Origin of the sequence: Leuconostoc gelidum subsp. gelidum KCTC 3527 (assembly GCF_000166715.1) — a bacterium.
GTDB classification, from domain to species: Bacteria; Bacillota; Bacilli; order Lactobacillales; family Lactobacillaceae; genus Leuconostoc; species Leuconostoc gelidum.
Genome location: NZ_AEMI01000003.1, coordinates 115,343 through 156,181, shown reverse-complemented (window position 1 = coordinate 156,181; position 40,839 = coordinate 115,343). Strand labels below are relative to the sequence as shown.

The 40,839-nt window shown below is 35.2% G+C and carries 41 protein-coding genes and 1 pseudogene (1 of these 42 running past the window's edge); 8 read left to right on the top strand and 34 right to left on the bottom strand.

Annotated features, from left to right (window positions below):
* Nucleotides 1-47: 47 nt before the first annotated feature.
* From EUI_RS0101790 to EUI_RS0101770, 5 genes are all read right to left on the bottom strand, one after another.
* A complete protein-coding gene (locus EUI_RS0101790; RefSeq protein ID WP_010015660.1) occupies nucleotides 48-815 on the bottom strand; it encodes an ABC transporter permease in 768 nt (255 codons plus the stop codon).
* A gap of 3 nt (nucleotides 816-818) precedes the next feature.
* Nucleotides 819-1,724 (bottom strand): ABC transporter ATP-binding protein, encoded by a 906-nt coding sequence (locus tag EUI_RS0101785; RefSeq protein WP_010015659.1) that lies wholly within the window; start codon nucleotides 1,722-1,724, stop codon nucleotides 819-821.
* A 63-nt stretch (nucleotides 1,725-1,787) separates the two neighbouring features.
* A complete protein-coding gene (locus EUI_RS0101780) occupies nucleotides 1,788-2,639 on the bottom strand; it encodes a hypothetical protein (RefSeq protein WP_010015658.1) in 852 nt (283 codons plus the stop codon).
* Entirely contained in the window at nucleotides 2,636-3,541 is a 906-nt protein-coding gene (locus EUI_RS0101775) for an ATP-binding cassette domain-containing protein (protein ID WP_010015656.1), read from the bottom strand. The genes EUI_RS0101780 and EUI_RS0101775 overlap by 4 nt, the downstream gene beginning before the upstream one ends.
* Nucleotides 3,525-3,926 carry a GntR family transcriptional regulator gene (locus tag EUI_RS0101770; RefSeq protein WP_010015655.1) on the bottom strand — a complete coding sequence of 134 codons (402 nt, stop codon included), beginning with the start codon at nucleotides 3,924-3,926 and terminating at the stop codon, nucleotides 3,525-3,527. The genes EUI_RS0101775 and EUI_RS0101770 overlap by 17 nt, the downstream gene beginning before the upstream one ends.
* A gap of 295 nt (nucleotides 3,927-4,221) precedes the next feature.
* On the opposite strand from EUI_RS0101770, the gene EUI_RS0101765 reads away from it, so the two are divergent.
* Entirely contained in the window at nucleotides 4,222-4,782 is a 561-nt protein-coding gene (locus tag EUI_RS0101765) for an ECF transporter S component (RefSeq protein ID WP_010015654.1), read from the top strand.
* Between the two features lie 297 nt (nucleotides 4,783-5,079).
* Here EUI_RS0101765 and epsC read toward each other — a convergent pair whose 3' ends face one another.
* The 3 genes from epsC to EUI_RS0101750 are packed head-to-tail and all read right to left on the bottom strand — an operon-like array spanning nucleotide 5,080 to nucleotide 7,678.
* Entirely contained in the window at nucleotides 5,080-5,598 is a 519-nt protein-coding gene (gene epsC / locus EUI_RS0101760; RefSeq protein ID WP_010015653.1) for a serine O-acetyltransferase EpsC, read from the bottom strand.
* Between the two features lie 12 nt (nucleotides 5,599-5,610).
* Nucleotides 5,611-6,753, bottom strand: coding sequence for a trans-sulfuration enzyme family protein (locus EUI_RS0101755; protein WP_010015651.1), 1,143 nt, complete (start codon nucleotides 6,751-6,753; stop codon nucleotides 5,611-5,613).
* Between the two features lie 10 nt (nucleotides 6,754-6,763).
* On the bottom strand, nucleotides 6,764-7,678 hold the full coding sequence (locus EUI_RS0101750; RefSeq protein ID WP_010015650.1) for a PLP-dependent cysteine synthase family protein: 915 nt from the start codon (nucleotides 7,676-7,678) through the stop codon (nucleotides 6,764-6,766).
* 491 nt (nucleotides 7,679-8,169) lie between these two features.
* On the opposite strand from EUI_RS0101750, the gene EUI_RS0101745 reads away from it, so the two are divergent.
* Nucleotides 8,170-8,709 (top strand): YagU family protein, encoded by a 540-nt coding sequence (locus EUI_RS0101745; RefSeq protein ID WP_010015649.1) that lies wholly within the window; start codon nucleotides 8,170-8,172, stop codon nucleotides 8,707-8,709.
* Nucleotides 8,710-9,060: 351 nt separating this feature from the next.
* On the opposite strand, the gene EUI_RS0101740 is transcribed toward EUI_RS0101745, so the two are convergent.
* The 3 genes from EUI_RS0101740 to licT all read right to left on the bottom strand — a co-directional run bounded on the left by EUI_RS0101740 (nucleotide 9,061) and on the right by licT (nucleotide 13,359).
* On the bottom strand, nucleotides 9,061-10,515 hold the full coding sequence (locus tag EUI_RS0101740) for a glycoside hydrolase family 1 protein (RefSeq protein WP_010015647.1): 1,455 nt from the start codon (nucleotides 10,513-10,515) through the stop codon (nucleotides 9,061-9,063).
* The gene (locus tag EUI_RS0101735) at nucleotides 10,508-12,394 is read right to left on the bottom strand and encodes a beta-glucoside-specific PTS transporter subunit IIABC (protein WP_010015646.1); all 1,887 of its coding nucleotides are present in this window, start codon (nucleotides 12,392-12,394) and stop codon (nucleotides 10,508-10,510) included. Before EUI_RS0101735 ends, EUI_RS0101740 begins: the two co-directional genes overlap by 8 nt.
* 107 nt (nucleotides 12,395-12,501) lie before the next feature.
* The gene (gene licT, locus EUI_RS0101730; RefSeq protein ID WP_010015645.1) at nucleotides 12,502-13,359 is read right to left on the bottom strand and encodes a BglG family transcription antiterminator LicT; all 858 of its coding nucleotides are present in this window, start codon (nucleotides 13,357-13,359) and stop codon (nucleotides 12,502-12,504) included.
* Between the two features lie 255 nt (nucleotides 13,360-13,614).
* Between licT and EUI_RS0101725 the strand changes: the two genes are divergently transcribed.
* Nucleotides 13,615-14,505, top strand: a complete 891-nt coding sequence (locus tag EUI_RS0101725) for an alpha/beta hydrolase (RefSeq protein ID WP_010015644.1) — start codon at nucleotides 13,615-13,617, stop codon at nucleotides 14,503-14,505.
* Nucleotides 14,506-14,566: 61 nt separating this feature from the next.
* On the opposite strand, the gene EUI_RS0101720 is transcribed toward EUI_RS0101725, so the two are convergent.
* The 4 genes from EUI_RS0101720 to EUI_RS0101705 all read right to left on the bottom strand — a co-directional run bounded on the left by EUI_RS0101720 (nucleotide 14,567) and on the right by EUI_RS0101705 (nucleotide 19,444).
* A complete protein-coding gene (locus EUI_RS0101720; RefSeq protein WP_010015642.1) occupies nucleotides 14,567-15,370 on the bottom strand; it encodes an HAD-IIB family hydrolase in 804 nt (267 codons plus the stop codon).
* A gap of 89 nt (nucleotides 15,371-15,459) precedes the next feature.
* Entirely contained in the window at nucleotides 15,460-17,316 is a 1,857-nt protein-coding gene (locus EUI_RS0101715) for an FAD/NAD(P)-binding protein (RefSeq protein ID WP_010015641.1), read from the bottom strand.
* 119 nt (nucleotides 17,317-17,435) lie between these two features.
* Nucleotides 17,436-18,137, bottom strand: a complete 702-nt coding sequence (locus EUI_RS0101710; RefSeq protein WP_010015640.1) for a LytR/AlgR family response regulator transcription factor — start codon at nucleotides 18,135-18,137, stop codon at nucleotides 17,436-17,438.
* Nucleotides 18,137-19,444 (bottom strand): sensor histidine kinase, encoded by a 1,308-nt coding sequence (locus EUI_RS0101705; protein WP_010015639.1) that lies wholly within the window; start codon nucleotides 19,442-19,444, stop codon nucleotides 18,137-18,139. Before EUI_RS0101705 ends, EUI_RS0101710 begins: the two co-directional genes overlap by 1 nt.
* Before the next feature lie 234 nt (nucleotides 19,445-19,678).
* On the opposite strand from EUI_RS0101705, the gene EUI_RS0101700 reads away from it, so the two are divergent.
* The gene (locus EUI_RS0101700) at nucleotides 19,679-21,130 is read left to right on the top strand and encodes a glutamate--cysteine ligase (protein ID WP_010015638.1); all 1,452 of its coding nucleotides are present in this window, start codon (nucleotides 19,679-19,681) and stop codon (nucleotides 21,128-21,130) included.
* A 68-nt stretch (nucleotides 21,131-21,198) separates the two neighbouring features.
* On the opposite strand, the gene EUI_RS0101695 is transcribed toward EUI_RS0101700, so the two are convergent.
* Entirely contained in the window at nucleotides 21,199-22,023 is an 825-nt protein-coding gene (locus tag EUI_RS0101695) for a CHAP domain-containing protein (RefSeq protein WP_010015635.1), read from the bottom strand.
* Nucleotides 22,024-22,450: 427 nt separating this feature from the next.
* Nucleotides 22,451-23,398, bottom strand: a complete 948-nt coding sequence (locus EUI_RS0101690) for a quinone oxidoreductase family protein (protein WP_010015634.1) — start codon at nucleotides 23,396-23,398, stop codon at nucleotides 22,451-22,453.
* 98 nt (nucleotides 23,399-23,496) lie between these two features.
* Between EUI_RS0101690 and EUI_RS0101685 the strand changes: the two genes are divergently transcribed.
* A complete protein-coding gene (locus EUI_RS0101685; protein ID WP_010015632.1) occupies nucleotides 23,497-23,982 on the top strand; it encodes a helix-turn-helix domain-containing protein in 486 nt (161 codons plus the stop codon).
* Nucleotides 23,983-24,160: 178 nt separating this feature from the next.
* Here EUI_RS0101685 and EUI_RS0101680 read toward each other — a convergent pair whose 3' ends face one another.
* From EUI_RS0101680 to EUI_RS0101625, 12 genes are all read right to left on the bottom strand, one after another.
* On the bottom strand, nucleotides 24,161-24,814 hold the full coding sequence (locus tag EUI_RS0101680) for a histidine phosphatase family protein (protein WP_010015631.1): 654 nt from the start codon (nucleotides 24,812-24,814) through the stop codon (nucleotides 24,161-24,163).
* Between the two features lie 5 nt (nucleotides 24,815-24,819).
* Entirely contained in the window at nucleotides 24,820-25,266 is a 447-nt protein-coding gene (locus tag EUI_RS0101675; RefSeq protein ID WP_010015629.1) for a glycerophosphodiester phosphodiesterase, read from the bottom strand.
* 6 nt (nucleotides 25,267-25,272) lie between these two features.
* A complete protein-coding gene (locus EUI_RS0101670) occupies nucleotides 25,273-26,601 on the bottom strand; it encodes an ABC transporter substrate-binding protein (protein WP_010015628.1) in 1,329 nt (442 codons plus the stop codon).
* 34 nt (nucleotides 26,602-26,635) lie between these two features.
* On the bottom strand, nucleotides 26,636-27,454 hold the full coding sequence (locus EUI_RS0101665; protein WP_010015627.1) for a carbohydrate ABC transporter permease: 819 nt from the start codon (nucleotides 27,452-27,454) through the stop codon (nucleotides 26,636-26,638).
* Entirely contained in the window at nucleotides 27,444-28,343 is a 900-nt protein-coding gene (locus EUI_RS0101660) for a carbohydrate ABC transporter permease (RefSeq protein ID WP_010015626.1), read from the bottom strand. Before EUI_RS0101660 ends, EUI_RS0101665 begins: the two co-directional genes overlap by 11 nt.
* A gap of 14 nt (nucleotides 28,344-28,357) precedes the next feature.
* Nucleotides 28,358-29,440 (bottom strand): ABC transporter ATP-binding protein, encoded by a 1,083-nt coding sequence (locus EUI_RS0101655; protein ID WP_010015624.1) that lies wholly within the window; start codon nucleotides 29,438-29,440, stop codon nucleotides 28,358-28,360.
* A 617-nt stretch (nucleotides 29,441-30,057) separates the two neighbouring features.
* Nucleotides 30,058-30,657 (bottom strand): 4'-phosphopantetheinyl transferase family protein, encoded by a 600-nt coding sequence (locus EUI_RS0101650; protein WP_263432424.1) that lies wholly within the window; start codon nucleotides 30,655-30,657, stop codon nucleotides 30,058-30,060.
* Nucleotides 30,658-30,721: 64 nt separating this feature from the next.
* A complete protein-coding gene (locus EUI_RS0101645) occupies nucleotides 30,722-32,080 on the bottom strand; it encodes an MFS transporter (RefSeq protein WP_010015621.1) in 1,359 nt (452 codons plus the stop codon).
* Nucleotides 32,080-32,688 (bottom strand): acyl-CoA synthetase family protein, encoded by a 609-nt coding sequence (locus EUI_RS0101640; RefSeq protein WP_010015620.1) that lies wholly within the window; start codon nucleotides 32,686-32,688, stop codon nucleotides 32,080-32,082. Before EUI_RS0101640 ends, EUI_RS0101645 begins: the two co-directional genes overlap by 1 nt.
* Nucleotides 32,689-32,862: 174 nt before the next feature.
* Nucleotides 32,863-33,159 (bottom strand): ArsR/SmtB family transcription factor, encoded by a 297-nt coding sequence (locus EUI_RS0101635; protein WP_010015619.1) that lies wholly within the window; start codon nucleotides 33,157-33,159, stop codon nucleotides 32,863-32,865.
* Between the two features lie 127 nt (nucleotides 33,160-33,286).
* Complete coding sequence (locus tag EUI_RS0101630) at nucleotides 33,287-33,823, bottom strand: YbhB/YbcL family Raf kinase inhibitor-like protein (RefSeq protein WP_010015618.1); 537 nt, start codon at nucleotides 33,821-33,823, stop codon at nucleotides 33,287-33,289.
* Nucleotides 33,824-33,866: 43 nt separating this feature from the next.
* Nucleotides 33,867-34,895, bottom strand: a complete 1,029-nt coding sequence (locus EUI_RS0101625; protein ID WP_010015617.1) for a zinc-binding alcohol dehydrogenase family protein — start codon at nucleotides 34,893-34,895, stop codon at nucleotides 33,867-33,869.
* A gap of 189 nt (nucleotides 34,896-35,084) precedes the next feature.
* On the opposite strand from EUI_RS0101625, the gene EUI_RS0101620 reads away from it, so the two are divergent.
* Nucleotides 35,085-35,423, top strand: a complete 339-nt coding sequence (locus tag EUI_RS0101620) for a winged helix-turn-helix transcriptional regulator (protein WP_010015615.1) — start codon at nucleotides 35,085-35,087, stop codon at nucleotides 35,421-35,423.
* Nucleotides 35,424-36,137: 714 nt separating this feature from the next.
* The gene (locus EUI_RS0101615) at nucleotides 36,138-36,416 is read left to right on the top strand and encodes a helix-turn-helix domain-containing protein (RefSeq protein ID WP_010015614.1); all 279 of its coding nucleotides are present in this window, start codon (nucleotides 36,138-36,140) and stop codon (nucleotides 36,414-36,416) included.
* 494 nt (nucleotides 36,417-36,910) lie between these two features.
* Here EUI_RS0101615 and EUI_RS10960 read toward each other — a convergent pair whose 3' ends face one another.
* The 3 genes from EUI_RS10960 to EUI_RS10310 all read right to left on the bottom strand — a co-directional run bounded on the left by EUI_RS10960 (nucleotide 36,911) and on the right by EUI_RS10310 (nucleotide 37,852).
* Nucleotides 36,911-37,291, bottom strand: coding sequence for a CPBP family intramembrane glutamic endopeptidase (locus EUI_RS10960; protein ID WP_014947363.1), 381 nt, complete (start codon nucleotides 37,289-37,291; stop codon nucleotides 36,911-36,913).
* Between the two features lie 262 nt (nucleotides 37,292-37,553).
* Complete coding sequence (locus EUI_RS10315; RefSeq protein WP_010015613.1) at nucleotides 37,554-37,703, bottom strand: lactococcin G-beta/enterocin 1071B family bacteriocin; 150 nt, start codon at nucleotides 37,701-37,703, stop codon at nucleotides 37,554-37,556.
* A 5-nt stretch (nucleotides 37,704-37,708) separates the two neighbouring features.
* Nucleotides 37,709-37,852 (bottom strand): lactococcin G-alpha/enterocin 1071A family bacteriocin, encoded by a 144-nt coding sequence (locus tag EUI_RS10310; protein ID WP_010015611.1) that lies wholly within the window; start codon nucleotides 37,850-37,852, stop codon nucleotides 37,709-37,711.
* Between the two features lie 468 nt (nucleotides 37,853-38,320).
* On the opposite strand from EUI_RS10310, the pseudogene EUI_RS0101590 reads away from it, so the two are divergent.
* A pseudogene (locus EUI_RS0101590) lies at nucleotides 38,321-39,250 on the top strand (cysteine peptidase family C39 domain-containing protein); the annotation flags it as partial.
* A gap of 760 nt (nucleotides 39,251-40,010) precedes the next feature.
* On the opposite strand, the gene EUI_RS10955 reads toward EUI_RS0101590, so the two are convergent.
* Nucleotides 40,011-40,169 (bottom strand): hypothetical protein, encoded by a 159-nt coding sequence (locus tag EUI_RS10955; RefSeq protein WP_010015608.1) that lies wholly within the window; start codon nucleotides 40,167-40,169, stop codon nucleotides 40,011-40,013.
* Between the two features lie 176 nt (nucleotides 40,170-40,345).
* Nucleotides 40,346-40,839 carry the 3' portion of an alpha/beta hydrolase gene (locus EUI_RS0101570; protein WP_010015607.1) on the bottom strand. It continues 364 nt past the right edge of the window, so 494 of the gene's 858 nt are visible here — the last part of the coding sequence; the start codon falls outside the window, past its right edge; it ends in the stop codon at nucleotides 40,346-40,348.

Genomic DNA, 40,839 nt, shown 5'->3' with positions numbered 1-40,839 from the left:
ATAAAAAAACGATTGTTTCACGTAGAAACAATCGTTTTTTTATGCAGTTAAACTGAGCGCTTCTTGAAAATTAAATAAGCAATCGCATACATAACAAAAATGTAAACAAGATAAGCAATTACCACTGTACCTTGTGACATATGCACCATACTTTTGATGACACTAGGACTTGCTTGTCCATACGAGGCCATTCCAATAAATATGTTAAACGGATTCCACTTTAATATCGGAGCCATATTAATTAAAAGCATTGAAATACTACTTAAAATTGGCGTACCAACAATCATAACAACGCCTAGACCAATGGCAGCGCCAGAGCTTTTAACTAGGCTTGTAATTAATAATACGAGTGCAGCTACGAAAATCATTTGGAACAATGTGCCCATAACTGTGATACCCATAGTCTGCCAACCATTCCCTGCGTAACTGACACGCTCTGAGAAATCAAACTTAGGTGCAAAAATCAATTGTCCAATCATCGTGCCAATAAATGCACCAACAAACAGTGTAATGTAAATACTAAAATTCAATATCAACTTGCTCGTGAATATCATACCACGACTAAATCGACGTGATAACAAAGGCCGAATTGTTCCAAAACTAAATTCTTGTGATACGCTTAACGCCGTAATAATAATGCCGACCAGATAAACATAAAATGTTGCATGTCCTAGATCAGTTATCGAACCAGCGCCACGCTGAGATTTAAATATACCCATAATCGCCAGTGGGAAAATCACACTCAAACCCAACCAAATGTACAAACGATTCTGCTTGAAAGTTTTATAATACTCTTGCTTCATTAAAGTTAACATATATTATTCCCCCTTATCATCATTGGCTAGCATATCAAGTAATGACTTTTCCAGATTACCAGTTACTGTATTCAACGTTTGAATTTGTATGTCAGCATGATTCATTGCTGTAATAACATTTTGCAAATTATCCGCCCCAGAAATTTGCACATGACCATCGTCAACTGTTACTGTCCATTTATTGTCTTGTGCTAATTGAACTGTTGCATCATTATCCGACGTATCCATTACCCAACGCACCTTATCATGACTGAAAAATTCTGTCATAGTCGCTGTTTCAATGATTTTACCATGATTAATAATAACTACATCATCAACTAATTTTTGTAATTCATCTAATAAATGACTTGAAATCAAGAATGCGACACCCTGATCTGCTAAATCACGAATTAATGCACGTAAATCATGAACCGATTGTGGATCTAAACCGTTCATTGGTTCATCCAAGATAACTAACTTAGGATTACGAATTAAAGCAATAGCAATTCCCAGACGCTGTTTCATGCCTAGTGAAAAATTTTTAGCTTTTCTTTTGCCAAAATTATCACCATCAATTTGTGTTTTGTGCATCAAATCTTTAAAATCAGCTGCATTTTGTGTATCCATTGCATATAAATTCAAATGTTCTAATGCAGTCATATTTGGGTAAATAGCAGGATATTCAATCAAATTGCCAACTTTATCCAGTGCTTGATGATCACTGAAAGTAATCGGCTTATCGTCAAACAAAATTGTACCATTTGAATAACTCATCAAACCAGTAATAGCACGCATGGTTGTTGATTTTCCGGCACCATTTGGACCGATAAGTCCAACAATATGCCCTGCTTCAACATTGAAACTGACATTTGTCATTGCTTTCTTTTTACCAAAACTTTTATCAATATTTTTTACTTCTAATAAAGCCATTTTTATTCCCCCATATAGTTTCTATTGTCACAACACAACATGCGCTGTGACTTGTTAAACAAATTATTTATCCCACGTCACTTTAAAGGTTGGTTTAAATACAAATATAAATGTCACAACTGCCAAAATAATAGGTAAAACAAGTCCTAGTAGAAAACCATCGATACTATTTCGACCAGAACTAGACATTGTTTTCATTAGCGTCACGACAAACACAAAAATAACAATTGGCCATTTAAGATAATGAACTCGTACTGCTTCATCAACTGTATCATCACTAATATTTTGAGCTAAGTAATGTCCTACAGCAAATATAAACAATGCAGCCAACATCGTAACGACTGGTTGAATAAATCCTTCAAAAGGAGAAGTTACACTACTTATGTTTTTAAAAAATAACGCAACCGTGGGTCCAGCAAGAACAACAAGCCCCAGTGTGAAAATTGTCCCCGCCGCTTTCAGCCAGTTCGGACCAATAATTGTAGCAATAATTACAAATAAACTAGACATAAAAAAAACGTTAGCAGATACTGTGCTGTCAATATTTAGAGCTTCTATCAAGGTATGTGGTTGCAAGGCAGCAGTTAGACCTAAATCAACGACATTAGCCGCCATAATTGGTAACACAACTAATAGAATAACACGTGTTAAAAATAATTGACCACGTGAGATATTTTGTGTGTATAGCCAGGTATCCAATCGACGTGATTGATCATTTAAAAATACGATTACAGCAATGATTAACCATACAACTATTAATTCTGGTCCCAACGCATCTGCAATATCTTGATTAGGCATGCCTGGGATCAACATAACTGACCCAACTGATAAGACAATTAAAATCATGCCAATGACTGCTGCCATCATAAATTGATTTTTTCTAATCGTCGTATATAACTTAAGTGCTTGTCTCACGCGTCTACCTCTAATTCTTGTTGCCACGAAAAGGCTTCTTCGGCAAAACTCGCCCGGAACACATCTTCACTACTAATCTGTAATTCTTCCACAAACTTAAATTCTGGCCCAGCCAATTTAATACCAAGATTTTCTGAAAAATCATTAAACACAATTGTTACAATATGACCTGTTTGCGCAATAATTGTGCCACTATCACGTAAAAATCGCGGCAGTTCTTCCCCAGTGAAAGCCAGTTGATATTTTTTGATGTTTTTATTATCTTCAATAGCAAAGGTACGATCAATCGTTTGATTTTTCAACAATAAAATGCGGTCAACTAATGTATCTAACTCGATTAAATTATGCGAAGCAATTAAAATAGTCGTATTATGTTGTATTACTTGGTTGACAATTAACTGTTTCACTTGATCACGAATCAAAACATCTAACCCATCAAGCGGTTCGTCAAGCAATACATATTGTGCGCGACTAGCAAAACTGACAATAATAGCAAACAAGGCACGCATGCCCTTTGAGTATGTTCGAATACGCTTGATGTTGTTCAAACCAAATCGTTTAATTTCAGCATCATACCAAGATTCATCAAAGTTTTTGTATGCTACTTTCAAGATAGTTTTGATTTTTTTAGGCGAGTAATAGCGCAACCAATTTTCCGGCATATCAATATAACACAATTGATCATGCAGGCGGGTCGTTTTATTATAATCTAGATCATCCAACCCAATATGCCCAAAGTCAGGTAATAGTTCACCGGCAATTGTACCAAATAGTGTCGTTTTACCAGCACCATTTCGCCCTACTAATCCAACTATTTCGCCCTGATTTAATTCAAAACTAACATTTTCTAGTACTTGCTTATCTTGAATTTTTTTAGAAATATTCTCAATGACTAATGCCATGCATCCTCCTTGGTGAATGTGGTTTGCCGCTATAACAACTATCAAGCCATTGGTGTAATTCTTGAACCGAAATTGATGCGCGTTTTGCTTCAATTACAACTTCCCCAAGTTGTTCTTGCAGGATTGCGATCAGTTGTTCGTCTGCGGTAAATTCATCATTTGCACGAATAAATGTCCCTTTCCCAGTTACCGTCTCAATAACATTTTGATTTTCTAAAGCACGATAGGCTTTAGCGACAGTATTTGGATTTAATCCCTCAATTAAAGCCATCTCTCTTACCGAAGGTAATTTTTCCCCAATTATCAGCACGCCTGAAGCAACTTGCGCTTTGATACGCCACATGAGTTGTTCATATAATGGCTGATTCCGCTGAATTTGTGCCATTTATGTACTTCCTTTTTATTTTTTAATATGAGTCCGATTCGTCAACCAACCTATATTATTAACTGTGTTTCATTATTCCCCTAGACACATTTTTCAATTATACTGCGTGTATCACGTGTACTATGTTACGCGGTACACTTAGTCTTGTCAAGGCACCTATTTTTAACTGGTTAATTGAATTATTTTTTCAGTTGCATGCAAAATATCACAAAAATAATCATGTTCGCTATAATATATGGTAAGATATGATAATTAAATCCACAAATTAACTACTATTTCTAAGATTGGAAAAAATATGCGAAACCGACACGCTATCAACATAATTGTCTTTGTTGCTTTTTTTACTGCTATCACTTTCATAGCAACAAGTATACAAGTTCCTATGCCTGCTCTGCTCGGAAAACCATTTGTGCATCTTGGTAACGCAGCTGCACTAATTTCTGTTCTTTTATTAGGTTATAAACGCGGTGCAATTGCCGGTGGTATGGGGTTGGCACTTTTTGATGTTACTCATAATTATGTCTTAGACGCACCATATTACTTTTTTGAAGTATTTGTCGTTGGTGGCTTGGCAACGCTTGTTATTCAGCTACTAAACTATCGCGCCAAACCACAATCATTTAAATTAATACTGATTATATTAGCAGCTATTATAGCCAAATTCGTCACAACGACATTACATAATTTTATAATGAGCTTAATCCGAGGTTTGACGCTACAACCTGCAATCGTTGCAACTTTGTCGGCACTTGTACCTACAATCGTTAATTGCGTGACAACGATGATAGTTGTTTTAATTATTTATCCAATTTTAAATGAACGATTACGCAATCAACTATTCTCTGCATTAAACTAAATGTCAATAACAAAAACATGCTCACCAATATCATTGGTCAGCATGTTTTTAATTATTGACAAAACGAAACCCCATATTAACTAGATAATACGGAGGGGAGAAAATATTTTTAAGAATGAGAAGAGAGATTGGGAGAGAGTGAAATGAAAAATTTGTATTATCTATCGCGGTTTCGTTATATTGATAAGTTAAGTTATCTTATCAATATAACTATCATACTGGGACAATATTAAATACAAGTTAAATAAAGATATATCATGCTAATACATGATGTCAAATTATTTTAAACTGATATCATTATAGACTTGTTTTCAATTTAAAATTTACAATGCGCGCGGGATTCCCCACAACTGTCGCATGCTCAGGCACGTCATTTAAGACTACTGCATTGGCACCTATCTTACTGTAACTTGCAATCGTTATTGGACCCAATATTTGAGCATGTGCCCCAATAAAACTGTGATGTTTAATATGTGGGTGTCGCCGACCACTAGTGATGTTACGTGCGCCTACGGTCACACCGTGTAAAATGGTCACGTCATCTTCAATAATCGCGGTTTCACCAATAACAACGCCAATACCATGATCGATGAAAACACGTTGCCCGATGTGTGCGCCAGGGGCAATTGTCACGCCAGTTCGTCTGGCTGCCAAACGCGCTATGATAGCGCCTAATAAATAGTGCTTGTGCACATGAAGCCAATGTGACAAACGATGATAACCTAACGCATGCAATCCAGGATAAGTTAAAATAACCATCGTTAAACTGTGAGCAGCCGGATCTTTTTTGAGAATAGCTTTAGCGGTTGCAAACATATATCCGCCAATTTAACCTTTTAACTGATCAAAACTTTGTTCAAGGTCAGCGATCAAATCATTAATGTCTTCGACACCAACTGACAAGCGAATCAATTCATCTTGAATGCCATTAGCCAAACGAATATTTCTTGGTATTGCGCCGTGTGTCATTTTTGCTGGCACTTCGATCAAACTTTCGAGTGCGCCTAAACTCTCTGCTAACGTGATAACTTCTAGATTTTCAACAAATAATTCAGGATTTAAACCGGCCTGTAATTCAAACGAAATCATCGCACCGAAACCGTTCATTTGCTTTTTAGCCAATGCATAATCAGAATTATTAGGATCACCTGGAAAATAAACACGAGCCACTTGCGGATGCGCATCAAGATATTCAAAAATAGTTTGTGCATTGCTCTGATGGCGTTGCATTCGTAGTGCCAATGTCTTGATACCCCGTTGCAACAACCAACTTTCTTGTGGTGCCAAAATGGCCCCAATAGCATTTTGTAAATAGCCAATTTTTTGGCCCAATGCTGCGGTCTTAGTAATTACTAAGCCTGCAATAAGATCACTATGTCCACCCAAATATTTTGAAGCACTGTGCACCACAATATCAGCACCCAAAACAATCGGCTTTTGAATGTATGGTGAGGCAAAAGTGTTGTCAACAATACTTAATAATTGATGTTGTTGTGCGATTTGAGAAATTGCTTGTACATCAGTAATGCGTAATAGCGGGTTTGTTGGTGTTTCAAAATAAATTGCTTTGGTATTATCTTGAATGGCATTTTCTACAGCGTTTAAATCACGTGTATCAATGATTGTAAATGTTAATCCTTGTCGCTTAAGTACACTATCAATCAGTCGAAATGTACCACCATAAACGTCATTACCGACAATAATATGATCACCAGACGAAAACAGGGTAAAAATTGTGCTTATCGCTGCTGAGCCTGATGCAAAGGCAAAGCCAGCTACACCACTTTCAAGATCAGCGATTAATTTCTCAACTGCCTCTCGTGTGGGATTTCCCGAACGTGAATACTCATATTTTGATTCACCAATTTTATTTTGTTTAAACGTAGATGCCATGTGAATCGGCACGGATACGTCACCAGTTGTTTGATCAAAGCTAATCCCGCCATGGATTAATTGTGTATTAAATTTCATTTTATCTGCCTCATTTTTCATAAATTTTATCACTCATATAACGTTCACTGCTATCTGAAAAAATAGTAACAATCGTACTATGAGTTGGTAAGGTTTCAGCCAATTTTAAACTAGCAGCTAAAGCAGCCCCACTTGAACTACCAATAAATAATCCCAAATGTGCCGCGACATCACGGACTTGTTGGAAAGCATCTGCATCACTGACTGTTAGTGTCTGATCAATACGGACATTTTTGAAAAATGGTGGAATGAACTCAACACCAATGCCTTCTGTGCGATGCGCATGTGCAGGGCCACCGTTTAAAATCGATCCTTCTGGTTCAACAACAATATTTTGTATGGTACTATCATATTCATTGAGGTATTGCGCAACACCGGAAAAGGCCCCACCACTGCCAGCACCGGCAACAAATGACGTAATCTTTTCTCCATTTAAATCAGCAATTAATTCTGGTGCTAATGTTTGGTAATATGTTTTTGGGTTGGCCGGATTGGCAAATTGCATTGGTACATAACTATTATCAATATCTGCGGCTAAGGCTTTAGCCTTTTCAATTGCGCCTTTAATACCTGCACTCGAAGGTGTATTCACAATTTCAGCACCCAATGCCTGCATTAACTGTTGCTTTTCGTAGCTAAATTTTTCAGGAACGACCAAAATCGTACGTAAATGATGTTGTTGTGCAGCCAAAGCCAAACCAATTCCTGTATTTCCCGCTGTTGGTTCAATAATCACAGTATCTTGATTAATGACTTGACGTGCGATCCCATCATTAATCAAAGATTGTCCTAAACGATCTTTGATACTGCCACCCGGATTAAACATCTCTAACTTTGCAAAAATGCGGCTATGATTTGGAATATCGAGTTGTAACTCAATTAATGGCGTTTGACCAATTAATTCGGATATATTTTTAATTAACATGCTATTTTCCCTTTATCTTTCTGAAAAATGTAGACAAAAAGGCGCGAAAATTCGACTGAATTTCCACGCCTTCTATCATTGAACTGCCTTGATAGCAGCTTGCCCATTTTGGCTATAGCTTACCCAAAAAGTTCATGCTTAACAAGCAGTACAACATCGAAAACGTGTTGTACTGCAGCAATTAAGATGAAATGTCGTATATTTGGGTGCCATAACAAACTCCTGCTGATTAATTAGCTTTAATATACGTTATATTTTTCAACCTGTCAACTAATAAACAAATTATACGACATTGTTGTTATCTTATGACTTAGCAAATAACTGAAAGAATATTTTCCAATAATAACTTAATATTATTGGATTAATCAAATAATATTTAGTTATTATAAAAAACAAAAATGTGTTTGACAATTCACATACAAACGTTTAAACTTACTATTTGTAATAGAAAACATATTACGTATCATTGTTTAGTTTGAAAGGGAGAGATTATGTTTACATTACAAAAACCACAAGCTGGTTTAAAGGAAATTATTATCAAAAGTGTTTGGTTTGGTTTCATAGCTGGTATGATTTCAGGTATGGTTAAGATTGGTTGGGAGGCACTGTTACCTCCTCGTACAATTGCTCGCAATATGACCAATCCACCACAGCATATGGCAGAACAACTTGGTTTTTCAGATAAGCTGGTGCATTCGTTTGTATACTATTCACAGGATCAAAAAGTGTTCTGGTTTACATTAATTCTGCATTTTTCATTTGCCATTGCATTCTCAATATTATACGTATTTATTTCACAATATTGGTCAAAAATTAGTTTGTGGCAAGGTGCTGCTTATGGTATTGTACTTTGGATTGTTTGGCATGTTATCTTGATGCCCGCATTTGGTACAGTACCTGCACCTTGGAACCAACCTTTTGCAGAGCATTTCTCAGAATTCTTTGGACATATTGTATGGGCTTGGGCAATTGCTGCTACTGTCTACTACTTGATTGCTAAAGATAAAAATGGTCATTTAACAAATGTATAGTACAAAAAAGAATCCTTTGCAGGGATTCTTTTTTTGTACTATACAGACGCTATTAATTCATTGTTGTTCATCATCATAAAAAATAGCCTACTCTTTAACAATGGCTACCGGAATAATCCTGCAACACACTGTTTTAAGTGTTATCAAATATCGTACACGCTCTCGGCCGCACACAACACCTTCTAATACTATCACGAGTAAACTATTTTGGATTGAGCAAAACTTAATTCGCTCGCCAGTGAAGATGGCTTAAACAAGCTTAAATATTTTTAGCGTTTCGCCTAATCTACACCTATATTGTATCTTATTTTCTTTACCATTGCAAACGCTTACATCACTAAATAATGGCACTTATAATTGCTCACCATTTGTTTTAATGACTTGCTGATACCACTCAAATGAATCTTTTTTAATCCTTTTGAGTGTGCCCTCACCATTATCATCTTGATCAACATAGATAAACCCATAACGCTTAGACATTTCTGATGTTGAGAAACTAATCAAATCAATTGGTCCCCACATTGTATATCCTAAAAGATCAACACCATCTTTAATTGATTCCTTCATTTGTTCAATATGCTGACGTAAATAATCAATACGATATTGATCGTGTACTTGACCATTTTCTAGCTTGTCAAGAGCACCCAAGCCATTTTCGACAATAAATAGTGGCTTACGATAACGATCCCACATCGTATTCAAACTAATACGTAAACCAACAGGATCAATTTGCCATCCCCAATCCGATTCTTTTAAATATGGATTACGCCCGCCAACAGCCATGTTTCCGGCACCATCTCCAACTTGATTGTGCGCAGTCACATTGGTCATATAGTAACTGAAACTAATAAAATCAACTAAATTTGCAAGTAAAATAGCTTGATCATCTTCTGCCATTTGAATAACAATGTCATTTTCATGAAAGAATCGGTTCATATATTCAGGATACTCACCACGTGCTTGTACATCAGTAAAGAATAAATTCTTTTCATCTGCCAATTGTGCCGCACGAACATCTTTCGGGTTGGGTGTCGCTGGATACGTTTGCATACGTGCTAACATCGATCCTATCTTAGCTGTTGAATCAATTTCACGTAATTGTTTGGTCGCAATTGCACTGGCTACAAACTGATGATGCAGCGCTTGATAACGAATTTGTAACTGTTCTTTTTCAGAAAGTCCTTTATCAATGGCACCCGTTTCATGAAATCCCCAAGTACCAGTGTTAATTTCATTAAAGGTTAGCCAATATGGTACTTGCTTTTTGTAACGATTAAACACCGTTTCCGTGAAACGATTGAATGCGGCAATTGTTTCACGACCGGCCCAACCATTATATTTTTGCGTCAATGCAATTGGCATTTCATAATGAGAAAGAGTCACTAGTGGTTTGATATCATATTTTTCTAATTCTGCCAAAACATGATCATAAAATACTAATCCTGCTTCGTTAGGCACTTGATCTTCACCCTTTGGAAAAATTCTTGACCAGGCAATCGAAAATCGATAAACTTTAAATCCCATTTCAGCAAAAAGTGCAATGTCTTCTTTGTAATGGTGATAAAAATCAATGCCTCGGCGTTTAGGATAACGCTCAACTGTCGTGTCAGCCAAAGCAACTTGTAAAGTTTCTTGTGTGACATCACTCATAGACATTTGTCGCCGATCATCAGCTTTTTGTACAACCTCAGCTGTACTCATTCCTTTACCGTCAATGTTCCAAGCCCCTTCAACTTGGTTCGCTGCCGTAGCACCGCCCCACAAAAATCCTTTAGGAAACGTCTTTGGATATGTTTCTTTATACATGTTGTACTTCTCCTTTATATACTGGTGTACTGTCTTCCTGCCGACTCGTCAGCGTTAAGATCTGCTCGTCTGTCCCTGCTAGTGTATTTTCGGTAACAACGACATTATAGTTTGGCGTGTTCGTAATAATTAACATCACCGTTGTGTCAAATCCTGCTTCACTAATTGCTTCACGATCAAATTCTACTAGTGATTCGCCAACTGAAACTTTTTGATTTTGTTGAACTAATGTTTTGAAAAATTGACCATTTAATTCAACTGTATCAATACCAATATGGATCAACACCTCAGCACCATATTGTGAAATAATGCCTATTGCATGCCCAGTTGGGTATACTGCACTTATCGTCCCTGCAACTGGTGACTTAATCGTGTTATCATTGGGCACAATGGCAACACCTTGTCCCATTGCTTCAGAGGCAAACACCTCGTCCTTGACATTTTTCAATGGAATAATTGTACCGGTTACTGGTGTGATAAGTTGCTGAACACCATCTTTTTGAACCGGCGCAACAATAGTTGTATGGTCATTTCCCACCTTGCTAAAGCCAAAAAGATATGTCAGTACTGTGCCAAGAACAAAAGCAACCACTAACCCAATAATAACGCTTATGAAGCCACTACCCAAATATGTTGGCAAAGCTAAAAGGCTAGGCAAAGTAAACGAACTTGCATGTGCTTGACCGCCACCAGCAATGGCGCCACCAATAGCACCGGCAATTGAAGCAAGAATAAATGGTCGTTTGAGTTTCAAAGTCACACCGTAAATCGTGGGTTCTGTAATACCTAACAAAGCCGTTGCGACTGAAGAGCCGGCTAATGATTTCATTTTCGTATCTTTTGACTTCAAAAATACACCTAATGCCGCGCCAGCTTGTGAAATAACTGCGACACTTAAAATTGGCAAAAGTGGGTCGTATCCTAAGCGACTAATATTATTCATCATAACTGGTACAAACGTCCAATGAACGCCAAATATGACAAACACTTCCCAGAATGCACCTAGTAATGCACCGGCAAGAGCGGGTGCAAAATTGTAAATGGCTGATACACCAGAAGATAGAATGGCACCAATACTTGCACCAAGTGGTCCGACAACAATAAGTGTCAATGGCGCCATAATTATCAATAAGAATAATGGCGTGAAAATATTTCGAATAGACTCAGGAAATATTTTATCTAGTAATGGTTCAATAGCAGACATAACCCACACTGCCAATAGTATCGGAATAACACTTGATGTGTACGTTGTCGGAATTACTGGTATGTTAAAAAAATTAATTGTTTGTGAGCTAGCAGTAATGGCAACCAAAGTTGGATAAACCAATGTGGTCGCTAATGCTACCGCAACGAATTGATTAACTTTTAATTTTTTAGCTGCTGTAAAAGCTAATAATATCGGTAGGAAATAGAAGAAACCATCACCCGCCGCGTACCAAATCTGATAAGCCCCACTTTTTGTCGTTAACCAACCTAGTGCGACAAATAATGCCAAAAGACCTTTTAAAATACCAGCTCCAGCCATGGCACCCAAGAAAGGTGTAAAAACGCTAGATATAAAGCCAATGAAACGATTTAACACATTATCTTTCGTTTCAGTTGTTTTATCATCATTCTGACTATCCACGTTTTCTAAATCAGCCATTTCTGCCAAAGGATCGAATACTTTAGCAACAGCATTGCCAATAACGACTTGATATTGACCCGCAGACTTCACAACTGTGACGACACCATCTAAATTTTCAATTTTTTGTGTGTCAGCTAATTTTTCGTTCTTCAACTTAAACCGTAAACGTGTTGCACAGTGCCAGGCTGTGTCAATATTATCTTTGCCTCCAACATCATTTAAGATATTTTCAGCCAATACTTTATAATCCATCTTATCTCCTTCTCTGAATAAGAAAACCCAAGTTCATGATAGCAAACGCTAAAAAGCGCTTGTTATCATAAACTTGGGTTTTGCCTAATTAAATAGTTACAATCCCGTCAACTTTGTTGACTCATTTCATTTATAATTCTTTGAATATGAATAGTGACATAAACTTGTTCATTCAAAGAAACATTTTTATTTAAAGTACTTTTGACAAACTGAGTTATTTTTTGCGTACAATTAAATGCTTGTGGATATTTTTTAAAAACATGTGTATATAAGACATCATCCGTCTCTTCTGACGTATTCACTTTTTTACTACCCGTAATACGCTCAACAAAGAATCGTAGATGTACAAGAAATCGCTGATAACTCATTGAATCTTCGTCAAGATGCGTTTGCAATTGATACTGTACAATCGTGATAATGTCACTTAACAATTTTGTCATTTGCGCACCTTTATCTGTTCGATACTGTGATGATGTCCGATTTTCGACAAATTTTAGTGCAATAAATCCAGCTTCATCATCTGCTAATTGTATACCAAACAATTGATCAATCATCTGCAGTGCCTCTTGACCAACTGCATATTCTGTTGGATAAAAATGCTGAATTTCCCATAATAGTTCATTACGGATAACGATTTGATCCCTGGTTCTCTGAACAGCAAAATGAATATGATCCGTAATGGCAATTAACAAGTAAGCATTAAATTTCGTATTCAGCTTTTTTTCAGCCACTTTTATAATTTGAGATGCAATTTCAAAATATTGCGGCGAAATATCGTTAATCAATTCGTCGAACAAAGTTAGCCAACGATCCTCTGTCGGCGTGTACATTTTGTCAACTGCTGATTCATCTATAACTTGCCCAACTTTTTTCTGGAAACCTAGTCCTTTTCCAATTAGAACAACTTCATGACCGTTATTGTCTGCCAGCAGAACATTATTATTAAAGGTTTTTTTTACATACATCGCCTCCCGAACCTCCTGATTTTTAGATACCGTTATAAAACAAAAACCCGACAAAAATTGTACAGAGCCTCAAAAGCTTGTAACAAATTACTGTCAGGTTTTGCCCGTTCACACGGTAACAATCCTTCATGAATTTAGTATACAACAAAATGTAAGCGGTTTCAACTATATAATGATAATTGTTGATTGTCGTTTATATTTGCCGTTATTTTTTGTATAATAAATTTAACAATATGATATTTGGAGGTATTAACCATGTTATTCAAGGATAAGCTAGACACTTTTGTACCTGCCACAATACCAACGTTTGCAAATAAATTATTTCTTGATATTGCCTACACTTCTCAACCACAATTAAGTCTAGATATATACTTGCCAACAGGCAAGGGGCCTTTCCCAATTATCTTAGATATATACGGTGGTGGTTTATTACGCGGTCAAAAATCATCTTTTAAGTTAAATTCAAGCCTACGTTTTTTAGAAAATGGCTTTGCTGTTATAAGTGTTGATTATTGCCTTAACACACAATTTAAAAGTCAATTTCCAAATCAAATCAGTGATATTCGAGCAGCTTTAGAGTATTTATCAATAAATTCAGCAAAATACCAACTCGATATGTCTCGTGTCACACTCATCGGAGAATCCAGTGGCGCGCAATTAGCAGTCTTAGCAGCAGCAACTTTTTCCGCACAATATACATTAGGCAGGTCCTCCCAAGCAACACTCAAACACAAATTCCCAAAAATAAATCGTGTCATTGCCATGTATGGTCCATACCAAGTTGATCATTTCAAGATTCAATTTGAAGCACTAGGTATCAAACCACAATTTTCTGAAACAGGTACCGCACAATCGTTTGAAGGGATTATGTTACACGATCATGCACCTCAAAACGTCCCTGATTTAGTCACACAGTCTAACCCAGCAACTTATTTTACAAAAAATATGCCACCACTAATGCTAATTGCCGGAAAAAAAGATCCCGTAGTCCCTTATCTTCAAAGTGTACAATTGGCTGAAGCTTATCGAACCATTGTTGGCGATCATATTAAAACACAATGGCTGCCCTATGGTGTCCACGGACCAAAAGATTATAATAACGATGCCATACATATTCAAAAATTAACATTTATCAATCAAAACTAAAAAATCGTAGCATGCAACGACTCATAATCTTTGGGCATGGCATGCTACGATTTTTGCTAATTTAGATCATACTTAATATTGTTTTTAAAACACCCGCATGATTATTATCAACACTTACTGGATTAAAGGGCCCAGCAATACTAGCCCTTGGCATAATAAATGGCTGACCCACAGCCATTAGCATTTCTAAATCATTTTCACCATCACCAAATGCCGCAATATTAGCCATACTAATTCCTAAATTATCAGCTAACATTTTCAATCCAATGGCTTTATTAACACCTGCTGTGACAATATCAATTGCCCCTGTCCCAGTTTCTGTGACGTGAACAGCATCCCCAAGAGTTTGCCGCGCAGCATCATAAAATTGTGTTTCATCAAAGTTTTTCCAATTCATCGTTACTTTTAAAATTGGCGCTTTAATTTCTGATACATCATCAAATAGGATCACTTTTTTAAAATATCGACGGTGTGATTGTAACATTATATGAGCATACTCACGCGGTATATAAGCTGTGTCATCTGTCGAATAAACTAACCCTCGACTGGGTTTAACAGGAAAATCAGTTAATAGTTGTTGTACACGCAGTAATATTGGTAAAGACATTGTGCGTTCATAAATCAACTGCCCATCAGCATTAGTAACCCGTGCGCCATTATTAGTCACATAGGCTAAGCCTTCATCTAAAAAATCTGCTAATAGTACATTAATCCGTTCTTGATGAACACCCGTCGCAATAGCCAGTTGGATATTTTTATTTTTGAGTTTATCTAACACAACATGAAATAGCGCCTTATCAAAGGATTTGTCATCTGATAAAAACGTGCCATCTAAGTCCGTTGCAATAAGCTGAATATCTGCCATTAATCTTTCAGTATGCCTTCATTTATTTGTTGTTCTGAATTAATACAGTAAACTTGAATCTTATTATAGTTTACCATGAGAACTAACAACTATGTGTATGCTAAAATACGCTTTGCTATCCAAGCCCCTTCACGTAGAATAACTGTGTTAACTCCAGGTCTTGGAATGACTGTTCCAAACCACTTCAAACCCTCTAATGGTATGCCGTAGACATATAAATGAGGAATAACCACGCCAGATGCATCAATTACTTCAAAAGTTTTCGGATCAATATTAATTGCCCCTAATTTGTAAGTTGACCCATCATCTCGTGTACGCAAGGGTTGCACAAACATACCACTATTCCTTAAATTCGTAATAAGTGGGTTGCTAGATATCGCCATATCAGTTGATCCTAATCTCGCTTCAATTAGTGCATTTCCCTGAAACTTTTGTCCCCGAATATCATGTGCCTCAAATTTCCCATCTGCTGTTGTCACCTTAATATTTGCAGCAGTCACTTCAAAGATGCCAGCTTTAATGAGCGCTGTTAGTTGTTCTACCCGTTCTAAGGGCGGTCCGACTGACACAAGTATATCTAACGGCTTAAAACGTGTCATAAATTTTTCATAGTCGTCTGCTGAAAAATAATTCTGTGCAATCACATCACGTACCAAATCACGGATATCTCGCATAATGTCAAATGTACCCGCATATGGTGCGTTCTTGTTACCTAATCTGGCATCCTTAATGTCTGCTAATAAATAGTCTAAGAACCATGCTGCATAATTCACCTCCTCAGGTAAATCACGCGCCGGATTACGTATCAATTCAATATCGAATTCTGGTACATTTATCAAACCAAACTGTTTTGCCGTCTCATTTAAGTGCTTCCCTGTTAGTAAAGCCTTTTTGAAACTCTTAATTTGATTATGCGTTAACTGAGTATCTTTTGAGTCAAGCCGATTTAGCCAGTATTTATATGTTAATTCTTTAACAATCAAGTCTTCAAAACTGTCATAGGTAATGTGCCCTCCCCCTGCATCCCGCAACGCATTTAAGGCCGACAACGTAAAGAATACTGGTTGATAAAGTTCACCTGATAGTTTTTCGTTCACGCCTCGCGCATGTAATGGAAAACCACCACGCGAACCAGCTATCACATGTGGTTCATGACCTGAAGGTTCATAAACTAATTCTCCGGTACCATCACGTGTGAATTTGCCACCTTTCCCAAGAGATAATGCTGCAACATAATCAAAAAAGCTCAATCCCAAACCTCGCATAATCACAGTATCATTTTCATGAAAATCGGACAAATCAACTTCAGATGGGTGAGTAGGTGCAACATACTTCAAATGATGTTGTGCCGCAAATACTTTAAACATCTCTTCCTCTTCAGTCAGATGATCATCAGAATGACCAAGCGCCATCACAACATGATCAGCTAATATTTGTGCCCCATCAGCTAATTCCAATTGAAACATTGCGCCAATTTTAACGACATTAATCACACTTTGCTTAGTGAAATTAAGTGTTTGATTTGACCGCACACGACGTGTCAACCACTCAAAAAACCACGCTGCATAAACGCCCATCATACCACGGGATGAAAAATCATCCGGTCTGGTTAATCGTGATGCTTCAATTGCATAATGTTCAGCAAACTCTGAATGACTAGCTAAAAACGTTGATGCTTCTTGCGTTAGCCACTGGATCATTGTTGGTCCAGGATAAGGTGTGCCACCATTTTCAATCGACTCATCATTGAATAGTGTAATTTGGTCAATCACTGTATTCATTAAAAACTGTTCGTTTTGCGAGATGGCTGGATCCCACACCCGGCCACCGATAGCGTATGGATCATAGATTTGAACGTCGATCTGTGTACCATCATCCGCTAAATTAATTAGGCGTTCAGCAACAGCAAGCCCCCGCGGACCAGCACCAATAATTGCAACTTGCATATATTTTTTCTCCAAAGCGTGCACCAAGAAACGCCTCTATTCTATATTTAAACTAGTATTCATTATAAGGGTTTTTAACGATATTTTCAAAAACTTGATGTATTAACGCTGACTTGTATTTAAAACAACTGTCGCATGGTTTTTAAATATTTTCTAGCGCAAGGCAGCAAAACGCCGTTATTCAATTGGACAGTGTTCGTTTGACCATTAAACGCTACGACTTTAGATTTATTGACCACATATGCCGCATGAATTTGAATGAAATTTTGGTGTAGCTTTGGTAGTGATTTGACCGTGGTTCGAATTTGTATATTTTTTCGTTCACAACAGACCGTCAACTGATGACTTTGTGACTGACTAGATGTCATATAAATAACATCGTTTAAATTAATACTTTCATATTTTTTACCATTTGGTAGTGTTATCAATTCTGATTGCGTCCCACTTTGAAGTCGTATTTGCTGCTCTGCTTCTGTCACAGCAGATAGTAATCGCTTAGTGAATAAGATTTCAGATTGCGCTTTATCAATGAAATCTATCATACCAATATGATATTTAAGTCCCTGCTCGAGCATTTCTGAGTGTGTTGTGACAATAATTATCTGCGACATTGTATCAAATTGTCTAATCATTTTTGCCACATTTAGCCCAACATTTTCGACCGTACGAATTTCTAAGTCTAACAAAATAACTTTAGCTAGTTTATCTGCTTTTAGCGCCTCTAGCAATGAGATCGGTTGATCAAATACCTGGCAACTTTCGATGATCTGTTGGATGCGTCGTTGTTGCACCACGTTATCTTCTAATAAGTAGTAATTCATCAGCTCACCGTAAACATCATTTTTTGAATGAAATGATGCTGTTCAGCAATCGTTGTTAACTCGATATTGTCATGTTGATTAACGTACTGCTGGACAAAATATAAGCCAAAACCACTGTGATTTTTTTTAGATGAATAGCCAAATTGCGCTATTTTGGTTAGATCTGTACATTGCGTACAACTATTAACAATCACTATTTCTTTACAATTCATTAATAGCATCGTTACCGTTTTCTTAACTGTTTTTTCTGCTGCTTCGATGGCATTATCTAGTAAAATGCCAATAACACGGTGAAAATTAACATCATTTTCAATTGCAATGATATCAAAAAATTCATTAATTTCAACGTTAAATGAGACTGATTTCTCAAAAGCAATTTGATGTTTAACTAAGATAAGACTTTTTAAATTCAGATCTGCTATGTGCTTTAAATTTAATATTTGTGGATCTGGCAATGTCTCATTACTTTTTTTAATGACTGAATAATATGTATTTCTGATATCGCTCATATTTTCGGACTGAATACCATACTCTAGACTAGCTAATATGTTTTTATAATCATGTTTGAAAAACCGAAATTCCGAATATTTCGTTTCAAGCTGCTGAGTATAACTTTGACTGGCCGCCATTTCGGCATCATGTTGATTAATTTTGTCTAATAATAATTCATATTGATTACTGATTACTGGCACAAAAATTATCGCTAATATAATACTTAATAAGAAAAAATCCCACCAAATTGAACCTGTAAATTGTTCCACAGCAAAAAAATAGGCTAAAAAATCATTCATAATTCTCAAAAATAGACTGCTCATCAAAAGTACTTGTAATTGGACAACATGCTTTTTTAAAAAGTTTTCAGTCAACCATTCATATTTCAATTGCCTAAATATCAGCGCAAAAATCACCGCCAGAATATTAGCTAAAAAATCTAAACTGGTTTGAACAAAAACTGGCACGCTCACCAAAGATGTCATCGTCATTTCAAAATTTACAACCCAATAAGCTAACAATGAGCTGACAGATGCGTAGAGTAGCAAAACACATTTACTGTGAATGATATTTTGTCGCCAACCAATGTAAAATAGCACGATTATGGACAACGTTGAAGCCAAACTGGCACGCAATAAAGGTGATTCAAAACCATTGCCAATCATATTAATCACGTACAAAATAATACTAGTTATCACGACAGTCTTTTTTGAAAAACGATGATGCCCTAATAAGGTACTGAACCAAATTAACATCACAACACTTTCAAATATCGGCCATGTTATAACGTTGAAAATATTTAAAAATTGAAACATGATTAACCCCCCATTGTTATTTACGCAAAAATTCGTTCTAGTCCAATCGACTAGAGCGAATTTTTTAGCGCAACGTTTAACATATTTAATAATAATAAAGTAAAGAAGGCATTAAAGCAACTACTAAACCATATAATTATGTGATTATTTATAAACTTTTATGAAACATATTCTACCCATTGTATTAAAAAATAAGGTAAACTATAACAAATATAAACTCTGTGAGGGAAGTACATGTCACACTTGCAAAACAAAATAACAACAGAAGACTTGAACAATACGTTATATGCTGGGCGTTTTGGTATTGAGATTGAAGAACACCGTGTTCAGACGAGTAGCAAAACATTATCTCGTCATCCCCATCCCAACACCCTTGGTGATAGGCGTATTCAACCCTACTTTCAAACCGACTTTTCTGAAAGTCTAGAAGAAGTTGTTACCGCACCGAAATCGTCTTCGTCTAAAGCACTTGCCCACTTACATGAGTTACAGCTCATGCTTAATGAAGAATTAGCTGATGACGAAATAATATGGCCATTATCAATGCCTCCGCATTTAACCACCGACGATATTAATTTTTTAAACACGCATTTTGATCGTCCTTGGTATCAAGAATATCGAGATCAGCTGCTAGGTCGTTATGGTAGTTTCCAACATATTATGGCCGGGGTCCATGTTAATTTTTCACCTTCTGATGATGTGATTACTTGGTATCGTCAACGCAATAATATCGCTTCTCACTCATTTGCTAAAAATCAGCTTTTCTTCCAAATAGCACAACAAGTGGTTGGTTATCGTTGGATACTGACTTATTTATTTGGTGCGTCACCAGTTAGTGAAAACTCTGCCGATAATATACCAAATAATCGTCATGCCTTTCAACCTGTACGTTCTTGGCGGGCAAGTAACTTTGGTTTTGCCAACCGCCCAGAAGTAACCGTTGATTATACTGATTTTCAAACACATGTCTATCAAATCCAACAACATATTGCTGATGGCGATTTTTACGATAAAAGTGAATTTTATGGTGCCGTGCGATTGAAAGCACCTGGGAATATGAATGATCTGGTAAACAATGGTGCAGAATATATGGAATTTAGAATGTTTGACATCGACCCCTTTACACAGAATGGTATTTCCCAAAATGCGCTAAGCTTCTTGCATCTACTCATCATAGATGCCATTGTTAATCCAGCAATATGGGAAAAAAACACACTGGACGACGCACGCACACGCAATCACGTAGTGGCATTACAACATCCAAATGAACAATTGCCAGACACTGCAATCGCATACGCTGATAATTTATTTTTACGATTAGAGAAACTTGTAAAATCTGCACCTATCTCACAAAAAAATGAATTCCAATCAGCGCTCTCCTTTGCACGTTCTGCTGTACGACAACCAAAATTAACCATTGGTGCACAACTGAGTGAAACCATTAAAAATCAATCGCTAATGATTTTTGGATTACAGCAGGGTGCTAAAATTTCAGCACAGCGCCGTCAAAGTATTTGGTCTCAAAATTTACCAGACATCCCAAAACAACTACAACAATCTTATGTTCAGGCCCACAAACTCGGTTTTGAAACCCTAATGAACACCACTGAAAATACGCTAAAAATTACATATAATGGTCAAGTGCGAACTTTAACTAGTGATCAAGATTTGACCCAATATATTTAAGCACAAAGAAAAACACGAGACCTATTGTCTCGTGTTTTTTATATGCACTATACTTTAGTTCATAAATTTTAAACAGCTGTTGCTTGATTGATATCTAACCAAGTTTCATAGGCGCCAATTTTCACTTTCATGCCATTAGATGGCTTGTCAATCGCTAGTACACGATAAGTGCCATTAATTTTAAAGTACTCTCCCACTGTTAGTACTTGATTACCTGCTTTTATACCACTAGCATTTGTTTCATCCAATGGTACGGCATCAATCAAATTCAGCGTGGTTGATTTACCACCTGATAATTTATCACTCGCTACACTATTTTTAGCTATATTCACAACGTTTACTTGATAAACCCCAGAAAATCTGACATTGCTTCCAATAGCAATCTTTTTGTTTTGTGTTGTTTGCTTTGGTGTGGTATTAGCAGTGGCAGCTTTGGTGCCTAAATCCTTAAAATGAATAAATCCGGAAACCTCACGCCTATTAACAGTACGTCGATAATAATTATGATTATAGTTATAATTATATTCTTCAATCACGACGTTATCACCTGATACTTCAGCAACCCAAGACACATGACCTGCACCAAACCATGCCACACTCCCGACACTTGGTGTATTATCAACACGATAACCTTTCGACTTTGCCTGTGAACCCCACTGCCAAGCAGAACCAAATCCGACTGGCAATTCAAAATGATTTTGTGCATGCAAACGCCATGCCACAAACGATACGCATTCACGATTGTACATTGTCCAACTATCAACCATGGAATCTGGTGCTGCTTTTTTCAAGGTTGTCGGATAATCATCTCCCATCACTGCTGCACTAGCGGTGTTAATTGTCATTCCGCCAACAATTCCTAATGTTAGTAATCCTGTGACTATTTTTTTCATTTTTCCTACCCTTTTCTTGTGATACCACATCATACGTTAGGGTAATTAAAAAAGCTTATGTACCTATACAATACAGAAACAAATAGTTGCTTATTCAGCCTACTTATAATGAATAGTGTAATCAAGGCAAGTGATCGCCGCCACCATTGTGATTTCTGAAATCAACATCATTAATTTTATAACATATGAAAAAAATCATAACCCTTTGGAAAAGGTTATGATTTTTAACTGTAAGTACAGAACACAAAATCAGGGGAGATTTTGTAACAACTGTATTATAAGTTAAAACTATCGGGTTATTTTATCAGATTTTCTTAAAAAAAAAATATTATATGAGAATTCTCTATTGCGCTGCAATTTTTTTGGAATTGATTGAAATATACAAAAAAACCTAGAGATCACATACTATCACATTGAATCTTGTTTTTCACATATGTGGTACAAATACCAAACGATCACCACTTTTTTTGTCCCATACGTTTTCAACTTGTGATAGTGGCACAACTTGCACATTAAATACAAATGGCCTGTTTTTTTCTGCTTTTAAAATTTCTTCAAAAGACTGAAGAATTGCACGCACGCCAACTGATCCCTGCCCGGAACCTATCAATTGTAGCCTAACCGCACGAAAGGCAGCACCAATAATAGGTGCAGTTTGACCAGCTGAGCTGCCGATTTCAATCCATTTGAGATCTTGTTCATCATGCAAACGATTTGGGATAATTGCTTGCATCGCATTTGCTGTCACATCCCCCCATAAGTAATCTAATATAATATCAACATCATTTCCTGCCTGTGCAAGTTCTTTTTGATAGGTCTTAACATCAGCGCCCAAGACAATTGTCTGCGTTGCACCTAAACGTCGCAATTCAGTTAATTGCTTTAAATTACGGCCAACTGCAATAATACTTGACGCGCCTAAGCGTTTAGCAATTTGTACTGCCATCGATCCAGCGTTACCTGTAGCACCTAATATCAGTACCTTTTGACCTTCTTTAAAATCTGCACGATATTTCAATGCCATCCAAGATGATAACGCTGGATTCATCATACCAGCAATTTTTTCATCTTTTAAATCATTTGGCATAGCTACCCAGTGGCCTTTTTCAACCACTACTTGCTCCGCAAAACTCTCATTACTCACAAAAAATACTTTGTTGCCATTGGGCAATAAACCTACACCATCGACACCTGGTACCATAGGCAATTTGCCTGCTGATGCATAATGTGAACCATTAGCATCACTTCGTGCACGATTGGACAACGCCGATGCTGTCACATGGATTAATACCTCATCTAGTTTTGGCAGTGGATTGGGGTAGTTATTTTCATATTGCGGTGCTAAATCTAAATCTCTTACAACAGCTGCTTTCATTGTATTTCTCCTTTATTTGTTTTTTGTTTACTTGTAATGTAAAATAAGTATAGATCTTCAAAATTGAAAAGTCAATATTTATTACAGGTAAATAAAAAATGGAAAAATACAAACAACTTGAACAACTAAAACATAAACTGAGAAAAACACGTGAAAATGGTGATTTTGAGCGCGAATGGTTTATTAAGCATGCCCCTTCACAAACAACACGGCAATTTATTCAAAACCAAAAACATGTCACACATTCAGAGTTACAAATTTTAAGCGAATTAACATACAATGATACAGCGACACCGTTTAAAAAATTACAAAGTATGTCACCGCTATCGCAAGGTATGCTTTCACGTTATGTTAACCGTTTAACGGCACAAACATTGATTGAAAAATACCACCCAATCGATAACAAAAAAGAAATTTTCTTGCGTCTCACTACAATTGGTTATGAACTAGGTATGTTGCATCTTGCATTACATCAAACAATTAGAACACAGGAAGAACGTATTTTAAGTGACTATAGTGATGACGACATTACTAATCTCGTGCAACTAGCCACTAAACTGCTTGATGCACGCAAAACACTTTAAATTAATAATCAATCCTAAAACTGAGTCATTCTTGTCCTACTATTAGGCCAAAAATACACAATAGTCAAAGGTTTATGTCCCACCCTTGACTATTGTGTTTTCTGCTACCTTAGTTTATCAACGCCATAATCATTACTCATACTGCCAAAATATCAAACGTACCGATAATCAGCCAGTGTCATACACATTGATTATACTTTTGTAAGGTCAAATCTAACTCATCTGTCATTTCAAATAATGATATCGAACCATTATCAGGATTTTCATGATAACGGTTTTCGGTTCGCGATGCTAGTTTTCGAATCAATGCACCGTGTGTGACAACTAAAATGTTATCCCCATCATTAGAATTATCCCAAATATCTGCTAATCCTTTCCTGACGCGATGCCAAAAGGCAGTTGCATCTTCCGCATCGTGTGTCGGATCAGATTTTTTGACTTGGTTCATCATGTCATCTTCGTTAACGACTAACGCAAGCTCACTATCATTTTCAGCAGATACCGATATACGCAACAAACCTGCCAATTGATTTAATCTATCCCCTTCGAAAGAACCGAAAAACGCTTCACGAAATTGCGTTGAATAGGTTATGGGCAGCGATTTTTGATGCTTATTTTCTAATAAAATAAGTCGCGTTGTTGCTTTTGTACGACCTAGGTCACTAGAATAAACACGATTTAACTGCACATTATCAGCAATCCACTGGCCAGCATGAGTTGCTTCTAGCTGCCCTTTTTCTGTTAGTAACGAGTCTGACCAACCTTGGATCTTGCGACAAGTATTAAAATATGTTTCACCATGTCGAACAAAAAACAAATTAATTTTTTTCATTGTGGTTACTCTACACCATCTCTCAACTGCTTAGCCTTCTCAAAATCATCTGTAAATAGACCACCTAGTTGTTGTTTGAATGCCATATTCATGTCATTTTCAGAATTAACCGTCCAAATACGTTGCAGAATAGGTGCTTCTGATACAGCCTTGCGATCTAAATGCAGGGCTTTTAAATGGTTATTCGTCATAAATTGATGTGGTTTACTAATTTTATTACTACTCAAAAATGCTAAATTTTGTGTGTGATCTAATTGATATAAACGTTGTAATGTGAATATATTAAATGACGATAACACAACTTGTGAGTTTAAGTCATATTTTTCAAGTAATTTTAAATGAACATCAAACTCAACAGCTTCGCCATTTTGCGCTAAATACTCAAATCCTGTCTTTGAATTTTCGACGAATTTGACAGGAATGCCACGGTGACCAAAAATAGTTGTCGTCATTTTTTATTATTCCCCGGACTGCTCATTAGCATCTTTAATGTCAGCAGTTGTTTGCTTAACGGCTTTGCTGAGTTCGGAATCGACATTTTTACCGTTAATCACATTTTCCATTGCATTTTGTGTGTTTACTCGTTCTTTAGGCATAGATGTAATTAATGCACCAGCACTAGCAGCATTAATTGTCGTAGCCTTAAGTTGTTCAACCGGCGCTGCAAGAATAGGCGTATTTTTGAAAGCATCTTTCAAAATTTTAGTATCATAAGATTTATTATTAATAGCAAAGTAACCTGTGTCAATTGACCACTGTGCTTGTTCTTTGGCCGATGTTGCAAATTTTAGAAAGTCAAAAGAACCTTTTTGTGCTTTAGTAGATTTTCCCTTAGACAACCAAATACTTGCACCGCCAATCACAACACCATTAGCTTTTACATCTTGCGGACGAGGTAAGTACGTCACCCCAACATTAAACTTAGCATTCTTTTTAATATTACCTAATGAAGCTGATGAGTTCATAAACATATCAATTTGACTAGACGTGAAGGCAGACAATTCTGTGTCTCCCGCATTAGCTCCTGTCCCATAATCAACCAATGTTCCCGCGTCAGCATTCGTTTTAAGCCAATTTAAAATATTCTTACCAGCTTTGTTATCAAAAGTGGCTTTAGTCGCTGTTTTTTTACGACCATTGCCATGATTCACCAAAGTCTGATTCTGATTGGCTAATAATTCTTCAAAAGTCCACCCATAAGGCAAAATAGATAGTTTCGCACGACCACTTTTTTCCTTTAATTTTTTGGCAGCCGCAGTGACTTGTTCGTATGTTGGACTTGTAGGTAAGTCATCAATGCCCGCATCTTTAAAAGCATCTTTATTATAATAGAGAACCGGTGCACTAGAGTTAAATGGCATAGAATACAATTTTCCATTAATTGTATAATAATTTAAAATGTTCTTACGTAGATTCTTAGTATTAAATTTATATTTCTTTATAAGTGTTTGCATCGGTTGAATCATACCCGATGTTGATAATTGTTTTGTCGAAATCTCGTTTGATTGAAATAAATCAGGTGCTTTACTCGTACCACCTACAGAAAGAAATTTTGGTAGCGCCTCAACATATTGCCCCTGAAACTCAGGTATCACTTTATACTTCGTTTGTGAGGCATTATAATCATTGACAACACGATCAATGGCTTGTGCGTTTTGACCTGTCATAGAATGCCAAAACACAATATTTTGACGTTGATTATCGGCAGCATGCACTTGCGTTAATGGTAACACTGCACCCAAACCAATTGTTGCAAGTGCAACGTACTTTGCTGTATTTCTAAACATGTGATATTCTCCCATTTATATAATATGTCATCATTTATTTAATAACACCGTTTGTTAAGCCTTTTTTAAAGTATTTTTGGCCTAAGAAAATAATTAATAGTGTTGGTATGACTGATACTATCGTAGCAGCCATAATCAATCCCCAGTTACTCGCAGTATCTTGCGAGCGCAGTTGTCGCAAACCAATTTGTACAGTTCTGACGTTGTTATTAGTTGTTGCAATGAGTGGCCATAAATACATATTCCAGTTAGTTAAAAAACTGTATAAAGCAAATGTAATAATATTTACCTTCGTGTAAGGAATGACTACACGAGTCGCAAATTGCCAGTGATTTAACCCTTCAATATCACTTAAATGCTTGAGTTCAATGGGCACTTGTTCAAAACTTGTTTTCATCATGAAAGTACCAAATGCTGAAGCCAAAAATGGTAAGCCTATCGAGGCATAGGTATTTAGTAGATTTAGGTCACGCATGGTTGCAAAATTAGGAATGATTTGTGCTTCAAACGGCAGCATCATAGTGCTTAAAAATAAAATAAATAACGTCTTCTTAAATCTAAAGTTCAAAAATACAAACGCATAAGCAGCCATGATAGATAGTACTATTTGACCAACCATCACCATGCCTGACACAATCAGACTATGCAGCAAAAAGTTAGCCATTGGCGTATTGGTAAAAACCTTGATATAATTGCTAAATTCTAAGTGTCGTGGTAATAGATTTCCTTGCGCAATTGACTGGCTAGATGACAAACTCAATGATATACCTAAAAATAAAGGTAATAACAATAGTATTGCGAATAGCAATAATACTATAAAACGGCAATTTTTTTGAAGACGACTACTTTGCATTGCGACCTTCTCTCTTGTTTTTCACATAAAATTGAATAATCGTGAACAACATGATAATCAGCGTCAAAATAACTGATTGCGCACTGGCACGACCAACACTGTGATTAACAAACGCATCTTGATAAATAGCATACACGAGTAGATTCGTATGATAATCTGGGCCACCTGAAGTCAGTATATCAACTTGGCCAAACGTCTGAAAAGCATTAATCAAGGTCACAACAGTGACGAAAAAAATAGTTGACCGCGTAGCAGGCATCGTTATTTTTCGTAATCTCAACCACCATGACGCACCGTCTAAATCTGCAACTTGGTACAAATCTTGTGGAATTGCTTGAATGGCACCTAAAAGTACTAAAAATGCAAAACCAAGGTTCATCCAGACTGTTGTACCAATAATTGCTATAAGTGACCAAGTCGGATCAGATAACCAATTAATTTGGGGCAAGTGCAGTGTTGTCAGTATCTTACTGAATAAACCAATTTGTGGATTAAACATGAACAACCATAAAATGGAAGCCACCGTAACCGATACACCCATCGTTGATGAAAACATTGTCCTAAAAATTGCAATGCCTTTCATTTTTTGGCTTGCCACAATGGCCATAATATATGAAATAAATAATGTGAGTATCGTAGAAAACAAAACAAAAATCAAAGTAATTGTAAATGATGTGCTAAAACTATCTGATTGCATCAGATTAACAAAATTTTTTAGACCAATAAATTTAATCGGATTTCCTAAGAGATTTGTCAATTGTGTACTCAAATAAAATGTTTTTATCATTGGATAAAAAATAAAGATACCTAAAATAATAAGCGATGGCAATAGTAACAATAATGCTAATAAGTTTTGATGAGATGTCTGCGCCGATCTCGTTTTTGTCATTTTTTTCAATCCAATTACCCGCCAACAGCTACTAGCTCAGACTGTCCTACTTTGATTAACTGCCCATCTTGTGTGAATAATAATACTTTATCCAATAAGATATCAAAATTAATCGTATCACCAATGACCAAATTAATTTGTTCACTCACTTTAACTCTAAAGGCGGTTTCTAAACCAAGGTTGATTTCTAAGTTTGTCCCATCACCTAAAGGTTCAATATGAACAATAGTTCCTGTCATTTCCCCAGACTGTGTCATTACAATATTTTCTGGGCGTACCCCTAGTTTAAATGGTCCATTAATATGCTCCCAATTGAACGGTATAGTGACACCATTTTTCATTTTCAATATATCATTTTCAATGTTAACATCAATTAAGTTAATTGCTGGTGAACCAAAGAAATCAGCTACAAACGTATTGGCGGGCACATTGTAAAGTTCAAGTGGTGACCCTATCTGCTCAATCTTTCCTTTATTAAGTAGCATAACTTGATCACCCATTGTCATCGCTTCGGTTTGATCGTGTGTCACATAAATCACCGTGATACCAAGTTGTTGTTGTAACAATCGGATTTCTTTACGCATTTCTGCACGTAATTTTGCATCTAAATTAGATAATGGTTCATCCATCAGTATAATTTTGGCATCAGATACAAGCGCCCGAGCTAAGGATACCCGCTGTCTTTGACCACCGGATAGATTCCCTGGTTTTTTATTCTTGTATGGCTCTAAATGCACTAAGCTCAGCACTTCCTGTAACTTTTTTTGTCTCAATGTTTTAGCTGTATGTCGTGCTGTTAAACCAAACACTATATTTTCAGATACTGTTAGATTAGGCATTAATGCATAATTTTGAAAGACCATCGATAAATTTCTATCTTTTGGGGGAAGTCTAGTGACATCCTTCCCATTAATCGTAATTACTCCCTCATCTATCGGAATGAATCCTGCAATTGCATTTAAAATCGTGCTTTTACCGGACCCCGATGCACCCACTAATATATAAAATTGCCCATCTGCAATTGTCGTATTAATATCTGTTAGTACCTCTTCTCCATTTTCATACGTCTTTTTCAAATGTTGCAATTCGATTGACATACCCTACTAGCCTCTTTCGTTCCGCATCGATGACACTTTATTTTGTTAACACGTCAACTATACCAAGTGCTTGTAAATGATTAGCATGAAACATGTAAACTTTTTTGAAGATTATTTAAATGATCACAGCACAGTTAGAAGTCTTTCAGCAACATGTGGTGTTCGGATGATTTTTGCAATCTGCCAAATTTAAATACAAATTTTGGGTAAAGACGACATAACTTAAAAGTTGTGTCGCTTTTTTTGTTACTCAGATTTAGTAAAAGGTTAGGCTATGGCGGAAGTTATTGTCATAATGTATTATTATTACTATAACAACTGAAAAATATAAAAATTAAATCATGTTTAGAGACAATTCAAAAAAATTATAATTTAAACTTTAGTGGATCAGTATCAAATGGCAATAATTCAGCGACAGATAGCAATATATAACCAGTAAATAGTTCTGATAGTGACACGAATGGTAAAAGTGCATACTGTAATACAGATGATATTGATTCAGCAGACGAAACAGGTAAGATTAAAGAAAGTATTTGAGCGTCAAGATTTAGATACGGATACTTGAACTATTATACAAAAAAACGTTGCTAATTATTCAATAACAACGTTTTTTAAAATCATTCATAAAATCTATCCGGCGATACTAGAATGGATTTTGAAATATTATTCGTGTTAACAGCAGATAAAACATACCCATCATCTGTACGAATACTTTCTCCTTGCCATTCTTTATTTTCAAAATTTACTTTAATTAAAGAACCTTTTAGAAAAAATACCATAACTTTTCTTGGATCTGTGAGTAATCCAGTACCCATAAGCTTGAGCATAGCCTCTTTAATTGTCCAATACTGATAATATTGAAATTCTGGACATTTACTCTTTTTTAATTTATTACGTTCACTCGTACTGCAGAAAATTTCTAATGTATCCCAATTTAGGCTTGTGATTTTTTCAATATCTAAACCTATTGGCTTTTCGTCCACTGCACAGACAATCCAAGAATCACAATGCGAAACATTAAAGAATATTTTCGAATGTGACAATAACTTTGGTTTACCATATTTTTCTTTGCCAAAAGACAAGATAGAAGGAGATAGATTTGCAAGATGACAAATAGCATATTCAGTCAATTTTCGAGATAATAATGTTCGTATTTTATCATTTACCTGAAACAACTTATCAATTTGTACTTTTCGCTCGTCGTCCACACTCGCCAAAAGACTTTCATAACGTAAAATTTATTTTTCAAAATCAACTTTACACTTGTATATCAATCTACTATTACTTTTTGAATTGAGCTGAGAAAATAATTCCCAAAAATGACATAATCGCTGCACATAACATGGCTGATTTAAAACCACTAGTGAATTGACTAGCACTTATAATGCTGCCGAACTGGTAGAAAACAATTACAGAAATTGTTGTACCAACGGCCCCGCCCAATAAACGAAAGACATTATAGATACCAGAAGCTTTCCCGAGGGCTTGAGGTTCAACAGCACCTAGAACCCCTTTTTGTAAGGCGGGCCCTGCCATTGACAATCCCACTCCAGCTATTGCCAATGGAACAATCATCACTAAATATGAACTTTGTTGATGAACCAATAACATAATCAACAAATAACCTATGCCTTGAAGTAACAATCCTAATGTGGCAATTGATTTTTCACCAAACTTATCAACTGCTTTACCTGCAAATGGTGCAACAATTACTAGAGTCCCCGTCCAGGGCAAGATCTCAAGTCCAGCTTGAAGTGAATCTGCACCACCAACCACTTGTAGAAATTGTGGTAAAAAGAAAACCACGCCATACATAGACGCGTATAACAGGAACGTGGCAATATTCCCACCTGTAAATGTCATCGATTTGAAATATTTCAATGGAATCATTGGTTTGTCTTCGCTTCTTTGACGTAGTACAAACCAAATTCCAATAATTAAACTCAACAAACCAATACCAATTGTTATCATTTTTAGTTTTGAAGATGTCATTTCTGAAAGTGACCAAATAATCCCAGCTGAAGCAAAAATAATTAAAATTGCATCCAAAGAACTAATTTTATCGCTGTTACCTGTGCTTTCGGGTAACATTTTGTTTGATAAATAAATAGCAATAATACCAATTGGTACATTTATCCAAAAAATCCATTGCCATGCGAGTGTTGATACAATAAATCCACCTAATGACGGACCCACTATCAAGGCTAATCCACCAATACCGCTCCAAATGCCTAGTGCCTTTCCACGTTCGGAATCTGGCAGAGAATTTGTCAAAATTGCCATAGACATTGGCGTCATAACTGAAGCACCTATACCTTGAATAATTCGTGCTATTATCAAAAAAGAAATACTGTTTGATACGGCAGAAAGAATAGAACCAATTGTGAACACTAAGATCCCAATATTATATATTTTCCGGCGACCAATACGTTCACCTAATGAAACACCCACTAGTAACACTGCAGCAATCGTTATGTTATACGCGTTCAATGCCCATTGGAGTGTATCTACTGAAATATGCAAATCGGTTCTAATTGCAGTAGAAGCAGTTGTGACAATCATTGAATCCATCATGGACATAAAAAAACCAAGAGAGGTTAAAGATAATATCCATGCGGAGCTTATTTTTTTATTTTCCATTAATTAACATTCTCCTCAACAAAACTTTTTTTAATTGCTTTAACAAAGCTATCTGGGTTCTGGACAGGAACAATGTGATAGGCTTTCGGAATGATTTCTAATTTAGTTTTTTTGATCATGCTTGCGGCCTCTTGTGCAACTAATTTATACGCGGGTCTTGCGAATTCCCCATACGAAATAGTCACATCTGCAGAGATTCCTCTTATATCATTTTTCTTATCAATGATAAACGTAGGATTGTCCAACAATCCAGAAATATGTTTCAAAGTGTTATTCCATAAATTAGTGTCTGAAACTTTAATTGTAATAGGACAAGGGACAAATCCTCCCAAAACACAGGCCCATAATAATGGAATATTGTCAGAATGCTTTTCTAATGCCAGAACAACATTGTCACCACTCTTTAAACCGGCATCTTGTAAATTCATTAATATTTTTTCTGCCTCATCAAGCGTTGCTTGATAAGACATAGTTTGCATTAAATCTGAATCTGAACCTGCGTAAGTAATAGTTTGTTTGGGTGAGCGCTTAACAGCTGCTATAACCATTTCAGCTAAATTATCTGTATTAGTTATTGAAGTACCAGTTGATAATGTCTTAGTTTGCATTCCTAATCTCCTAAAGATGAATATTTATAGTTCAAAATATATTGAACTATTTACTACTTTACATTATCACGTATAAAATTATATGACAAGATAAAATATATAAAAAAGAAGAATGCTTAATCGCATTCTTCTTCGTAAAAAATATTTTCGTATAATATTTCTAAAATACCCATTTTAAAGATTTTCATAAAAATTACTAACAAACTTATCAAATGTTTGTCTATTCAAAGTCACATACTTCTCCCTTGCTTCTTTACGTGCTGTTATCAGTCCGGCAGATTGTAGTAACTTAAAATGATATGAACCTGAGGTTTTACTAATATTAATTGCTGAGCCTACCTCTCCACATGCTACCTCGTGATTGGTGCGTTTTAAGTATTGAATTATCTGTAATCTTACTGGATCTGATAAAGCCTTAAAGACCATAATTTGCGTGACTTCACTTGAACGTGACTCTTCTTTTTCTTTCATATCTTACATTGTACTAAATTCGGTTAGCAAGTTTCAAGTAACATGACTTAGACTGTAAAAAATTAATTTTTCCGTACTTGTTTAGGGAAAAAGACATAACTTAACAGTTGTGTCTTTTTTTCTTTTTCTATAATTGAGCGTAAACAATTTTTGAACCCCGTGCCAGTTCATGACCAATCATATTGAAATTCATAAAGGCAGGCGTACTATCAGGAGAAACATCAAGAACATCAACGTCTAACGCAGTAACCACTATGTGATAAGGGTGTGGTTGATCTCCTTTAGCAGGTGCAGCACCTACATATCGATTCATTCTAGCGTCCATTGGCATAGCAACTGCCTTTTCTGGCAAACTATCACTGTTAATATCTCCTGCATTTTCAGATAATGTTGTAATATCTGCTGGTATATCTTTAATTGACCAATGCCAAAATCCTGATTCAGTGGGTGCGTCAGGATCGTACATAGTCATTACAAAGCTTTTTGTACCTGAAGGAACGTCATTCCAACTAACCTCTGGTGAAACATCTTGACCACCTTCGATGCCAAACATTCCAGAATAATTCTTATTTTGAAAAAAGCCATCATTTGTTAAACCACTAACTGAAACCGTTAAATATGGAACTTTAGCTAAATTATTAAATACAATATCTTCATTTTTCATAATATTAATTTCCTCTATTTTGTTCAATTAAATGAACATTTTTTTATTTTCCCCAACCAGTTAAAACTACTTTACCAATCATTGATCCTGTTTCAACGTCAGCATGTGCTTTACGCATATTAAACGCATTAATTAATGGATAGTTGATAGTATTAATTGGTAACAAGGCATTCTCCATATACAATTTAGCAAGATGATTCAAAATTTGATTTTGTGATGTCATTGTTGCTGTCTTAAAATATGATTTACTATACATCCATTCCCAAGCAAATGTGGCACGTTTTTTTGTCAATTTTTGCAAATCAATTAAGCGGTGATTTTCAGTAGTAGCCACAATTTGACCATCTGGTTTAATTAATTCAGCAATTTCATTCCAATGAGCGTCTAAATTATTTAAGTTTAGAATATAATCCACATATTTTTGGTTTAATTTTCGAACTTGAGATACCAAGTCCTGACGATGATTAATGACTTGATCAGCACCCATCTTTTTAGCCCATGATATAGATTCTTCACGAGATGCTGTTGCAATTACCGTTAAACCAGCAAGATTGGCTAATTGAATAGCCATAGAACCAACGCCACCAGCACCATTAATAATTAATAATGTTTTATGTTCATTTCCTGACCAATTGATGCCCATTTTTTCAAATAGTGATTCATAGGCAGTTAATCCTACTAATGGAACAGCAGCTGCTTGTTCATCATTTAACCTTTTTGGTGCTAATCCAACAATTCGTTCATCTACTAGTTGAAGTTGAGCGTTGCTACCTGAACGTGTAAAGTCTCCAGCGTACCAAACACGATCTCCTTTTTTAAATAGGGTCACATCATTACCTGTATTGATAACAACACCTACGGCGTCCCAACCAATAATCTTTGGTTTACTTAAACGGTTTTTACGACCACTTTTCCTGACAAAAGTATCAACAGGATTAACTGATACGCCGTCCACTCGAATTAACAAATCATGGCCATGAGCCTCTGGTACATTGATATTTATATCCTGAAAACTGTCAGGATTGTCGATTGATAAATGTTGATCAAATCCAACTGCTTTAATAGAATTCATTATTTTTCCTTTCGTAACTCATGAATTCTATGTTAAACTTAAAAAAAAAAATGTTAAGACGTGAATTTAATGGCACTCAGTGAAAAAAAAAACACCAGGTGACATTAAATTCACCCTCTTAACAAACATGTCATAAAATGGTAAATTTAATTGTAAGGTTAAAATAATTAGTAGTACGTGGGGAGAGATATGAAAGAAATATATAATTGTGATGTGGGTTGCCCGATTCAAAATACATTGCAAGTGATTTCTGGGAAGTGGAAAAGTGTTATTTTATATCATTTATTTGAATTTGATGTGTTAAGATTTTCGGAACTACAAGCAAAATTACCTTATGTTACTAAGAGAATGTTGGCTCGTCAACTTGCTGAATTAGAAGAAGATAATATTATCAACAAGAAAATATACGCTACAATACCAGTGAAAACAGAGTATTCAATATCTGAATTCGGTAAAACTCTTCAACCTGTCATAAAATCTATGGAAATTTGGGGCACAGACTATAATGATGTATATACTAGTAAATGAGCTTCTGGTACTGTGCTCGTAAGTCAATACTCCGGAGTATTTTTTATCTAGGGCTGAACTGATTAGGCTACTTTCTTTAATCTTACCTGTTTCGTCTGCTGAATCAATATCATCTGTATTACAGTATGCACTTTTACCATTCGTGTCACTATCAGAACTATTTACTGGTGATATATTGCTATCTGTCGCTGAATTATTGCCATTTGATACTGATCCACTAAAGTTTAAATTATAATTTTTTTGAATTGTCTCTAAACATGATTTAATTTTTATATTTTTCAGTTGTTACAGTAATAATAATACATTATGCCAATAGCTTACGTCATAACCTAACTTCTTATTAAATCCGAGCAACAAAAAAAGCGCCACAACTTTTAAGTTATGACACCTTTTTTATTGCTCATAATGGTGAAGGGCTAGGGTATGACATAAGTTATGATCTTAATAGACTATTTTGAGATAATAATTTAAAAATGTAAGAGCTAAGCACAAAAAATATTAATTTTGTTTAATCAGGAAAATAGGTAAATAATCAATATTCTTAATCTATTGATATTATGTTATTTTATAAAATAACAATTAAATATGACACAGCGTATTAATTTGTGCTAAGCTTATTGTATAAAAATGATTTCCTATGGATGCATTTGTTATCTTAAGTGAAGTAATGAACAATTAAAATTCATATCCTCGAAAAAATATGTGAGATGTTGTATGATTAAGTTTTCAAAAAGTATAGTAAGTTTTAAGAAACTAAGTGAAAAAGATCTATTAGCGATTTGTTGTGGCCATTCTAGTGATGTTGGCCCTAATATAAAAAGAATAAGAGTACCAAAGGGATTAAAAAGAAATACATTAGCTGATATGTTGCATATTAGCCTATCAACACTGTCTAGGTATGAAGAAGGAAGCCGTATACCTAATTTAGATACACTTATAGACTTAGCTGATATATTTGAAGCAGACATTAGAGAAATAGTGTACAAGAATTAATTATAATTGAGATGAGATACATTTTATGAAGTTGAAAAAAAGATTCTATAAAGATAGACAGTTCTGGTTTGGCATTATATTGATGTTTATCTTTCCTAACTTACTGGAATTAAAAATATATGATGTTCATTTTTGGTTAAGTTTATTGAGTTTAATTTTAGGTTTATACTTAACTGTAATATCGACTATAATTTTCAAAAATAAACGTAGTAATGACTCTAATCGTAACTAACAAATATACTATTTAAACAATAAGCAAATGGCATCTATAAACGAGTTGCCTTACGTTTTTGATAATTAAAATCACTGTCAACTGAAAATTTGAGTATAATTAGTGTTTAAATGTTTAATAGGTAAATATACTTTTTTTAACTATAAAATATTTATGAGTGGATTATTGGAATTATTTGTGTAATTTATGATATGAAAAAGCTTAGCTTTCTCGGCAAATCTATTCCGATAAGTTAAGCTTTTTCATATGACACCAATAATATTTAGTTACAAACTATGATTATAGCATTAACTATACAATGACTAAATATTGGAGCATAGATATTCTTTGTTTTTTTATAAAGTAAACTCTGTATGATACCAAAAATAAAATAAATTACAAAAGAAGAAATATTAGTTGGACTATGAAAAATAGAAAATAAAAGCGAAGACACTATCATTGTAATATATTTTCTTGCATTCAAGAATAATTTATCGGAAATGTAATAACGAAATATAAATTCTTCATATATAGGGCCAATGATAACGGCTAGTGGAATTGATAATATGTATATGTAATGTGAGTTCCAAATAAATGATGATCCCTTTTTTTCAGATAAAATAGAAAAGCAGTACTGTATTAATAATATGGCTACGCAGCTCATACAAATCCATATAATATGTTTATATTTTAAAATGAAAGGTTCTATTTTTATTACTTTTTTTAGGGTATAGATTATGTATACTATACTGAACAAAAACCAAATTGTAATAATCAAAAAGTTATGCGGAAATAATAAAAATATCGGCAATAATAGTTGTGGTATAAAGCTGAAAATAAATAATATTCCAATTTTTTTAAAAATTTTATAATTCATGTTATTCAAAAAAAGGGGATATGTAAATATCTCCTTTTTCTCCAATTCTTTATTTGATATGTTTTGAGAATCCCTTAACAACTCCGCCACCGAAGTCCCAAGCGGGTTCTATTAGGCCAACCCAGCCCCATCCTTTTCCACCGGAAATAGAGCTAAGCTCTGTTTCAGTCAACTCATTAAAAATAACATTATCATTCATTACATTTACCCCTTTATGGCTGAACAACCTTTACAGTAATAGTATAGACCCGAACCAACAATTTCTCCAGCAGTTGAGAAAAAACCACCACCAGATATTGTATTCAATTCAGCATTGTCAATGCGTTGAAAATCATTTAATTCTTTCATGTTAATTATCCTCCTTTCTTTCATGTGATTTTATTATACATCTTTATTTTTAAAATTATTGTGACATATTGTCATATACATCAAAAATACAATGTTGAGTACATACTGTTAAATTACTCTTAGTAGTGAAAAGTGATCTAAGAAATAAGGCAGAGAAGACTTTCAATGGAAAATATGATAGTTTTTTATTAGTATTTGTATATTATTAAATAAACCCCACTAACTAAATAGTGTTACAGCAACTATACTGAGACAAATAATTGCTATTATAATAGCAACATGAGCATAGATAATTTATATGGTATATAAAATTACAAATTAATTTCGTTATACAGCACACAACAAAAAATATTTCTTACCGTATTAATTTATGTGATATTTTTACTGTACAATTGATAAACGTTTTGTAATAATAATTAGAGAGAACTATTTTTGATTTTATATACAAAAAATATGGGGGATTTTGAAATGTTTTTTAGAAAAATAAGGTATATACCTCAAGTGGATGAACGAGACTGTGGTGTAACTGCATTAGCTATGGTATTGGCGAATTATAAAACTTATTTGTCATTAGCTAAGCTAAGATATATAGCAAAAACGGATATAGAATGAACGACCGCTTTAGGGATTGTTAAGGCAGCTAATTCGTTGAATTTTGATACAAGACCTATTCAGGCTGATTTAACCTTATTTGATACAAAAGATTTGCCATACCCATTTATTGCGCATGTTAATAAAGAAGGTAAGTACCAGCATTATTACGTTGTCTATGGTGTAAAAGGGAATAATATTTTAATTGCTGATCCAGATAGCACGGTTGGAAAAATTAAAATGACTAAGGAACATTTTAATCAGGAATGGACTGGAGTAGCCATTTTTATTGCTCCTAATCCAACATACAAGCCAATCAAAGGAAAGAAAAGATCTTTGCGTTCATTTATACCAGTAATTGTTCGTCAAAAAACACTGGTTATTAATATTGTAATTGCTGTTTTGATGGTGACTTTAGTTAGTATATTAGGTTCATATTATTTACAGGGAATAATTGATACATATATTCCAGATAATATGAAAAGCACGTTAGGTATAGTTTCAGTTGGGCTCATTATTGCTTATATTCTTCAACAGTTGCTATCTTACGCACGAGAATATTTACTGATCGTGATGGGTCAACGTTTATCTATTGATATTATTTTATCGTATATCAAACATATATTTGAGCTGCCAATGTCTTTTTTTGCTACACGACGCACAGGAGAAATTGTTAGCCGATTTACTGATGCTAATGCCATTATTGAAGCTTTATCAGTCTTTTTAGATGTTGGTATTTTAATTAGTGTGGGCACAGTGCTAGCTGTGCAAAATACAACTTTATTTTTAATGGCTCCTATGTCAATATTTAACACAAGTTTTTTTAGACACTGGTTCTGATTATTTCAGTATTTAACCAAATACTCGTATTATAATCTGTTTTCAAACACAAAAAGAGACAGTAACTACTAGGAATGGTAGTCACTGCCTCTTTTTACTCTTCTAAATTAGATAAGAAATCAATAAATCTTGTTTCATCATTCACTGACAAATAGCCCACAAACTTAATTACGACATATTTATCTGTTTTCGAAAAATAGCATGATCAATCCGTTTCTGAATAAACTCAATTTCAATGTAGTGTCTAATATAATAGTCACTACCCTTGCCTGATTTATTTTCTTCACCCGCTTTTGATACTCTGATCCAGATGACCAATTGTAAGCAAGATTAAAAAACTGTGCATTAGTATTACTAGATTTGTCAATCGTACTTTTTGCCAGAACTTGCTTCACTTTTTGATGTTTCAACTGTTTAGTCTGTGTATGCAAATGTGATAAGGTTTGATGTTGTTACCACATCATTTGACTAAATCGTAAGCTGGTTATTGCCAAAATAATCACCAGGGCATAATAACCAAATTGTGCTTTACGTACCATTATTGACCCCCTTTATGATATTACCTAAAGTCAATGATATGAACCCATTACCCTTTGCATTTAATTGCCCTAAAAATTGTTTAACGAACTTGCTTATCGGATACGTAGCCCGCATTAAACAATGCATTAACAGTGTCTTTTGGTAAGCTATCATCTGGCATTTTATTGTCATTATCAATCACTTTAGTTCATGTGCCACTACTAGTAGTAAGAGACTGTGTTGCTGATAATTTAGCAACTGAGGCAGTCGCTTGTTTTATTTGAGATTTTTGAAATTGTGTATTAAAAAAAGCGCCAATCAGGAAGAACCCGACAACACTTAGCATCTTAATTCTAGTGTTTATCATTTTTAAACTATCCTTTCAGTCATTATAGTTTCTAAAATGATCTCTGACGTAATCAGCCAAAACACTAATCGTACGAGCGTTATAATCCTCTGAAAATGACTCTAACCTTTGCATGTACCCATACACATCTAATCTATCCTGGTGAACATCAAAATTCAGTCTTTTTTTATTTCTAACTATTCAAAAAGGAAAGTATTCAGTGCCTGATCAACTACCTTGTTCTCATGTAACTTGCTGTGTTGTGCATCTTTTCCGGTTATTTTTAACTCTTTATAGGACTTCGTACGATCAGAAATCAAGTAGCGTAATGATTGTGAGGATGTATTACTGACTGAGCCATCAGAATGACTACCATCATCTCTATCGCCATAAATATTTAAAACTTTCACTTGATTTTTAGGATAATTAGTTCTTAATTTCAGTAATGCTTTATAATTCGCATTCATTTTTTGTGGCTTGCCTTGACTATTTAATACCATTTGATTCGCTTGATCATCCATTCCTAAAATGCCATTGAAATGACCGGCAATATCAACTTGCTTCGCTAGTTCAGGTAATTTACTATCACTCGAATGATCTAATAAATAAAAGACAATCGACATATTACCCATAGAATGACCAACAGCATTAAATTCCTTAATTTTATACTGCTTTTGCAAAGCAACAATCA

Coding starts and splice junctions, on each gene's coding strand:
- EUI_RS10315 (WP_010015613.1), bottom strand. CDS start 37,703: ATGAATGATAATGTTATTTTTAATGAGTTGACTGAAACAGAGCTTAGC.
- EUI_RS0101690 (WP_010015634.1), bottom strand. CDS start 23,398: ATGAAAGCAGCTGTTGTAAGAGATTTAGATTTAGCACCGCAATATGAA.
- EUI_RS10960 (WP_014947363.1), bottom strand. CDS start 37,291: ATGAGCTGCGTAGCCATATTATTAATACAGTACTGCTTTTCTATTTTA.
- EUI_RS0101625 (WP_010015617.1), bottom strand. CDS start 34,895: ATGAATTCTATTAAAGCAGTTGGATTTGATCAACATTTATCAATCGAC.
- EUI_RS0101670 (WP_010015628.1), bottom strand. CDS start 26,601: ATGTTTAGAAATACAGCAAAGTACGTTGCACTTGCAACAATTGGTTTG.
- epsC (WP_010015653.1), bottom strand. CDS start 5,598: ATGTTTGCAACCGCTAAAGCTATTCTCAAAAAAGATCCGGCTGCTCAC.
- EUI_RS0101740 (WP_010015647.1), bottom strand. CDS start 10,515: ATGTATAAAGAAACATATCCAAAGACGTTTCCTAAAGGATTTTTGTGG.
- EUI_RS0101790 (WP_010015660.1), bottom strand. CDS start 815: ATGTTAACTTTAATGAAGCAAGAGTATTATAAAACTTTCAAGCAGAAT.
- EUI_RS0101635 (WP_010015619.1), bottom strand. CDS start 33,159: ATGAAAGAAAAAGAAGAGTCACGTTCAAGTGAAGTCACGCAAATTATG.
- EUI_RS0101750 (WP_010015650.1), bottom strand. CDS start 7,678: ATGTTAATTAAAAATATATCCGAATTAATTGGTCAAACGCCATTAATT.
- EUI_RS0101725 (WP_010015644.1), top strand. CDS start 13,615: ATGTTATTCAAGGATAAGCTAGACACTTTTGTACCTGCCACAATACCA.
- EUI_RS0101685 (WP_010015632.1), top strand. CDS start 23,497: ATGGAAAAATACAAACAACTTGAACAACTAAAACATAAACTGAGAAAA.
- EUI_RS0101785 (WP_010015659.1), bottom strand. CDS start 1,724: ATGGCTTTATTAGAAGTAAAAAATATTGATAAAAGTTTTGGTAAAAAG.
- EUI_RS0101695 (WP_010015635.1), bottom strand. CDS start 22,023: ATGAAAAAAATAGTCACAGGATTACTAACATTAGGAATTGTTGGCGGA.
- licT (WP_010015645.1), bottom strand. CDS start 13,359: ATGTATGTAAAAAAAACCTTTAATAATAATGTTCTGCTGGCAGACAAT.
- EUI_RS0101615 (WP_010015614.1), top strand. CDS start 36,138: ATGATTAAGTTTTCAAAAAGTATAGTAAGTTTTAAGAAACTAAGTGAA.
- EUI_RS0101710 (WP_010015640.1), bottom strand. CDS start 18,137: ATGAATTACTACTTATTAGAAGATAACGTGGTGCAACAACGACGCATC.
- EUI_RS0101775 (WP_010015656.1), bottom strand. CDS start 3,541: ATGGCATTAGTCATTGAGAATATTTCTAAAAAAATTCAAGATAAGCAA.
- EUI_RS0101745 (WP_010015649.1), top strand. CDS start 8,170: ATGTTTACATTACAAAAACCACAAGCTGGTTTAAAGGAAATTATTATC.
- EUI_RS0101755 (WP_010015651.1), bottom strand. CDS start 6,753: ATGAAATTTAATACACAATTAATCCATGGCGGGATTAGCTTTGATCAA.
- EUI_RS0101660 (WP_010015626.1), bottom strand. CDS start 28,343: ATGACAAAAACGAGATCGGCGCAGACATCTCATCAAAACTTATTAGCA.
- EUI_RS0101715 (WP_010015641.1), bottom strand. CDS start 17,316: ATGCAAGTTGCAATTATTGGTGCTGGTCCGCGGGGGCTTGCTGTTGCT.
- EUI_RS0101645 (WP_010015621.1), bottom strand. CDS start 32,080: ATGGAAAATAAAAAAATAAGCTCCGCATGGATATTATCTTTAACCTCT.
- EUI_RS0101665 (WP_010015627.1), bottom strand. CDS start 27,454: ATGCAAAGTAGTCGTCTTCAAAAAAATTGCCGTTTTATAGTATTATTG.
- EUI_RS0101655 (WP_010015624.1), bottom strand. CDS start 29,440: ATGTCAATCGAATTGCAACATTTGAAAAAGACGTATGAAAATGGAGAA.
- EUI_RS0101720 (WP_010015642.1), bottom strand. CDS start 15,370: ATGGCAGATATTCAGCTTATTGCAACGGACTTAGATGGCACGTTTTTA.
- EUI_RS0101735 (WP_010015646.1), bottom strand. CDS start 12,394: ATGGATTATAAAGTATTGGCTGAAAATATCTTAAATGATGTTGGAGGC.
- EUI_RS0101680 (WP_010015631.1), bottom strand. CDS start 24,814: ATGAAAAAAATTAATTTGTTTTTTGTTCGACATGGTGAAACATATTTT.
- EUI_RS0101620 (WP_010015615.1), top strand. CDS start 35,085: ATGAAAGAAATATATAATTGTGATGTGGGTTGCCCGATTCAAAATACA.
- EUI_RS0101770 (WP_010015655.1), bottom strand. CDS start 3,926: ATGGCACAAATTCAGCGGAATCAGCCATTATATGAACAACTCATGTGG.
- EUI_RS0101700 (WP_010015638.1), top strand. CDS start 19,679: ATGTCACACTTGCAAAACAAAATAACAACAGAAGACTTGAACAATACG.
- EUI_RS0101765 (WP_010015654.1), top strand. CDS start 4,222: ATGCGAAACCGACACGCTATCAACATAATTGTCTTTGTTGCTTTTTTT.
- EUI_RS10955 (WP_010015608.1), bottom strand. CDS start 40,169: ATGATAAACACTAGAATTAAGATGCTAAGTGTTGTCGGGTTCTTCCTG.
- EUI_RS0101640 (WP_010015620.1), bottom strand. CDS start 32,688: ATGCAAACTAAGACATTATCAACTGGTACTTCAATAACTAATACAGAT.
- EUI_RS10310 (WP_010015611.1), bottom strand. CDS start 37,852: ATGAAAGAATTAAATGATTTTCAACGCATTGACAATGCTGAATTGAAT.
- EUI_RS0101675 (WP_010015629.1), bottom strand. CDS start 25,266: ATGACGACAACTATTTTTGGTCACCGTGGCATTCCTGTCAAATTCGTC.
- EUI_RS0101705 (WP_010015639.1), bottom strand. CDS start 19,444: ATGTTTCAATTTTTAAATATTTTCAACGTTATAACATGGCCGATATTT.
- EUI_RS0101630 (WP_010015618.1), bottom strand. CDS start 33,823: ATGAAAAATGAAGATATTGTATTTAATAATTTAGCTAAAGTTCCATAT.